We start from the raw sequence: 57,671 nt of genomic DNA on the forward strand, positions 1-57,671 counted from the left end.
AACGTTCGCTAATTACTGTTACCGTTTTTAGCGGGTGCAAATATACATTCCTTTTTGACTATAGCAAGGCTTTTTTTAACCTTTTTTTTATGTTTTTTTAATATTGAACTTAATGTGTTTTTAATCAACATATTACAAGAGTGGGTTTTTCAACTTTTTTTTATAGCTTCTGAGAAATATACTTTTTTATTCAAAAATTAGAATGTAGGGTGTTACTAACTGAGCTAGCTTTTGTAATGTTTTATACGTTTTAAGTCTTTATTATTACTTAATGTGTTTGTTCTTTTTGTTTTATTTTAAGTATTACGACCTAATTATTTATCATAAAAATTGCTGTGTCCTTATATATGATTATATTATTTAAAGGCTTTTTACTTTATTAGCTCTTGCTATGTAGTATGTTTTTACCTTACTTTTTATATTTAACTGCTGCCTGCGTTAGGGATTGAGGCTTTGTTGAAGCTCTTTTTGTGTTGTTGCACTTATGCAACACAAAAAAGCGACTGCCGAAAGCCCGACCCTTTTTGGGTAACGCCCTTATTGTTTTATAAAAAGAAGTTCCAAACGATTCCGAAACGAATTGTAAAGTCTCGGTATGGGTTGTTTGGTGATGAGTAATAATTGTAGCCTGTAAATGAGGAATTAAAATGTTCTGCTTTTAAATAGATTCTGGTTTGACGAATTTTAGCGTTTAAGAAAAAATCGAGTCTAGGAAATCCTCCATATTCTTTATCTGTTTGTACGTAGAATTCTGCTAAGACAGGATCGTAGTCGTTCATGTAATAACTAGTGAAGTAATTTAATGTTACTCCGGTTTGGAGATACATGGCTTTTTTGAATATATGGTTGGAGTAATATAGTGTGTTTCTTGTTGTGAACTCTGGTACGTTTAATACATTATTATCGTCTTGTACGTTTTGATATAATATGGTGTTGTTTAGAGCGATGTTTTTATAGCGTATTTCGTTTTCGAATTTTGCTCGTAGATAGGTTATTGATTTATTGTTTTGAAAGGCTTGAAGTGGAACATAATCTTCTTCGCTAAAACCGGTTGCGTCTCTTTTAAAATAAATATGATCGTTAATGGTTGTATAGTCTACCGATAGTGTTGCGTATTTTTTTGATTTTAATTGGAATGCTAGTTGTTGTGTTTCGGTATTATTGAAATTGTTTTGCCAATTATAGTTTATATAATCGCTTTGATATAGCAACTGATTGTAATTTGGTGCTTTTGAACTATGATTTATTGATGCGGTTGCTGAGATATCGTTGTTTAAATTAAAGGCTGCTGTTGCTTTTATGAAGTTACCGTCGAAATCGCCAGATATGTTTACACCTGCGTTTGCGTTAAGTTTGAATTTTTTATATTGTTTTTGGTATTTACCTCCTGCTGAGTATATGTTTCCTTTTAGCCTATTTGTTATGGTTTGCCCATTGTAGACTACTATTTTATTGTATCCGTAATTATAATTGTCGCTACCTAGATTGAATTGTAGGTCTCCGAGGATGTTATTGCTGTAATTTAGTTGCAGTTTATTATGGAAGTGCTCGATTGTTGCTCTGTCTACTAAATTTGTGGATTTAAAGGCTGATCCAAAAATATCTGTTACTGCTGCTGATTGATTGAATTGGTAATATTTGTCTTCGAAAGACATTATATGCCCTATGCTTAATTTGTTTTTTGAGAGCGAGTCTTTTTCTCGTACTATTTTATAGTTATGCTCTAAATGAAAACGCTTGCCTTTTAATATGTTTTCGGCATTTTCGAAGTTTACTTCGAGAATTGACCTATCTATAAATTCTGGTGCTCCTGATTCGAAGTTTGCGACTTGACTGTCTTGTAGGCCTCCGTTTTCTTCGTTTAGTAAATCTTGAGTTACTATATGACCTCTTAAATTGTATCTTTTGTTTTTTGTTTGGTAGTTTGTTGTAAATCTGAAATTACCTGTACTGGTTAATATGTGCTGGTATCTACCTATGGAACGCATACCTTTGTATGCTACTGAGAAGTTAAATCTTGGTGAGGTGTTTACTGTAAAAAAAGAATCGGCTAGTTGCCCTTGCTCGAATGCTGTTTTAAATAACAACTCTGTAAATGGTGTTGGTACTCTGTAATAATTAATATCTTCTATTTCCATATAATTAAAATGCCTTGCTCTTGCACCAAAACTTGGCATTAAACTGGTGTTTTGAAAATTATATGTTAAACTGTTATAGGTTTGGCCTAAGTTTGAAAATGGCATTAAACCAAAATTATCTTTACGGAGGTAATTAAATTTGTATTCTTTTTTTATGTGTAAAGTGGTATCGACATAGGTGGTATCGTTTTCGTAAGATATAATTAGATAGTCTTCTATTTTTGCTTTGTTGTTTTTAAGGTTTTTTATGCCAGTAGATTTTCTTTGAGATGGACTTAGGGTGTCTTGATTGATACCGAAGCCTTCTCTAGAGTCTTGAGGTATTGTTAAATCTTGTGCATAAACACTTGAAACCAAAATTAACAACAAAAATGTAAATACTTTTCTAGCCATAAACTAATATTAAAAACCCTGCAAAGGTAAATACAAAATATGATAACGTTGTAAAATGAAAAAATTATTTATAAGAACTTAAAAAAGGCCATTTTATCTATTATTTAGATAAAATGACCTTTTTAATCACATATGTAGATCAATTTTATGGAATAGGCACCCCTATAATATCATCTCCTTTTTCTCCAAAATCATCATCCGAATCATAATCACCCTCTCCATTATAAGGAAAAGTATCGTTTTTCAAACGACTATTCGCGCATATAGTAACACCTAAAGTTTTACGATGAACCGAGAACGAATCACCTGATTGCATTTTTCCTGCAATAGTTTGAAGTGTATTCTCAACACATTGTTTATTTCTGCATGTTTTAACCGTCTCCATTCCAGGAGGACAACTCGCGACCAAATTATCAGAATCACCTGAATAAACTTCAACTAAATTACTAATAATCAAATTCCCATTGACATTTTGAGCTTCAAAATCAACACCTATAAAACTAGGATTATTAAGTAATAATTCTTCCTGCAACTCATCCAACTCCAACAAAAAGTTTGCAAAACTTACATTTTGTTCTGTCAAATTAATTTCTGCTCCATCTTGAAATGGATCATCTAAATTCATAATAAATGAATCCCCGAAAACGACGTCTTTTTCAGAAATCAACTGATTCTCACTTGAACTTTGATTAGATTCTACTGACGAATCCTTGTCGCAAGATTCGAACATAAAAAACAAACTCATCAATAATAAAAACTTAAATACTTTTTTCATAATTATATTATTTTAAATATAGGAACAAAGCTACCTTATTTAACTGAATTATCCTACTAATAAATTAGGTGTTAGCTTTGATTTGCTGTAAAATTTAAAACTAAACAATTAATTAAAAGTCATACCAATGCACTAACATTGACGGGTCGTCCACAGGTATTAATCCCAAAGTATTTTGACCAGCTGCATTTAAAAGTTCCATTTTTTGAACATAAAACCCACTTTCTCTAAAAATAAAATCGGTCATTGGAGCAAAAAACGAAGCTAATCCAAAATCTTGATTCCCTGGAGAGTCTTCAATAAATGTAAATTTCACAATATTATTACCAGACGCATCTTGAGTTACATCAACTGTACAATCAAAATATGCTCTTGCAGTTCCACCTGTAACAGGTATCCAAATATCTAAATATGCAACATCACTACCTATATCTCTAATATAAAAACGAGTAATAGGCAAACCTATACTAGCTTCAAAATCACTTCTCCATCCTTCAAAAAGATTAATGAAATTACTACTAGATCTATCTACACTTAAAAAACCATCATTAGTTCTTAATATTCTAATATTTCCCGCTTCGTTACCAAAATCATAAGGCGTTAAAGGTAGACCCGGTATATCATCGTAAACTATTTTTAAAGCGTCTGCAGGATTTTCAAATTGATTTTCTGTATCATTATACTCAAAACTAGTTAATATAACTCCATTTATATCTAATGGATCTACGAAACTAAAACCGGTTGCTGTAATTATAATTGGAACGCTAACAATTTCAAATTCACCATCAGTTAAATAAGTAACAGTAGCATATCTTGTTGTTGGGTTAAAACTGAATGAGCCAATCGCTTCATCATTAAATAATATGTTTCTAAAAACAGATTCTGTTCCATCTCCAGAAATGTTATTAACAGAAGCATAAACAGGCGCTAAGTCTAACTCGTCTGCTCTTGCTCTGCGTAATGTAAATACAGTAATATCGCTACCGTAATCTAACTTACTTTCTAAAACAACTTCGTTGTCTGTAGCTGATAGTATATTAAAAACAAACTCACCACCATTATCATTATTATTTAATGAAAATATTTGACTAAAAACTGACGATGATTCGAATACTAATTCAATTTTTAAAGATTTATCTATTCTATAAGTTACTGAATTATCTGCTGAACCAGAATCGTAATCTGATTTAAGAGCTACGCTACCATTTTCATCAAAATCGAATAAAACGGTGTAGAATCCAAAACTCTCATTTGGAGAATAATAGCCTACCCATCCATTTTCTGGAGCGGTAAGTATATTTGAATATTCGCTTTTTAAAGCATCTGTTCTTTCGTTAATAGACTGATCGAAAAGCGGTTCTACCTCGTTATCGGAATTACAAGAAGTAATAACCAATAAGAGCATAAAAACACTTAAAGATGTTAATAATTTATATATATTCTTCATATTTTTTTTGATTTGTATTTTTAAAAACATGGGATTCTTATTCAGGAATACCGTTCATTTCAATAACTTTATCTAATCTTGTTTGAAGAGAATCTCTTACTGCTAGCAAATCAACATTAAAATTGTTTTTATAAAAATCGACCACTAAGTCTACTTTTTGACTAATAAGCTGTCTTCCCTCGTTTAGCTCTCTACAATTTACAATTTCTCCAGCGTCTGTGTAAGTTGTACAGTCTTCTTGATTAATAAAATCTTCTTCGAAAGTATCTTTATCTACAACAAGTAAATGAGATATTATCTCGCAAAAATCTTCGTACTCATTTAAAGTACCATAGTTTCTTACCATTCCTAATTTAATTGCATCGTCTCTAGAAACACCATTACTCCAACCGTTACCTAAATAAGACTCTGAAATGGTATTAAAACCTACAGGAATATCATGGTTTTGATGTACAATGTGTGAAAACTCGTGATGCACTGTTGCTAATATACCTCCAGAAGGATCTGTTAACCATTCTCTATTTTGAAAATCTAGATCGTTCATGTTTAATAATGTTACTCTAGCTCCTCCTTCTGCAAATCCTAATTTTACGGTACCATCTTCATTAAAAATATAAGAGCCCATGTAAACTAATTCTGCAGGAAATAAATCTTTAATAAAAGCATCGGCATCTATACCTGTTGAGGCATATGGTCCTGCCCATAAATACTCTACTATTTTAGTTGAAGGAATAACAAAATCTGCTTCTATAGGTGTTGCACGCTCGTCTGGATCTATAAAATTATCATTCCATCTCCAACGCGTAGCTGTACCATAAGTTTCGAATAAACTTTTACCATCATTATCGTACAAATACTGATCGTTAGCACTTGAAATATCAGGGTTTTCTGGCGCTACAAATTGTGCATTTGTATCATCAGATTGACATTGATAAAAGCATGTTACCGATAACATTAATATTATTAATTTTACTATATTTTTCATATTAAATTTCTTTAAATCGTTATTATCTTGGATTAGCTTCAATACCATTAGCTAATGCTTTACTTGGTATTTGAATTGCTTTTCTTAAATCTTCTTCCTCTAATACAAACTCATCTCCATTTACATCGATATGAGTTATCTCAATACCTAACCTTTTAACATCGAACCACCTTAAACCTTCTGCTAAAAATTCTTTTCTTCTTTCTAGTAAAACAAAATCTAACATCGCTTCTTGATCTGTGCCTCCAAAAGCTGCAGTAATTTCAGGAATTGTTAATTGTCCTCCAGTATCGTATCTTAAAGGAGCTAAAACATTATAGTCGTTTAATGCATCATCTAATCTGTTTAGTCTGGTATAAGCTTCCATTCTATTAAATACAACCTCTTCTCCTCTAAACTGAGTCATTATAATATATCCAAAACCAGTTGTTGCTGTTGTATACTCAAAAAGTTCGTTATACTTTGGTTGTTGTAAAGATCCTGTACCATAACTGTACAACAAGTCTCTTTTATCTGCACTACCTTGAATATTGGCTCTTACTACTTGATTGAATATATTAACATCCATTCTATACCCTCTATTATATCTGTTAGAGAAACTTTCTTTTCTAACTACAAAAATATTAGAAGGACTACTTATGTCGTTATACTGATCTGCAATTTGAGTAGACGATGTACCTGTAAAAACTTCCCCCATGTCTCTAACATAAGTTGTATTTATAACTCCATTTCCTAAAATTTTATTAGAGTAGTCTATACATTTTTGATACTCTCCTTTAAATAAATAGAATCTAGAAGCAAATGCATTTGCTGCATTTTTTGTAAAATGATATTTACCTGTACCAGAATAATAACTATCAGAAATTAATGGTAAAGCTTCTAACAAATCTTTTTCGATTAAAGTATAAGTTTCTTCGAGCGTACCACGATTGTAATCAACTTTTAAACTCGTTTCTGGCTCTGTAATATAAGGTATACCTAAACCTGCTTTATTTGCATCGTTATAATGTTGACTAAATACATTAGCTAACATAAAGTGATGGTAAGCCCTAGTTATTAAAGCCTCTCCTTTTAAAGCGTTACGAAAACCAACATCGCCACCTACAATATCGTTTAACCCTTCTAAAGCTTGGTTAGCATGTGCGATAGCTTGGTAGTTACTTTCCCAAAAATAAGTTGGAGTATCTTGCCCTTCATCAGCTACGACAGGAACAAACTGGTAATTCTCTGTCATCCAATCTAATTGGGTATTACCAGGAATAGCTGTTACGTTATCTGTTTTCCACTCTACAAAGTTATATGTTCCTTCTGAATAAGCCGAAACCAATAATTGTGAAACATCTTCTAGTGTTGTTACGGTTTGTCTGTTATCTGGTACTTCATCTAGATATTCGTCACACCCAAAAAATGAAATAAAAGCTATTATTATAATTAAATTCTTCTTCATAATGCTAAAAGTTAAAATTAAGTGTGAATGTATAACTTCTTGTTAATGGAAGTGACACCCCACCTGATTGAAAAAATTCTGGATCGATTCCGTTTAATTTATCGTCTGAATATATTAACCACAAATTGTGAGCAGATAAACTAGCTGTTGCCGATTTTAAACACGTTCTATCAAGTAAACTTTGTGGCAACCTATAAGATAATTTAATGTTTTTTAACCTAACATAATCTCCATCTGCTACTCTTACATCACTTTTGTTATATAAATCGTATGGGTTTAACCCTTGATTATCTAATGCTTGACTTGCTATTTCTGATAAAATAGCAGGAATATTAGTTACGTTTTCGTCTCCTGGTAACGACCATCTGTTAATTAAATTACCATTAAGTGAGGTATAATCATCATACTCTTCTAAAAAGGCATCGTCTAAACGTATTTTGTTACCGCCTCTGTATGCAAAACCAACTGTTAAACCTAAATTTTTATAATTGAAGGTATTGTTAAATCCTCCAAAAAATGTAGGTTCTGTTGGACCTTCATACTTTAAAAAACGTGTAATATCGTCTCTTTCTTGTAAGTTTAAGTCTTGTATTATTTCGTCGTTTTCTCCAAAAAATGTTGGAATACCATTAGAGTCTAAACCTGCAAAAGGCACAGAAAATAAAGCTCCAACAGGATACCCTTCTAAGTTACCCCCATTTCTTCCAATAGCATCTCCTATACGCTCTTGAGACTCCCAATTTGTTATTTTACTTTTAGAGTGACTAAAGTTAAAGTTAGAAGACCATCTAAAGTTAGACGTTTCTACATTTACAGTTCGTAATGTAAACTCGTAACCTTCTCTATCCATATCTCCTACATTACCTAATTTAGTTCCTTCTCCACCAACACCGTTAGTTTCAACAAAACCAATTAAATCTTCAGATTTTCTTTTATAATATTCAAATTCTACCCCTATACGGTTGTTAAGAAATGCTGTTTCTACACCAATATTCCACTCGTATAACTTTTCGAAAGTTAGCTCTCCGTTTTCTAATTGATCTATTAATAAAGCAACTTCTCTTTCGGCTGCTTGTGGTCTTAATGGCTCGTCTCCAAATACAATTAAACCAGCACTTGCATCAAAAGGATTAGACCCCGATAAACCATAAGTTGATTTTACTTTTAATAAGTTTAACCAATCTGCGTTTTCTAAAAATTTCTCGTTATGCATGTTCCATGCTCCACTAATATTCCAAGTTGGTAAATAACGTGCTGTTTTAGATTCTCCTGTTCTGTTATCTCCTGTATATGTATATGTTCCGTTTATTACATATCTAGAATCGTAAGAGTAAGCTAAGTTAGAAAACACACCCCAACCTCTTTGACTAGTTTCTTCAACATCAAAATACTCTTCTCCTCTACTATCTAAAAACCTTATAAAATTAGGATCGCTTAAAATTAATCCTCCTTTGTCAAACATATATCCCCAACCATCATTTTTCTCTTGAACTCTATCACTAGATCTAATTTCTTGAGCTAATAAGGCACTAACAGTGTGCACATTATTAAATGTATGCGAGTAATCGAATTGATTTCTCATATAATAACTAGTTAAAGAGTTATCTGTAGTTTTTCTAAAACCTCCGTTTGGTAAAACAGAATAAGGCTCTAATTCTGGAGCGTCTGGATCATCAAACAAAAAGATGTTATTGTTTCTTATTAATGGGTTGTCTGCTCTGTATGCTTCTGCATTATTAGAGTTTTCGTGTACCGTTTGTATGGCGTTACTTTTATACCACCTACCCTGAAGTACTGTTGTAAAGTTTAAACCATTTGCTACTTCCCATTTAAAATTTGTATTAAATGTTAAGTCCATCAAACTAAGATCTACATAATTATGCTCTACTTCGTGCAAAATATTAAAAGGCGCATAACTTCTTCTGAAGAATTGACGATCTCCATTTTCATCGTATGGCGTTATACTTCTACTTGTATATAAAGCATAATTGAATGGGTTGATATCAAAATTTCTTTCGAAAACTCCTGTAAGTGCATTAAGTTCTCTATCTTCTGAAGCTGCAATTCTTTGATCTCTTACATTTCCTGTCAATTTAAATCCTAAGCTAAATTTATCAGATAAATCGAAATCTGCATTTAAATTCGCTGTATAGTTCTTTACATCGTCTGCAACTGTTTGCCCTTCATCTACAATAGAGCTAATAGACGCTCTATATCTAGATGTTTCTGTACCAGAAGATACACTTAAACTATTTGTACGTATAAACGAATCTTTAAACAAAACATCAAACCAGTCTGTATTTGCATTAGCATAACGCTCTAAATAAGCATAGTTAGGCGAACCACCTGGCCCCCATGTAAGGTCTCCGTTTGTAATTCTATTAAACATATCTGAGAAAACACCGTGGTTTGCTGCTGTATTTGCTTTAGAGATATCTACCCAACCTTTTTCGTATAGTTCTTGATATACTGACATTTCATCTCCTGAACTTAGGAAGTTAAACTGATCGTAAGTTGGTTTAGAACGTGTAGTTAAGCTACTAGAAAAATTAATAGATGGTTTACCTGTTTTACCTCGTTTAGTTGTAATTACAACAACACCATTTAATGCTCTAGCTCCATAAAGTGCCGTTGCAGAAGCATCTTTTAATACTTGAAATGTTTCTACATCTTCTGGGTTAATACCTGCAGTAGATGAACTTAAGATGGTATCTAAGTTTCCAGAAGAAATATCTTCGTTAGACAACTCTACAGCATCTTCAAGTATAACACCATCTACAACCCATAGCGGTTTATTTGTTCCGTTAATAGAAGCATTACCTCTAATTCTAATTACGGGAGCAGTACCAAATGTACCAGATACATTTTGTATTTCTACACCAGCAACTTGACCTTGAAGCGACCTACTTACATCTGCAATACCGTCTAACTTTACATCTTCTATTTTAAGTGTAGCTGCAGAACCTGTAAATAGTTTTCTATCAATTTTTTGATATCCAGTAATTACAACCTCTTCTAAAGAAGACACATCCTCTTCTAAAGCTACATTAATAGTAGCTAGACTTCCTACTGTTTTTTCAGTCTTTTTAAACCCTAAGTAAGAAAACACAAGTACCTGGTCTGGCGAAGCGTTAATAGAATATTTGCCATCAAAATCTGTTTGCGCCCCTTTACTTGTACCTTTTATTAGTACAGTTACTCCTGGTAATGGCAACCCATCTACAGATGATGTTACTGTTCCAGATACTGTTTGCTGATAAGCACTAGTAAGACTTACCGCTTCTTTTTTACTTAAAATAACTTGTCTTTCTTTTACAGAGTATTCAAGCTTTTCTTTATTTATTACCTGATCTAAAACCTTATAAATAGTTTTATCTTTTATAGCAATATCTCCAAATACATGCTTTAATTCGGGCAATACCTTATCTGTATATATAAATACAAACTCGCTTTGGTTTTCAATAGACTTAATCATGTCTATTAAAGTTGCTTCTTTTAATTCTATTCTCAATTTTTGGTTTTGAGAATATGAACTTGTAAAAGAATACAACGTAAATAGCACTAAAAAGACACTTAGGCTCTTCATTACAAATAGTGTTTTATTCCTGAGACCTAAAAATAGATCATAGAAATTCTGGTTAATTTTCATAAATTTGAATTGTTTTTAATTAAACATTGGCTGTTAGTCACACAGTTTTTTTTATGCAGAGAATGTTGGCGCATTCTCTGTTTTTTTTTATTCTTATTTTAACATATATTCTTTTTCGTTTATTACTTCGAATTTAAACGCGGTTGTGATTGTTAAGTTTTCGAGGGTTTTTTCTATTTTATCATTTAAATCTAACTTACCACTTATTGTTATATTCTTTTCGTCTACTCCTTCATCAAAAACAATATTCACGTTGTAAAAACGTTCTATCTTCTTAACTATATTCGAAACAAGTTCGCTTTCAAAATATAAAAGACCAGAGGTCCATAAAGTATAATTATTGGTATTTACCGTTTTTACAGATATACTTTCGTGTTCTCTATTCCACGATGCTAACTGCCCAGGTTTTAGAGTTGTTGTGGTCGTTTTAAATATATTATTTTCTAAAACATTAACTTTCCCTTCGGTTAAAACCGTTATAATTTCTGTGTCTGACTGATATGCAGACACATTAAATTTTGTTCCTAAAACTTGAATTAATAGTTTCTCGTCAATAGTTTTTACTACAAAGGGCTTTTCTTTATTTGCAGACACTTCAAAAAAAGCTTCTCCAGAAAGAAAAACGGTTCTTGTTTTAGACATAAATTTATCTGGAAACATAAGCTTAGTTCCTGCATTAAGATGCACAATAGTACCGTCTGATAGTGCTATTTTACTTCTTCTACCAAATGGCACTATTAATTTATTTAAACGTTCTGCTTCCTGCTTGTTTTCTAGTTTAGCTGTTGTTATAGTGTCTTTACTATTCAATATAACTTTACCTAATTTAGAATTATCTATTATAGATTCTTTTTGTTCTATTAATAATGGCTCGCCTGTTGCTAATATTAATTGGGTATCTTCTATTGCTTTAACAGATTCGCTTGTTAAATCGTTAATAATAACTTTATCTGTATCTTTTAAGTTATCGGTAAAATAAAGTATACTTAATACTAAAGCTAGTAATAATATAGCAGCATACTTATAACTTCGTTTAACTATTGTTTTTATTTTTTTAGGTTTCTCGTTATTTTCTAACTGCCCTAAAAGCTGAGTAAACATTCGATCTTTTTCTTTGCCAGATAGTTTTAAATCTTCTGGCTTAACCAGTAATAAAACTTCTTTTAAACTTAAAATGAGCTCTTTCTCTTCTGAATTATTAAGCAAATAATCTTCCCAAATAAGATTTGATTCTGGTGATTTGTTATACACCCAATCAATAAAGGAATCGTCTTCTAAATATTTCAAATAATTCTTCATAAAATTATGCTTACTTATAACAATAGGAACAAAAGATTAATTTTGTGGACACTTTTTTATAGTTTTTTTAACAAAAAAATCACAAAACATTAACACATAATACTTTGCAGTCTATAAAAAAAGCTATTTAAGATTAAACAATTAAGGTGAAATACATAAAACTTCCTCTTTGAGCCTTTAGTAAAACTTGATTTTTTCTAAGTTTTTTTATTGCTCTGTACACTTGCTTTCTTACCGAATTATGATCTATATCTATAAGTTGAGATATTTCTATATAATTAAAGCCTTTTGTAAACCTTAAGTATAGTATTTCTTGTTGCTTGGGCGATAATTCTTGTAGTATTTTTGAAACGAGTTCTTTTTGATAGCCCTCAATTTCTTCTCCAATAGTTTTAGACTCGATATTATATTCTGTGACAAAAGATAATTTATCAAACTCAGGAAAATCTGTATGTTTTCTATTCTTTTTTAATTGCCTAAAAATGGTATGCTTTAGCGCTTTAAATAAGTAAAACTTAATATTACTTGGTTTAGAAAGTTTTTTTCTATTAGAGTATATATCTAGAAAAACGTCTTGTATACAGTCTTTTATAAAGTTACTATCGGCATTTAATTTCATACCATAAGCGTATAGAGCATCTACGTTCGAATTATAAATAACTCCAAAAGCATCTTTGTCACCATTTACAAATTCCAACCAGACTTTTTCGTCTTTTTTCTCTGTCGCTATCTTTATAACACTCATTTACAAGGGGAAAACTAAAATTTTCGATTTACTCACACATCATCCTAAAATCACTTTGGAGCAAGGCAAATACTAATTTCTAAATATTATCTTAAAGTAACAAAGAAAAATGTAAAAAAAAAGCAAAACACCACAATTAACAATACATAATTAACAATGAATTATTATTTTTACTATAAAATATTCAATAAAAAAGCAAATACCTTACATATATTCTATTTTTTAATTGTGTTATTCTTATAAAAACACCTGTTTTATTCTACATTTATAAAAATTCACATATAATATTATACATTTGGCAAGAATAACGCACCGCTATGCTAAAATTAAAATACTCCGATAAAAACTTTGAATGTGGCACAGACGAGGCTGGTAGAGGCTGCTTAGCTGGTCCTGTTACCGCTGCTGCAGTAATATTGCCTCAAAATTTTAAAAATGTTATTTTAAACGACTCGAAACTACTTAGCGAAAAGAAAAGAATACTTTTAAAACCTATTATAGAACAAGAATCTATTACTTACGGTGTTGCTCATGTTTACCAAGAAGAAATAGACGATATTAATATTCTTAATGCGTCTATTTTAGCTATGCACAAATCTATAGAAAAATTAAACCCTAGCACAGAATTTATAATAGTAGATGGCAACCGTTTTAAACCTTTTAAAAATATACCTTTTGAAACGATTATAAAAGGAGATAGTAAATACCTAAGCATTGCTGCTGCCTCAGTTTTAGCAAAAACATATAGAGACGAATACATGAATAAAATTCATGAAGAATTCCCTATGTATAATTGGAAAAAAAACAAAGGCTACCCAACAAAAGAACATAGAGCTGCTATAAAAGCCTTTGGCGTTACCAAATACCACCGCAAAACATTTAAGCTTTTACCCGAAGAATAGCTGCTTTTCCTTTTAAGCAAATTGAAAAATATGTAGGTTTGTAAAAATTAGCTCGACCATGAAACCCTTTTACATTTTCTTTTTATTTGTTTTTATTTTTAGCTGTAATAACTCTAAAAACAAACGAAAAGAGCTTGTACACTACATGCCTCAAAACAGTTTGTTTGTTATAAAGGCATCAAACCTAGAAAGTTTAAAAAGCGGTATTACTAACAACGATTTTTTACAAAAACTCTCTAAAACCATAACTTATAAATCTTTAGAAAAAAAACTAGAACCTTTAGCGCTTTTAAAAACTAAGGGAAACTTACTAATTGGTTTAGAGAAAGATAAAACCGATAGCTTAAATTTTACTCTTGTTACCAAATATCATAAAGGTTTATTTTTAACAGATTCTATAAAAAATTATACCGAAGAAACTTTTAAGGATAAAAATATAAACTATAAGAAATCTACCTTAAAAAACATCTCTTTTTACAGTACAATAATAGATAGTGTTTTTATAGCCTCAACCATAAAACGAAATATTACCGAAGCTTTTTATAATGTTGAGTTAAATAAAGATTTAGAAAAAATACATCATACTTTAGGTAAAGACAAAGCGTTTTCTATTATTATTAAATCGAACAATCCATTTATTACATCTTTATTTACTAATAAGGATTTACCTCTTAAATCTTTTACTAACTATATTGCTTTAGATTCAGATTTAAATCAAGATCAACTCTTTTTTAACGGAATTACAAAAGCATCAGATTCTACTAAAAGTTTAATTAATATTTTTAAAAACACTGTTCCTCAAGAAAATTTAACTCAAAATATAACACCTTCAAACAGCGACGGTTTTTTAAGTTTTACATTTAACAATTACTCGATTTTAAAGCAAAACTTAAATGCTTACTTACTAAAAGACTCCACATCTGTTAATACGCCTTTATTCGATAACATTAACGAAATTGGAGTGATATACGAAGATAACAACCATGCTATAGTACTTAACTCTATTGATGCCATTGCAACAAACGATGCCCTTTTAAGCGAACAAACTATTGTAGAAAATTACAGACAAATAGATGTTTTTAATTTTAGTAAACCAGAATTTTTCTCTTCACAATTAACACCTTTAATTACATACAATAAGGCTACAAAATATTGTCAAATAGATAACTTTTTTGTTTTTACAGATAATTTGGAAATGCTTCAAAACATTATTGCCAACTATCAAAATAAAACAACTTTAAGTAATCAAACGCATTTTAAACAAATAAAAGAGCAGCTTAGTGACGAAGCATCTTTAATTCAAGTTAGTAATTCTTCATCTTTAAAAAACATTATAAAAAACAATATTAAAGAACCCTTACCTAATACTTTTAATAATTACAAAAGTGCTGCTATTCAATTTATATACGACAGCAATTTTGCGCATGTAAATGCCATTGTAAATAAAGCTAAAAACAGAGTGTACGCCAACACCGTGTCCGAAGAGTTAAACATAAAATTAGAAAGCGACTTATTAAACACTCCTAAATTTGTTACTAACCATATTACCAAACAAAAAGAAATTGTTGTTCAAGATATTAATAACGATTTATATTTAATATCTAACAAAGGAAAAGTACTTTGGAAAAAACGCTTAAAAGGCCCTGTTTTAGGAGATATTAACCAAATAGACATGTATAAAAATGGTAGGCTCCAATTGGCATTTGCTACACCAAACAACGTATATGTACTAGATAGAAATGGCAAAGAGGTTGGTCCATTTCCTATTAAATTTAACGATGCTATTACACAACCACTTTCTGTATTCGATTATGATAAAAGAAAAAATTACAGATTGATGATTACGCAAAATAAACATGTTTTAATGTACGATGCAAAAGGTAAACCTGTAAAAGGGTTTACTTTTAAATCTGCTAAAGACCATATAATTACACAGCCTCAGCATTTTAGAATTGGCAGCAAAGATTACATTACAATTAAAACAAAAAACAAACTTTATATTTTAGATAGAACAGGAAAAACGCGGGTAACACCAAAAACAGCACATACTTTTTCTAAAGAATTATTGTACGTTTATAACAACAAATTTACAACATCTAGCATAAACGGAAATTTAATTACCATAGACACTAAAGGTAACACAGCAACGCAAAATCTACAACTTACAGAGCAGCATAGTATTGCCACAACTAGCAAAACGCTAGTAACTTATAGCGAAGACAAATTAAATATTCGCAGCAAAACTGTTAATTTAGATTTCGGTAACTATACTACCCCTAAAATATTCTATATAAACGATAAAATTTATGTAACCATAACAGATTTACAAGCTCGTAAAATACATCTTTACGATAGCCAAGCCAAAGCTTTACCAAACTTCCCTGTGTATGGTAACTCTGTTATTTCTCTAGATAATATTGACAAAGATTCTGCTCTGGAGTTTGTTGCCAAAGGAGAAAACAATGCTATTATTCTTTATCAAATAAATTAAAGCCCCACACACCTATAAATATTTAATAACTAAGTAGCTTTTGTAATTGCCTAACAAATTTTTATATTTAAGGCAGCTATTAATTAACTAGATACCCTAAAATAAATTAGAGTAAAGTTTATTGTTATTTGATATTTTACACGCTTAACAATAATAATAAAAACAAAAACTATGAGAGTAAAAACATTAGTAACCGCATGCTTCTTTTTTATTTGCAATTTGGTTTTAGCCCAAAATACATGTAACACATATTATCCATTTAAAAAAGGGGCTAAATTCGAAATTACCAATTATAATAAAAAAGGCAAAAAAGAAAACGTTTCTAAATACGAAGTAACAGATATAAATAACAATGTAGCCACGATTAAAACCACGGTTAACGATAACAAAAACAAAGAATTAATTACTTCTAGTTACGCATTAACCTGCAATGGTAATAGTATTTCTTTCGATTTTAAATCGATGATAAATCCAGAGATTTATAAGCAATATAAAGACGTAGATATGGAAATGACAGGCACCAACCTAGAATTACCAAACGATTTGCAAATTGGTCAAAAATTAAAAGATGCCAACCTAAATCTAGCGATGAATATGAGTGGTATTAAAATGAATATGACCATTGATATTACAAACAGATCTGTTAACGCTAAAGAATCTATAACCACACCTGCAGGAACATTTAATTGCTTTGCTTTAAGTTATACAAATGAAATGAAAATGGGAATGAAAATGACTTTTAAAATTAAAGAATGGATTGCCGAAGGTGTTGGTGTTGTTAAAAGCGAATCTTACAACAAAAACGGAAAACTTATGGGATACTCTGAGCTAACAAATTTTATAAAATAATTAATTAAAATATTACGATAACCAAATCTAAGTCCTCGAATCTTGAACGCCAAAGCATAGCTTTGGCGTTCTTTTTTATTAATATTGCATTCTTAATTGGTATAACATGATTACAAGAAAAAACGCATCCATTTCAAAATTCATAATTCATAAAGTTGGAAATAAATTTAACGACACAAAAAACGCATTTTCCGATGATGTTGTTGAGTTTGACGAGGCTAGTTACGAACTAATGCTTCCTTTTTTATTACGCCCATTTGGAAGCTTAGTACAGAGTTACAGGTTTAACCACCATGCAGATATAAGCTTAAACGAAATAAATAGTTATAGCGCTCAATTATTTAACGACGAAGAGTCTTTTGTAGAGGTTTCTAAAAATATAGTAACCCATTTGTACGAGCAATCTACATCTGCTCAAATAAAAACAGGCGATGTATTAGTTGTACTCTTTGATGGCATTGAGTTTAGAGACATGACCACCAATGCTATTGGCATTTTTAAAATTGAAAGTAAAGTTAATTTCTTTCAAACCTACTTAGAAAATAACAGCTACGATATTTTAGTGCAAAACGGTATTAGCTCTAAAAAAGTAGATAAAGGTTGTTTAATTTTAAACCAGTCGGATACCGAAGGCAAAATTATTTTAACAGTAGATAACAATAGCTATGATGCTCAATATTGGATTAATCAGTTTTTAAATATAAAATTCGCCGATGATGCCAATAACCATACACAACAATACATAGAGCTCTGCAAAGAGTTTTCTACCGAAGTGCTTAAAACCAGTTACAGCATACAAGATAAAAACACTTTTTTGGCCAGAACAGTAGATTTTTTTAAAGAAAATGAAATGGTTAACGTAGAGCGCTTTAAAGAAGAAGTATTAGACGACGAAAAAGCTATTAGACTTTTTGAAGATTATAAAAAAGAGTATGAAGGGGAACAAAATTTAGTAATAAGAAATCAATTTGATATTGCAGAATCTGTTGTTAAAAAAGAAAAGAAAAAAATTAAAACAGATATTAAATTAGACACCAATATTGAAATTAAACTCGATATTGATGCTCCCGATGCTTCGGCAGAGTACATGGAACGTGGCTTTGATAACGAAAAAAAAATGTACTACTACAAAGTGTTTTTTAACGCCGAGGACTAAAATATGACATACAAATAGTGTCCTTTTTTAAATAGTTAAAAAGGACACTATTACATATCGCTAATCCATATCAAATCTTAAACCAATAGATATATTATTTTGATTTACTACTTGATCTTTAAATATTGGAGACAAATCGTACTTAACGTAAAGCGCTGTATTATCAAAAGCAATATAGCCACTTAAACCATAGACTAAATCTGTTGTATTAAACCCGCGTTTTTGCTTGTCTTTAACTTTTTCTCCATTTAACTCATATTTTAATTTTTGACGCGATCCTATATTAAATCCACCATATCCACCAACTCCTACTTTAAACTTATTAGCTGTTGAATACCTAAAATAAGTATCTTTTTCAACCTTCTTAGATGGTCCAAATTCAAAATGAACAGGAAACACTAAGTTGGTTATCGATAATTTAGATTTTTTAAGATGCTCTGGAAACTCTTCCAGCACCGTTTGGTTGCCTTGCTTAACAAAATATAGATTCTCTTTAGGCTTTAATCCGTTTATTTGAAACGAATAACCATATTTAAACCGTAAAAAATTAGAGTTTTTAAACACTCGAGTTTTCCATGCCCAACCAATTTCGAAAAAACGTGAACCTCCTATTTTATATGGAGAATCGTCTAAACTCTCTCCCTCTACTATAGCATTATTTAAGCCAAAAGCCAGCACTAAATCACTAGTAGTACGCTTATCATATTTTTTAGGCTTATTCTTTCCTGATATTCTAATACCAGCAAAACTACCCTCGTCACCTCCAATAGAAACACCTACCTTATTTGTTTGTTCTTCGTAGTCGATATTATTATAACCTTCTTCATTACGCATTAGTAATGCAATCTTATTCTCTATAATAGAGGTACGATTCTCAATGTTTAAAGCTCTTTTTTTAGCTACATCCATTTTAATACTATCGGCAACTCGTTTAGTAAACTCGCCTGCTTGTAACTTTTCGTTAATAGCTTCTACCTCAACTTTTAAAAAATCTCTTTCTTCTTCTTTAATGGTTTCTTTAAGTTCTTTAAGAAACTCAACCTTTTCCTTATTATTTATTTTAGGAATACTATCCTGCGCCTGGATTAATTGCGTTATTAAAATGAGTGTTAAAAACACTAAAAACTTTGTAATTCTTTGCATAACTGTTCGTTTTTTTGATTTGATTTGATTTGTTGATGAAATTTATTTTGATGATTATATCTATAATTTATTTAAATATATTTTTTTAATCATTTCTTTGAGCCACTGCTGTTCTTACCTTATTATAGTTGTTTTTTAAAGCTTCAAAAACTCTATCTCTAAAAGATGCATCTAAATCCTGCTCTACACTTTCTAAAAGTAATCTAGCATTTACAACACCTGTGGTATCGCTATTAAGTCTATCTAACATTATTTCTCTTTGTGATTTTTCTAACAAATCTTCAATAAGGTCGTCTGTTATTACAGTTTCGGTTTCGTCTAGAACATTTATTTGCGCTGCAACCTCTTGTATTTTGGCTTCTTCAAAGGTTAAAGCTCTTGGTATAATTGCCACCTCTTCTTTAGTAGTTTCTTTTTTTAATTGAATTGCAACTTCTTCTTTAATTTCAGCAATAAAGCTTTCAGTTTCTAACTCTTTCTTAACGCTTTTGTCTGTCTTATTATTCTCTACCCCACGCCTTGTTGCTATTTTCTCTGTAACAGTAATTAATTCTTTTAAAAGAGGCTTCTCTACCTCAATCTTTTCTGTCTTTATTGTTTTTGTTTGAGGGTTAATAACCACATTACGCATAGACTCTTGCTTTGTATTATCGCTTACAAAGTGTTTAGCAACAAATAAAACACCAATAACACTTGCTGCGATGCCTAACCACCAAAAAGCTTTAGTATTTTTAGTATGAGACTCTGCTTCTAACCTAGCAGACAGGTTACTCCAAGAATCAGATTGAGGTTTAATTCGTCTTTCTTCAAGCTTTTCTTTTATATTTTCTTCAAACTTAATTGGTGCCATAGTTTGTATTATTTAATTTTTTAATATTCTCTTGAAGCATTTTTCGTGCTTTAAACAATTGAGATTTTGAGGTACCTTCTGATATTTTAAGAATCTCTGATATTTCATGATGCTTATAGCCCTCAATAGCATACATAATAAACACCATTTTATAGCCTTCTGGCAAAGCGTCTATAAGCTGCTGAATTTCTGCAACTTCTATATTAGTGGTAATAGTATTTACCTCTTCAGTGCCTACTCCAACCTCGTCGTCTGTAAACTCAATACTTTTTTTAGACCTTAAAAAAGAAATACTCTCTCTTACCATTATACGCCTAATCCAACCTTCAAAACTCCCCTCTTTTTTAAATGTATTTAAATTAGTAAACACTTTAAAAAAACCGTTTAACATAACATCCTCTGCATATTGCAAATCTTTAACATAATACCTACAAACACTAAGCATTTTAGGAGCATGTAAATCGTACAAGGCTTGTTGTGCCTCTCGATTATTTTTAATCGCTTTATTAATTAATAAAGATTCGTCTTTATGGAGTTGTATAACTTTCAAAAATGATTTCATTGTTAGCTTCTATATATAAAGACGTGAAAATTATAAAAAGGGTTGCCTGACATTGTAAAAAAAATATTGTTTTTTTTGAATTAAAAGCTAAACAACTTCTAAATCAATATATTGATGGCAAAATAAGTTTAAATAAAAAGAACAACAACAAATCTTAACCAAGTCGACAAACCTCGATAAAACCCGACAAAAAACAATTAAGGCTTACTAAATTTAACAAGAAATACTCAAAACTGTTTTTCATAGAATTTCTACCTTGATTCGTCGAAAAAAAACAGCATTAACCATAATCATACCTACATTTGTAGTAGCTATTATTAATTTCAAACAAATAACACAATGGATTTCAAAAAATTACTTTACAAAACAGTTAGTGCTTTCGCATTAATTTTTGCGTTGACATTTTCTAATAATGCCAGTGCTACAACTGCTAGCAGTTCAAAATCTTTAAGCGTAACAACAGTAATGCCTTTAACATGGGGTTATAGCTGGAGTTGGTTATGGAGTGGTTATACAAACAACCACAAAAACAAGTACAAGAACAAGTACAAAAAGAAATGGAAAAAGCATAAAAAAAACACACCTAAAACTCCTCCTGCATCTGTACCATTAGATGGAGGTCTTGGAATTCTAGTTGTAGGTGCTGCTGCTTTTGGAGTTAGAAAACTACGTGGAAATAAAAATGCTTAATAGTAATTAAACATTTAATAAATAAAAAAAGGCTTTTCTTAAAAGAAAAGCCTTTTTTTATTTACACCACTTACATGGTATTATTTCTTTCTATCTATTACATAATTTACCATAAGTTTTAGCGAATTTTTATAGACTGATTCTGGGTAGTCGTTAAGAATTTGTATTGCTTCTTCTTGAAACTCTTTCATTTTAGCAATAGCATAGTCTAAGCCTCCATTTACTTTTACAAAAGCAATAACCTCTTTTACACGTTTAGTGTTTTTATTATGGTTTTTAATAGAATTAATTAGCCACTTTTTGTCTTGTTTAGACACATTGTTTAGAACATAAATTAAAGGTAATGTCATTTTTTGTTCCTTAATATCTATACCTGTAGGTTTTCCTATTTGGGTATCTCCATAATCGAATAAATCGTCTTTTATTTGAAACGCCATACCTATTAGTTCGCCAAATTTACGCATTAACTCTACATGATTAGATTCTGGCTTTACAGAAGCTGCACCTAAACTACAGCATGCAGCTATTAAAGTTGCTGTTTTTTGACGAATAATTTCGTAATAAATAGCTTCTGTAATATCTAATTTACGTGCTTTTTCTATTTGAAGCAATTCGCCTTCGCTCATTTCTCGAACCGCTATAGATATAATTTTAAGTAAATCGAAATCGCCATTATCTATAGATAATAACAATCCTTTTGACAATAAAAAATCGCCTATTAAAACAGCTATTTTATTTTTCCAAAGTGCATTTACCGAGAAAAAGCCCCGACGTTGGTTACTATCGTCTACAACATCGTCGTGTACTAAAGTAGCGGTATGTATTAATTCTATAACCGAAGCACCTCGATAAGTACGTTCGCTAACTTCGCCATTAGACACCATTTTAGCAACCAAGAAAACAAACATTGGTCGCATTTGTTTCCCTTTACGGTTAACTATATAATGCGTAATTCTATTTAGTAAAGCAACTTTGCTAGACATAGAAAGCTGGAACTTTTGTTCGAAAAGATCCATTTCGTATGCTATAGGTTGCTTTATTTGTTCTACTATTTTCAAACGTATAATTTAGAGAGGTTCAAATATAAGTTTTAGAAAACTAATTATTAAGATTTATTTGCTAATTGCCCACATGCTGCATCAATATCTTTACCACGACTACGACGCACAGTTACTGTTATATTATTGGCTTCTAGTACTTTTTGATACATATCGATGGCTTCAGATTTTGCTTGCTGAAACTCGCCATCGTCAATTGGGTTATACTCTATTATGTTTACTTTACTTGGTGCAAATTTACAAAACTGCACTAGGGCATCTACATCTTTACGCTTGTCGTTTATCCCGTTCCAAACAACATACTCGTATGTAATTCTATTTCTAGTTTTTTCGTACCAATATACTAACGCTTCTCGTAAATCGGCCAAAGGAAATGTAGCGTTAAATGGCATTATGGTTGTTCTAACCTCATCTATTGCAGAGTGTAGAGATACAGCTAGCTTAAACTTCACGTTGTCGTCTGCCATTTTTTTTATCATTTTTGGCACACCAGAAGTAGATACAACAATGCGCTTTGGAGACATGCCCAAACCTTCGTTTGATGTTATTTTGTCTATAGCTTTTATAACATTATTATAATTCATTAGTGGCTCGCCCATACCCATAAATACAATATTGCTTAATGGTCGGTTGTGGTAAAGTCTACTTTCGTTATCTATAGCTACTACTTGGTCGTAAATTTCGTCTGGATTTAAATTACGCATACGTTTTAAGCGTGCTGTTGCGCAAAATTTACAGTCTAAACTACAGCCTACTTGACTAGATACACAGGCTGTTGTTCTTGTTTTTGTTGGAATTAAAACAGACTCTACTATTAAATTGTCGTGAAGTCTTACTGCATTTTTTATTGTACCATCGTTGCTGCGTTGCATGGTATCTACTTTTATGTTGTTTATAACATAATTATCTTCTAGCATTTGCCTTGTATCTTTCGATAAGTTTGTCATATCGTCGAAACTATATGCTGCTTTTTGCCATAACCACTCGTAAACTTGATTACCTCTAAAGGCTTTATCTCCATTTTTTACAAAAAATTCTCGTAGTTGCTCTTTTGTTAATGCACGTATGTCTTTTTTCTTAATTTCCATTGGTTTGCAAAAATAGTGAAAGGTTTTTCGATTTACACTTTTTTGATTTAAGATTTTATGATGCTTACTTAAATTTGATTCTAAACTGTTTTTGGCAAACATACTTGCATTAGGGATTGAGGCTTTGTTGAAGCTCTTTTTGTGTTGTTGCACTTATGCAACACAAAAAAGCGACTGCCGAAAGCCCGACCCTTGGGGAATGCCAAAATAAAAAAGCCTCTATATAAATAGAGGCTCTTTTAATATATAATTTTACTTTTATTAGATGATTAACATCGCGTCTCCGTAACTATAGAATTTGTATCCTTCTTTTACTGCTTCTTCGTATGCTTTAAATACAAAATCGTGACCTGCAAAGGCTGATGCCATCATTAAAAGTGTCGATTTTGGCGTATGGAAGTTAGTAATCATACAGTTTGCTATGCTAAACTCGTATGGAGGGAAAATAAATTTATTAGTCCAACCATCGGCTTCGTTTAACATACCGCTAGACGATACTGCACTTTCTATTGCGCGCATTGCTGTTGTACCTACTGCGCAAATACGTTTTTTGTTCTTTTTACCTGTGTTTATAATATCTACTGCTTTGGCATCAATTTTTAGCTCTTCGCTATCCATTTTATGCTTAGATAAGTCTTCTACTTCTACAGCATTAAATGTACCTAAACCAACGTGTAATGTTACCTCTGCAAAATTAACGCCTTTAATTTCTAAACGTTTTAATAGGTGTCTAGAAAAATGCATTCCTGCTGTTGGTGCTGCTACTGCACCTTCGTTTTTAGCGAAAATAGTTTGGTAACGGTCTTCGTCTTCTGGTTCTACATCTCTTTTAATGTATTTAGGCAATGGTGTTTCGCCTAAATCTGTTAATTTTTGTCTAAATTCTTGGTAAGATCCATCATAAAGAAAACGTAATGTACGCCCTCTTGATGTTGTATTGTCTATTACTTCTGCTACTAAAGTTTCGTCTTCGCCAAAGTATAGTTTGTTTCCAATTCTTATTTTACGTGCAGGATCTACTAAAACATCCCAAAGGCGTTGCTCTTCGTTTAACTCTCTTAATAAAAACACCTCGATTCTTGCTCCAGTCTTTTCTTTATTACCGTATAATCTTGCAGGAAATACCTTGGTGTTATTAAGAATCATTACATCATCTTCATCAAAATAATCAATAAGATCTTTAAATTGCTTATGCTCTATGGTTTGATTTTTTCGATCTAAAACCATTAAACGAGACTCATCTCTGTTTTCTGATGGGTATTCTGCTAAAAGTTCTTCTGGTAATTCGAATCCAAAATGTGATAATTTCATTCAGTATAGTTTAAATATTAAATAGGATTAGAGTTTAAGAGTTTCCTCATAAAATCTTCAAGAATGCAAATATACAATCTCAAGATAGGCCTTGTCAAGTATTTGAGTGATTATTATTTAGTTATTTCAAATCCTATAGACTTTAAATCGTCCCAAAAAGTAGGATAAGATTTAGAAACTACGCCTGCTGCCTCTATTATAATATTTGTTTTTAATGCTAATGGAGCAAATGCCATAGCCATTCTATGGTCGTTATAGGTTGCTATTGAAACCATATTTTTTATAGCTGTTGATGCCGATAAGTGTAACGATTTCTCTGTAATGTTTACAGATCCTCCTAGTTTTTCTATCTCGGTTTTTAAAGCTACTAGCCTGTCTGTTTCCTTTATTTTTAAGGTGTGAAGCCCTATTAAATCGCATGGCATACCTAATGCAAAACATGTTACTGTTATGGTTTGCGCTATATCTGGTGCATTTTTTAAATCTAACGATAAGGTGTTTTTGTGTGCCTCTACTTTTTTTAAGGTTATTGTATTATCTTTAAATGTAGAAACCACTCCAAACTGTTTGTAAATATCTACCAACACAGAGTCGCCTTGCAAAGAATTTTCTTTATAAGATGATAATGTTATTTGTGTTCCTATGTCGCTAATGGCAGCTATACTAAAGTAATATGATGCCGAAGACCAATCTGACTCTACTGTTAAGTTTGTAGACTTAAGGGCGTCTACTTTTGGTTTTACAGTGATTACATTTTCTGTAAAAGATGATTCTACACCTATTTGATCTAACAAACTTAAGGTCATATTTATGTATGGCACAGATGTTATTTCGCCTTCTAGTGTTAATTCTAAACCGTTTTCTAGTTTTGAAGCTATTAAAAGTAATGCCGATATATATTGGCTACTTACATTGGCTTTTAAAGAAACCTTCTTTTTATTTAATTTTTTACCTACAATTTTTAATGGAGGAAATCCATCGTTTTCTACATACGATATGTCTGCGCCTAAGTCTTGAAGTGCTTCTACCAATATTTGCATTGGACGCTCTTTCATACGTTTAGAGCCTGTTATAACAACTTCTTTACCTTCTTGCACTGCTAAAAAAGCAGTTAAGAATCGCATGGCTGTTCCTGCGTGGTGAATATCTATTACATCTGACGATGAGGCTAATGCTTTTGTCATTAGTTGACTATCGTCTGAGTTAGAAATATTATTTAAAACTATACTTGGATATAATGCCTGAAGCAATAATAAACGATTAGATTCACTTTTAGAACCCGTTATTTGAATTGAAGATTGCTTAGCTACTTTTGATTTTTGAAGTGTAATACTCATACTTATGCACATGTCTTTTAAAAGAGTTGCAAATTTACTTTAATTTTTCATTATTATGATGCCTATCGTGGTCTCGTTTTCCTTTCTTGTACATTCTTTTATCAAAAGCATCTTGTAAATTTACTCCTGTTTGGTTGGCAAGACACAAAACTACGAACATAACATCGGCTAATTCTTCGCCTAGATCTTTATTTTTATCGCTTTCTTTTTCGCTTTGCTCGCCATAACGACGTGCTATAATACGAGCTACTTCGCCAACCTCTTCGGTTAGTTGTGCCATATTTGTAAGTTCGTTAAAATAACGAACACCATGTTCTTTAATCCAATCGTCTACTTCTTTTTGTGCGTTTTGTATATTCATTTATCGTTTTTACAACAAAGATACTAAGTATTTATTTTTTTATTTAAAATAGCTATGCCAACGTAAGTGGATTAAAAAAAAATAGTTAAAACTGGTAACCAAAAGTAAATTGTAAATGGGTATAAGCTTTTACTAAAAATAGCCCTATTATACCTTATTTAAAAACAGAAGCCATTAATCTTTATTTTTTGAATCGATTATTATAGTCACTGGTCCATCGTTAATTAACGCCACCTTCATGTCTGCGCCAAATTGCCCAGTTTGCACTTTTTTATTTAAAGATTTTTCTAGCTGATTAATAAAGGTTTTGTAAAGTGGCATAGCAATTTCTGGCTTGGCTGCTTTAATATAGCTCGGCCTATGCCCTTTTTTTGTAGATGCTTGTAAAGTAAATTGACTTACAACAATAGCATCGCCATTTACATCTTTTAAAGAATTATTCATAACTCCGTTTTCATCTGAAAAAATACGAAGGTTAGAAATTTTATTACACAACCAGTTTATATCGTCTTGAGTATCTTCATTTACAATACCTAAAAGAATTAAAAGTCCGCCATTAATATTGGCCACTTTTTCGCCTTTTATGGTTACACTTGCCTGAGATACTCTCTGAATTACTATTTTCATACTCTTAAAATACTATTGTGTTTTAATACAAAAACCTATTATAAGTTTTCCCAAGTATCTGTTCTATAATGCTCGTCTTCGCCTTCAAGAATTTGCAAATAGCTTCGGTATCTAGAAAACTCTATTTCGCCAGCATCTAATGCTTTTTTTACAGCGCATTTAGGCTCTTTAACATGTAAGCAATTGTTAAACTTACAATCTTGTTTTAATTTAAAAAACTCTGGAAAATAATCGCCTACTTCTTCTTTATCCATATCTACAACTCCAAAACCTTTTATACCTGGAGTGTCTATAATTTTAGCATCAAAACTTAAATCGAACATTTCTGCAAAAGTTGTAGTATGTTGCCCCTGCATATGTTGGGTAGAAATTTCTTTTGTTTTTATATTAAGTGTAGGCTCTATGTAATTTAAAAGTGTCGATTTACCTACTCCTGAATGACCTGAGAACATACTTACTTTTCCGCTCATTAAAGATTTTACCTTATCTACATTCTTTCCAGATTTAGCAGATACACCAATACATTCATATCCAATTTTTCTATAAATATGAGCTAAATATTTTACCTCGTTTAAGGTCTCTTCGTCGTAAACATCTATTTTGTTGAATAATAAAATAGTTTTTATAGAATAGGCATTGGCAGTAACTAAGAAGCGATCTATAAAACTAGTTAATGTTGGTGGGTTATTAATAGTAATCATTAAAAAGACCTGGTCTATATTTGCAGATATAATATGGGTTTGCTTAGATAGGTTAACAGATTTACGAACAATATAATTTGTTCTATCATGAATATTATGAATAATCCCAGATTCTTGATTATTGTTGGTCTCCAGCTCGAAATCTACAACATCTCCTACAGCAATTGGGTTGGTACTTTTAATACCTTTAATACGAAATTTACCTTTGATTCGACATTCGTAAACGTCTCCAAAATCTGTTTTTACGGTATACCAACTTCCTGTTGATTTATATACTAATCCTGTCATCCATTTAATTATACTACAAAATAACAATTTTTAAATTGAAATTATCTACCAATAATGGCTTTTTTACTAGTCAAGTATTTTCCATTTGCAATAATATTTATTCTAGAAGAGTATATTTAAATCTACATTACATGCTTTATTTATAAAACTAGTAATGAGCAAAGTGCGTTTTTAAATAAGCAAACAATGCTACTGCATTATTGTTAAGTAATTATTATTTGTAAAAAAAAAGCATTTGAAAAAACAGGAATTAACCTATATTTATTGCCTTAACATAAAATAAACAACATGAAAAAATTATTATTTGTATTAAGTATCTCTTTATTTTCTTTTATTGAAACAAGTGCTCAAGTAGAGTATAAAGTAGTAACTAGTGTAGAATCTATTGTACCAAATGGATTAGGCAGATCAAGAATTATTAGTGCTAACGATACTAAAGACTATAAAGCATACACAACGACACAAACAGAAGAAGACAACTCTAGAAACAAATCTAAACGTGGCGATATTAGAGTTAAAGGTTTTGATGAAACAAAATTATTAAACTTTTACAATATTGGCGGAATTCGTTTTCAAAATATAGCTGCTAACGATGCTATAATAGAGTCTAAAATAAACACTATGATTGAAGAAGGCTGGGAACTTGCTTTTGTAAATAGTGCTGTAGAAAGTGAAGGTGGTAAAGGTGATGGACAAGGTATTTTTATTACTAGATATTTATTTAAAAGAAATAAACAATAGTTTTACTACTAAAAAAAAGCCTCGCAATGCGAGGCTTTTTTTATATTAAACAATTAACAAATACTACCCGTTAATTACTTTTTCTTGATGATTAATAGATTCTTGATGAACTGCTTTAAACATCTTTAAAATAAACTCTTCGCTTAAACCATGTTGCTCACCTTCTAACACCATTTTACCTAAAATTTCGTTCCAACGTTTAGATTGTAAAACAGCAACATTTTTTTGTTTTTTAAGGGCTCCAATACCATCAGAAGTTTTCATTCTTTGTCCTAATAATTCAATAATTTGATTATCAACAACATCTATTTTAGCTCTTAAATTATTTAGAGCACTATTGTACTCTTCTTCTTCGTTAGACTCTTTTCTAATTTTCAAGTCTCTCATTATTTGCACTAAAGTAGACGGTGTTACTTGTTGCGCAGCATCACTCCAAGCATTATCTGGATCGTAATGTGTTTCTATCATTAAACCATCAAAGTTTAAATCTAACGCAGTTTGCGATACATCAAAAATCATTTCTCTATTACCTGTAATATGAGAAGGATCGTTAATTAAAGGAATGTCTGGGTATTTATTTTGAAACTCGATAGCCATTTGCCATTCTGGAGTATTTCTATATTTTGTTTTTTCGTATGTAGAAAACCCTCTGTGAATTGCTCCAATATTTTTTACACCAGAACTATAAATTCTTTCTATACCTCCTAACCATAAAGATAAATCTGGGTTTACTGGGTTTTTAATTAATACAGGCTTATCTGTACCTTGTAAAGCATCTGCAATTTCTTGCATAATAAAAGGAGATACAGTAGAACGTGCACCAATCCATAATAAATCGATATCGTGCTCTAAAGCTAGTTTTACGTGCGCTGCATTAGCAACCTCTGTACAAACTTTCATGCCTGTTTCTGCCTTAACTTTTTGCAACCATTTTAAACCTAATGCTCCAACACCTTCAAAATTACCTGGACGTGTTCTTGGTTTCCAAATTCCTGCTCTAAAATAGCTAACATCAGTATCTTTTAACTCATGTGCAATTTTTAAAACTTGCTCTTCTGTTTCTGCACTACATGGTCCTGCAATTACTAGCGGATGATCTAAGTTTAAATCATCTAACCAGGTTCTCATTTCTTTTGTGTTTTCCATAATGTTTAATAAAAATTTCAAAAATCAAATCCCAAACTATTTATTTGTCTTTAAATTGGAATTTTAGATTTTATCGTTGGGATTTAATTAATTCCGTTTAAAATATCTTTTATATAATTAGTATTTTTCATCTCACTAAAAATAGCCTCGAAATCATCATTTTTCATAAGCTCTTTAAAATGCGTTAAATTGTTAATATACTCTTCTAATGTTTCTATTACATTTGTTTTATTCTGTTTAAAAATTGGTGTCCACATTTCTGGCGAACTCTTTGCCAATCTAACTGTAGATGCAAACCCACTACCAGCCATATCAAAAATATCGCGTTCGTTTCTTTCTTTATCTATTACTGTTTTACCAAGCATAAACGCACTAATATGAGATAAATGAGATACGTAAGCAATATGCTTATCATGCGCCTCAGGATTCATATAACGCATACGCATACCAATGTCTGAGAACAACTTTAAGGCCTTTTCTTGAAGCTTAAACGTTGTTTTTTCTACCTCGCAAACAATATTTGTTTTACCTACAAACAACCCTTCTATTGCTGCTGTTGGTCCAGAATATTCTGTTCCTGCTATAGGATGCATAGCTAAAAAATTTCTTCGTTTAGGGTGGTTTTCTACCACCTTACATATATCTACCTTGGTAGATCCTGCATCGACCACCAAACCGGTGTCCGATATTTTATCTAAAATTGTTGGTAATAATTTTACTGTAGCATCTACTGGTATAGAAACAATAACCAAATCGGCTTTAGCAAGATCGTCTAGAGTTGCTTTTTTATCAATTAAACCAAGCGACAAAGCAGTTTCTAAGGTTGCATCTTTTCTACTAATACCATGAATAACCACATCTGGATTATTCTTTTTGATATCAATAGCCAAACTACCACCAATTAAACCTACTCCTATTGCATAAATATTTTTCATTTTTATTTTACTCTTGCTATTGCTTCTTCTAAATCGTCTTCTTGAGCACATAAAGAAAACCTAATATAGCCTTCTCCTTGACTTCCAAAAATGGTTCCTGGAGTAATAAATATATTATGCTCTTTAAGTATTAAATCTATATACTCTTCTGCCTTAATATGCTCAGGTAATTTTGCCCAAACAAAAAGCCCTATAGCATTTTCATTATAAGTACAATTTAATGCTTCTGCCAGTTTCCATACTAAATCTCTACGTTTTTTATACACGCTATTTAAAGTAGAAAACCACATTTTAGAACATTTTAAGGCTTCTATTGCTCCTTTTTGTATGCCATAAAACATACCAGAATCCATGTTACTTTTTACTTTTAGTATGTTGGTAATATATTTATTATCGCCAACTACCATGCCTACACGCCAACCTGCCATATTAAATGTTTTACTTAACGAGTTAAGCTCTAAACACACATCTTTAGCACCAGGAACACTAAGTATGCTTTGCGGGTTATCGTTTAATATAAAACTGTAAGGGTTATCGTTTACAATTAAAATATTGTGCTTTTTAGCAAATGCTACTAAATCTTTAAAAACCGTTTTAGTTGGTTGTGCTCCTGTTGGCATATGCGGATAATTAACCCACATAATTTTTACCCTACTCAAGTCTTGTTTTTCTAAAGCCTCCAAATTTGGCATCCAATTATTAGCTTGGTCTAATTCGTAAAAAATAGGCTCTGCGCCTACCAATTTTGTAACCGACTGGTATGTTGGGTAACCCGGATTTGGTATTAAAACACCATCGCCCTCGTTTAAATACGCCATAGAAATATGCATAATACCTTCTTTACTCCCCATTAAAGGCAACACTTCTGTATTTGCGCTTAGTGGCACATTAAAATGATCTTTATAAAACCCTGTAATAGCTTGTCTTAATTCTGGCAAACCTTGGTAGCCTTGATATTTGTGAGCCCCAGCATCCATTAAACCATTTTGTATAGCTTCAACCACACGCTGTGGTGGTTGCAAATCTGGACTCCCAATTCCTAAATTAATTACCGGTTTACCACTAGCTATAAGTAAATTAACCTCTCTTAATTTTTTCGAAAAGTAGTACTCTTCAACAGTATTTAATCTCTTAGCTACTTCAATCATAACTTTGCATTTTTATACTCACCTAAAATTTTAAATTCTGGAGCCATTATTTTTAAAATAGACTTAGCTTTTTTAAACTCTAAATACGACTCAAAAGTCACATCAACAAAAAAAGCATACTTCCATGGAGTTTCTATAATTGGTAACGACTGTATTTTTGTTAAATTAAGTTTACAATCGCTCATTACATTAAGTATTGCAGCTAGGCTTCCACGTTTATGGTCTGCCTCAAATTTTATAGATGCTTTACTTATTTGATCTTCTAAAACTTCGGCATTTTTTCTTTTAACTATTACAAATCGTGTTTCGTTATGCTTTATAGTTTGAATACTATGCCCTAAAATTTCTAACTCAAAAATTTCGGCAGCCATAACACTAGCAATAGCACCAATACCTTTAAGGTTATTTTTTTTAATACGCTCTGCAACCTCTGCTGTATCCTTATCTTCAACCAGTTTTATATGCGGATATTTTTTAAAAAACGCTTTACATTGTAATAAGGCCATAGGGTGCGAGTACACCTCCTTTATATCGTCTATAGTTTGGTTTGGCAACGCCATAAAATTATGCTGAATATCTAAATAATGCTCGCCTACTATATGCAAATTATTCTTATCTATTAAAGCATAATTTGGTATAATAGATCCAGCTATAGAGTTTTCTAAAGCCATAATTGCAGCATCGCTTTCTTTAGTAATTAAAGAATCTACGGTTCTATCAAATGTCATACATTCAATAATATCTATAGGGTTTTCAAAAAATTGTTTTGACACAATATGATGAAAAGATCCTCTTACTCCCTGTATGGCTACTGTTTTAATCAATTTATTTGTTTTTTTAAAATCTCAATCCTAAATCGAGCTTTTTCTAACAACTGTTAAACAAAAAAAAGTCTCGATTTTCATCGAGACTCATATTAAAATTTATTTTGATAAATTATACATACAACGCCTCGATCTCCTTGCTAAAAAAGAAATAGAAAAAGTTTCTAAAATATGTATAAACTATTGTTGTTCTCATAATTATAGCGCTAAAGTAAATATTATTTTAAGAAATCAAAATCGAATATTTGTTTTTTTTACAATTTATTCCAAGTTTTAAAGAATCTACATAAAAACCCACAATACGCTAAGTAATCGTAAATTATATACTCGAAAAACTAAACATAATAAAACCTTTTTAACGCTACCCACAAGGGGTCGGGCTTTCACTACTCACTCCCTCCTACCGTCGGGGAGTTCACACACACCGTTCAATCCCTAGCGCACTTACCAGCTATTTACAGTCTTATACCTAAAGCATCAATAGCATTTGCAAACACCATATTATTAAATTTATACACGTATTAGTTAATCTATTATTTTACCCTAAATAAAAATCATCTATACATCATATTTATATAATAGATACCATAACCCAGTAAATATTATTATTTTTGATTTAAACAATTACCAATGTCTATAGAAGTTAAAGCGGTTTCAAAAGTTTACGGTAGCCAAAAAGCACTTAACAACATATCTTTTAATGTAAAAAACCCAGAAGTAGTAGGTTTCTTAGGTCCAAATGGCGCAGGAAAATCTACCATGATGAAAATTATAACATCCTACATTAAAGCAAATTCTGGAGAGGTATTTGTAAACGGGCATAGCACAACTAAAAACCCTCAAGCAGTTCAAAAAAGTATTGGATACTTACCAGAAAACAATCCATTATATTTAGACATGTATGTTAAAGAGTATTTAACCTTTAACGCCAATGCTTATAAAGTATCAAAAACAAGAATTAATGCAGTTATAAAACAAACAGGGTTAACACCAGAATCGCATAAAAAAATAGGTCAACTATCTAAAGGTTACAAACAGCGTGTAGGTTTGGCCAATGCATTACTGCACGATCCCGAGGTTTTAATACTAGACGAACCCACAACAGGTCTAGACCCCAACCAACTTATAGAAATAAGGTCGCTTATAAAAACCATAGGTAAAAGGAAAACTGTTTTTCTATCTACCCACATTATGCAAGAAGTAGAAGCCATGTGCGATCGTGTTATAATAATTAACAAAGGCGAAATTGTTGCCAACAAAAAACTAACAGAACTACGCGACGAAAAAGAACAAACTGTAATTGTAGAATTTGATTACCGCATAGAAGATGCGTTTTTATTAAGACTACCAAAGGTTAAAAGCGTAATTAATACATATGGTTTTGTTTACGAAATTACTTTTAAAACTGCTCAAGACATGAGATCTTCAGTTTTTGATTTTGCACACGATAATCAACTAAAAATACTTCAACTTAATCAAAAAAATGCAAGTTTAGAAAGTTTATTTAGAGACTTAACATCCTCTTAAATACACACAAAAGCTTCACTTTTTGTTAGCAAGGTTATTTTATCTAAAACCATGACCAAAATCATCTTTACTCCTGCAAAAAGCCACTAATTTTGCCTCATTAATTATTAGGTTATTCAAGATTTTTATTTCTTTTAAAGCAAGTTATCTCTATCTTCGTAACACTTCAAAACACTAAATATGAGTAAAGGAATCTACGTTGCAACTATCGAACCTAATAGCGGTAAGTCTGTTGTTGTTCTTGGTTTAATGCGTATGCTTTTAGGTAAAACAGCAAAAGTTGGTTATTTTAGACCAATTATAGAAGACACTAAAGTAGGCGAAATAGATAACCATATAAATACAGTAATATCTTATTTTGAAATTGATATTAACTACAAAAAAACTTTTGCTTACACTAGAAGCCAAGTTTTAGATTTATATAACAAAGGTAAATCTGGCGATGCTATAGATGAAATCATCAAAAAATACAAATACCTAGAAGAACGTTTTGATTTTATTCTAGTTGAGGGCACCGATTTCTCGCACGAGAATTCTAGTTTAGAGCTCGATATTAATCTTTTAATTTCTAAAAATTTAGGGTTACCAGCAATTATAGTTTCACAAGGCGATGGTAAATCGCTATCAGAAGTTGTAGATAATGTACAACTGGCCCACGATACCTTTAAAGAAGAAGTCGATGTGCTTTCTATAATGACCAACAAAGTAAACCCTAACGATGTAGAAACTTTAAAATCGCTTTTAAAAGGACGAATAAATAGCGGTACAGACATTACCGTAATTCCAAAAATTAAAAGTTTAGCAAGCCCAACTTTAAAAGAAATTGTAAAAAAACTAGATGGCACTATTCTTTTTGGTGCCGATATGACTAATAACCAAGCCGAAAGTTACAGTGTAGGCGCCATGCAATTGCGCAACTATTTAACACATTTAAAAGAAAACGCTGTAGTAATAACACCAGGAGATAGAGCCGATATTATATTAGGTGCACTGCAAGCAAACATATCTAAAAACTACCCAAAAGTCTCTGGTATTATTTTAACTGGCGGATTAATTCCTGAAGAGCCCATTTTAAAATTAATTGAAGGCCTATCAAGTGTTGTACCTATAATTAGTGTTAAAAAAGGCACATTTAACGTTACCAACATTATAGGTAAAATTAAATCTAGAATTTATGCAGAAAATATCGAAAAAATAGAAACATCTATCGCTACCTTCGAAAAACACGTAGAAACCGAAAAACTTTCAGAAGACTTAGTCACTTTTAAATCTGGCATTTTTACACCTAGAATGTTTCAATACAATTTATTGCAGCGTGCTTTAAAAGACAAAAAACACATTGTACTTCCAGAAGGTTACGACGAACGTATTTTACGTGCTGCAGCCAGATTAATTGATGCTCGTGTGGTAGACTTAACCTTAATTGGCGAAAAAGACAAAATTCAAGAACGCTTAATTAGGTACGATATCCCTTTAAATATAAACGATATAAATATTGTTTTCCCTCAGCAATCGCCACATTTTAAAGATTATGTAAACACATTTTACGAACTTAGAAAACACAAAAATGTAAACTTAGATATGGCAAGAGATGCCATGTCCGACGTGTCGTACTTTGCAACCATGATGATTTACAAAGGCCATGCCGATGGTATGGTATCTGGAGCAATACATACTACAGCACATACCTTACGCCCTGCGCTACAGTTTATAAAAACAAAACCTGGCGTAAACATCGTATCTTCTGTTTTCTTTATGTGTTTAGAAGATCGTGTTTCTATATTTGGCGATTGCGCCATAAACCCTAACCCTAATGCAGAACAGTTAGCAGAAATAGCTATCTCGTCTGCTAAAACCGCACAAGAATTTGGAGTTGAACCTAAGGTAGCCATGCTTTCTTATTCTTCTGGTGCTTCAGGAAAAGGTGAAGATGTAGAACGCGTTAGAAAAGCCACCGAAATTGCTAAAGACAAAGAACCAACACTTAAAATTGAAGGCCCTATTCAATACGATGCTGCTGTCGATATGCGTATTGGGCAAAGCAAATTACCAGACTCCGAAGTTGCAGGACAAGCAAGTGTTTTAATTTTCCCAGATTTAAATACTGGCAATAACACCTACAAAGCAGTACAACGAGAAACTGGTGCATTGGCTATTGGCCCTATGTTACAAGGATTAAACAAACCTGTTAACGATTTAAGTAGAGGTTGTACCGCAGACGATATTTACAGCACCGTAATAATAACAGCCATTCAAGCTCAAGATTTTTAGTATATGCAAGTATTAGTTTTAAACTCAGGAAGTTCTTCTTTAAAATTTCAATTATTTCATATGCCAGATGCTCATATTTTGTGCTCTGGTCTTATTGAGCGTATTGGGTTGAATGATTCGATATTCAAGTTCAAAACAGAAAAAGATACTATTAAAATTACTCAAAGTATACCCAACCATAAAGTAGGATTAGAAATATTATCAAATCAGCTATTAAATAAAGATACTGGTATTATAAAATCTGCTAATGATATTCATATTGTAGGACATCGTGTAGTTCAAGGCGGATCGTATTTTGATAAAACAACCGAAATAACACCAATAGTCAAAGAGAAAATAAAAGAACTGTTTAGCTTAGCACCACTGCACAATCCTGCAAATTTTGAAGGTATAGAAGTTGCCGAAACCGTTTTCCCTAAAGCAAAACAAGTTGCTGTTTTCGATACTGCTTTCCATCAAACCATACCAGAACACGCACACAAATATGCTATTGCTAACGAATTTTTAACCGATCATGATATTCGCCTTTACGGATTTCACGGTACAAGCCACAAGTACATCTCTGAAAAAGCAATCGATTTTCTAGACAAAGAAAACTCTAAAATAATTAGTATTCACCTAGGCAACGGTTGTAGCATAACTGCTATAGAAAATGGAGAAAGTATAGACCACTCTATGGGCTTAACGCCTTTAGATGGTTTAATAATGGGTACACGAAGTGGCGATATCGATCCTTCAGTAATATTTCATTTTGCAAAAAAACTAGATTATACTTTAGAAGATATAAATACACTCTTACATAAAAAAAGTGGTATGCTAGGCTTAACAGGCTACAGCGATTTAAGAGATATACAAGCAGAAGCAGACAAAGGTAATAAAGAATGCCAACTGGCCTTACACATGAATGCGTATCGTATTAAGAAATACATTGGTAGTTATACAGCAATTTTAAATGGTTTAGACGCCATTATTTTTACTGCAGGTATTGGAGAGAATTCTCCCGAAATGAGACAACATGTTTGCCAAAACTTAGACTATTTAGGCATTATTTTAGATGAAGAAAAAAACCAAATAAGGCCAAATAAATTAACTGTTATTAGCACCGAAAAATCAAAAGTAAAAATCTTGGTAATACCTACTAACGAAGAGCTAGAAATAGCTAAACAGGCTGTAAATTTATTCAAAAATTAATCGGCCTTTATAAATCTCATCAACTGTAACCACAGGAGGTTTGTTAACAGAAATAACATCTCCTGTTCCTCTAATTTGACCAGTAATAGATTGCTGCGGATTTACAATTATATCGTTAGAACTTCTGTTAGAAACAATTACTTTTTCTGCAATCAAATTACGTCCTTCAAAACGAGATGTGCCAGATGCAAAAGTAACTCTTAAATTTTCTGTTGTTCCAGATACAAAACAGTTAGAAAGATTATTAAAAACTAAACTAAAAGAGTTGTTATCAATTTTTAAATTAAAATTGCCGCTTGTAAAAGTATCAGGTGCTCCAAAATCTTCAGATAAAACAGATAAACTTGGGTAGGTTAAAACCCCATCAGAACGTACATCGTATTGTGTAGAGCTTCTTATTTCTGTAATATTAGGCGCTGTAATATATACTTTAGTTACACCATAATCTCTCACAAAATTACAACTGTTATTATCGGTTAAAATAAGTTTGCCATCTGTAACAACTGCAGTAACATCATTTATTAAGTTCTTACCTGTTTCAATAGATATTTTTTGAGTATCTCCATCCTTAATAATCAACTCTATATCTCTATTTACTAATATTTTTGTAAAAGCATCTACGATAACCTCCTGCTTAACAATAGTTCCTGTTTTCTGAAAACAATCGCTAGCATCCTCACTATCGCAAGCAAAACTCAAACTTAAAATCAATATATAAATTATTTTTTTCATAATCGAACACCTATTCCAAATTCAACAGCTTCAGCCTTTGCACCATGCGATTTTAATGTCATTGCACCAAACCATTTTCTATTTTTACCAACATAACGCTTTAATCCTATTCTTAAATACGTTTCACCTTCAAAATCGTAAGGATAATACACATAATACCCGAATTGGGTTACTAAAGAGGTTTTGTTTACAAACAGCTCGTGACCAACAAAAACCCCAACACGTTTATAATCTTCATCTCCAGAAACATTTTCTTCTGGAAAAGACACACTTCTTAAATAAATTAACTCTTTTAAAAACTTAGAAAAGAACATATCGGCTCCAAATTGTAGTGCGCTTTTTCGATTTATTCTTTTATCGGCATAAGCAGAAACGATATAAAACGGATATTGGCCATTTCCAACAATATCACTTTCATTAATACCAGATCGAAACACAACATTATACTTTATAGGCTCTGTAAACACCCTATCGTTTTCGTTTAAAGTGTGTTGATACTCTAACTCTTTATTATCAATATTATAAGTAACGCCAATATTTAATGCCAATGTATTTGTACTTGCATTAGGTGCTTTAAAATTCGCATTAGAATAATGAATTAAAGACAGTCCGCCTTGCACTCCAAAACGTCCAAAAACCCGTTCTTTTTTATAATTAAGCATCATCATGGTACTGCTCATCAACTTTGTACCATAAGCTATATTTCTATAGTTATTAACCTTATTGTATGGGTTTTCGGTATAAGCCAAACCTTGACCTATTTTAAACATTAAATTTCTATTAAAAAAATAAAAGTTAAAATGCGCATAAAGCGACGTAATTTCTCCCAAAACATCATTTTTCATATTTTGGTACGCATAGGTTACCCCATAATCTGGATAATTAAAACGTTGCTCCCAATTGTTATAGCCATAAGTTTTCTTATTCCAACTTAGCATATAACCTTCAGGATGCCCTTTAATTAAATGAAGAATATCGTTATTATGAAGCGCTATGTTACCTTTAAAATAATTTAAATCAATGTAGCTCGAGTGGGTTTTATCTTGCGAGAAAGCGCTAAAAAAAACAACACAAAAAATGCAGGTAAAAATTAATCTCATTATGGGATATCTAAGCCACAAATGTACTTAAAATCAAAACAACCTAAAACCACAATTACAACGTAATTATAATTAAAATAACGCTTTAGCAATAGCTTGCACATTATCACTTTTACCCATAGAGTAATAGTGTAAAACAGGCACTCCTGCTTCTCTTAATTCTTTAGACTGCTGTATAGCAAACTCAATACCAACTTGCCTTACAGCCTTATTATCCTTACAATCTTCTACAGCTTCAATTAAATCTTGAGGTAAATCAATTTTAAAAACCTGCGGTAAAATTTGTAAATGGCGTTTAACAGCAATAGGCTTAATTCCCGGAATAATAGGCACATTAATACCAACCTCTCTTGCTTTATCTACAAACTCAAAATATTTGTTATTATCAAAAAACATTTGCGTAACCACATAATCTGCACCAGCATCAACCTTAGCTTTTAAGCGCTTTAAGTCTGTTATTAAAGAAGGTGCTTCCATGTGTTTCTCGGGGTAACCAGCAACACCAATACAAAAATTAGCATTTTGTTCAACATCCACATCATCATGTAAATATTGCCCTTTATTTAAATTAGAAATTTGCGATACCAAATCGCTAGCAAAAGCATTACCTCCTTTTACAGGTTTAAAGTAAGGCTCGTCTTTCATCGAGTCGCCACGTAAAGCCATCACATTATCCAAACCTAAATAATGACAATCTACTAGCACATATTCTGTTTCTTCTTTAGTAAAACCACCACATAATAAATGCGGAATAGCATCTACATTATACTTATGCATAATAGACGCACAAATACCAACCGTACCAGGACGCATACGGGTAATACGCTTATCTAAAAGTCCGTTACCTTTATCAATGTAAACATACTCTTCGCGCGAGGTTGTCACATCAATAAACGGAGGTTTAAACTCCATTAACGGATCTATATTATTGTATAAATCTTGAATATTTTTACCTTTTTTTGGTGGTATAACTTCAAACGAAAACAAAGTTTTTCCGTTGGCATTTTTAATGTGGTCTGTTACTTTCATTCCCTTTTCCTGCACTAACAGGAATATTATTAATGTTAATATCTATATTTTAATGCTTTTTTGGCGTTACCCTTCGCTAATACCTACAAGGTTTAAAAAACCTTGCAGGAGTGCTCAAGGTCGGGCTTTCCGCTATATCTTTTTTGAGAAAAACAAAAAAGGATGTCGCATCAATCCCTAACGCAGAGGCTAAACCAATGTTTTTTTCACTGTATCAAAATCCTCTTTATACTCCCAATATATCCAACGTCCATCTAAATAGTCTGTTAAAATATATTTTTCGCTTACCGATTTAATCCTAGAAACCGACACTATTTTTTTCGAAAAACCTTTTACCGTTACATGCTCTAACACCTCTTTATTATCAGCATCATACCCATGCGAAATCATGCAACTTCCTAATGTTAGTTCTATAAATTTCATATCTATTGATCTGCCAATGTTGGGTGCAACCATTTTCTAGCTACATCCTTAGTAATTCCTTTTCTTTTAGAGTAATCTGTAACTTGATCGTCTGTAATTTTACCTAAACCAAAATACTTCGCTTCTGGGTTTCCAAAATAGTAACCCGATACAGCTGCTGCAGGCCACATGGCTAAACTTTCGGTTAGCGTTACTCCAATTATTTTTTCAACTTCAAGCAATTCCCAAATCGTTTCCTTTTCTAAATGATCTGGACATGCAGGATAACCTGGTGCTGGACGAATACCTTTATAAGTTTCTTTAATTAACTCATCGTTAGTTAACGTTTCATCACTTGCATAACCCCAATGTTTAGTTCTTACTTGCTTGTGTAAATATTCCGCGAAAGCTTCAGCAAAACGATCTGCAATAGCTTGCGCCATAATAGCGTTATAATCGTCATCTTTTGCTTTATAACTTTCTGCCAATTCTTGTGCTCCAAAAATAGCCACACAAAAAGCCCCCATATAATCGGTTCTCCCAGAATCTTTAGGCGCAATAAAATCGGCTAAAGCATGGTTAGGCACACCTTCTCTTTTCTTTAATTGCTGACGCAGCGTTCTAAACACAGCTATTTCTTCGCCTTTTTTCTGCACAGAAATATCATCTTCATTTATAGTATTGGCTTCAAACAAACCAAAAACAGCTTTAGGTTTTAAAAGTTGTTTGGCTATAATTTCTTTAATCATAACCTGAGCCTCTTCGTACATGGTTGTTGCCTGTTCTCCAACAACCTCATCGGTTAAAATATCTGGAAACTTACCGTGTAAATCCCAACTTCTAAAAAACGGACTCCAATCTATAAAAGGTTCTAACTCCTTTAAACTTAATTGTTTTAGCATCTGCACCCCCAACTCGTTAGGTTTCTTAATTTCAGATGTTTCCCAATCTATTTTATATTTTCTTTTGCGCGCTTCTTCAATCGAGATATACGATTTTTGTTTCCCGCGTTTTAAAAACTTTTCTCGAAACTCATCGTAATCTTGTTTCATTTTGGCCACATACTCATGCGACGTTTTCTCGTTTAATAAATCTCCAACAACGGTAACCGCTCTTGAGGCATCATTTACGTGAACTACCGCATTTTTATATTGTGTATCAATCTTTACAGCTGTATGTGCTTTTGATGTTGTTGCACCACCAATTAACAGCGGAATATTCATATTCTCGCGTTCCATTTCTTTAGCTAAATACACCATTTCGTCTAACGATGGGGTAATTAAACCAGACAAACCAATGGCATCTACATTTTCTCTTTTAGCAGCTTCAATAATTTTTTCTGGCGGTACCATTACTCCTAGATCGACTATTTCGTAATTATTACAACCTAAAACTACGCTTACTATATTTTTACCAATATCGTGTACATCGCCTTTTACAGTCGCCATCAATACTTTACCTAAAGCTTTTTGTTCTTCGCCCTTTTCGGCTTCAATAAAAGGATTTAGGTAAGCCACAGCTTTTTTCATAACACGAGCAGATTTAACTACTTGTGGTAAAAACATTTTTCCTTCGCCAAACAAATCTCCAACCACATTCATCCCAATCATTAAGTTACCTTCAATAACTTCAATAGGTTTTTCGGCTTGTTGTCTTGCTTCCTCTACGTCTTCAATAATAAAAGCATCTAAACCTTTTACCAAAGCGTGGGTAATTCTATCTTGTAATGGGTTTTCACGCCACGATAAATCGACTGTTTTTTCTTTTTTAGAACCTTTAACAGTTTCTGCAAAGTCTAATAAACGTTCCGTAGCATCATCGCGTCTATCTAAAATAACGTCTTCAACGTGTTCTAATAAGTCTTTTGGAATATCATCGTAAACCTCCAACATGGCAGGATTTACAATTCCCATATTCATTCCGTTTTGAATGGCATAATATAAAAATACCGAGTGCATCGCTTCGCGCACAGCATTATTTCCTCTAAAAGAAAACGACACATTACTTACACCACCACTAACACTAACATTCTCCAGGTTTTCTCTAACCCATTTTGTAGCCTCAATAAAATCGATAGCATTTTTTCTATGCTCATCCATTCCTGTTGCTACCGGAAATATGTTTAAATCGAAAATAATGTCTTCTGATGGAAACCCTACTTTATTAACCAACACATCGTAAGAACGTTGTGCAATTTCAATTCTACGCTCGTAATTATCGGCTTGTCCAACTTCATCAAAAGCCATAACAATTACTGCTGCACCGTATTTTTTTATTTGTTTTGCTTCCCAAATAAACTTCTCTTCGCCCTCTTTAAGCGAAATAGAGTTTACAACGCATTTCCCTTGTACTACTTGAAGTCCTGCCTCAATGATTTCCCATTTAGAGCTATCAATCATCATGGGTACACGACAAATATCTGGCTCTGCAGCGATTAAGTTTAAAAAACGAACCATAGATTCTTTACCGTCTAAAAGTCCGTCATCCATATTAATATCGACAATTTGTGCTCCACCATCTACTTGATGACGTGCAATATCTAGAGCTTCATCGAATTTTTCTTCTTTAATTAATCGAAGAAATTTTCTAGAACCGGCAACGTTAGTACGCTCTCCAATGTTTATGAAATTACTGTTTTCGTTTAGAATTAAAGGTTCTAAACCAGACAATTTCATGTATTTACTTTGTTTTATTTTCATTTTTTTCGCTCTTAGACTTGTCATGTTTTAAAAACCTGACAGGTCTCTAAAATATTATTTATAATGCTCAACTACAGGAAACGGATCATAAAAATGGTGCAGTAAAGCTTTCCATTCTTGGTACGCATCAGATTTTCTAAAACCTATTTCATGGTCTTCAATGGTTTCCCAGTTTACTAACAATATATATTTATCTTCTTGCTCAACACATTTTTTTAAGCTGTGAGAAACGTAACCTTTCATTAAAGAAATAATACCTTCAGCTTTTTTAAAACTCGTTTCAAATTCTGCTGAAAGACCTTCCTTTACATTTAATATGGCCACTTCTAAAATCATTTTCTAGTTTCTCATAATTGGTTAATCGTTATTAAACTTGCTCTTAATTTAAATTATTTTACTATCTTAAATTGTTATGCAGCACACAACTAATAACTCTCAACCAACCTCGGTTTATACTTAGCTGCAATATCTGCAATAACACGAATATGTTCTGGTGATGTACCACAACAGCCTCCAATAATATTTATTAAATCTCTTTTTAAATATTCTTCTATTTGCTCGCCCATTTCTTCTGGAGTTTCATCGTATTCTCCAAAAGCATTTGGCAAACCTGCATTGGGATGCGCAGAAATTGCAAAATCTGTTTTATTAGCAATAGCCTCTAGATGCGGTTGTAATAAATTGGCTCCTAAAGCACAATTAAATCCAACTGATAATAACGGAATGTGCGATACTGAGATTAAAAAAGCCTCCGCAGTTTGTCCAGACAATGTTCTTCCAGAAGCATCTGTAATAGTTCCGCTTAACATGGTTAGCAATTCTATATTGCGTTCTTCTTTTACTTGTTCAATAGCAAATAATGCTGCTTTTGCATTTAATGTATCAAAAACGGTTTCAACCAGTAAAATATCTACACCACCATCTACTAAGGCCTCAACTTGTTGTTTATAAGCTATACGTAACTCATCGAAAGTAACCGCTCTATAGCCAGGATCGTTTACATCTGGCGACATACTTGCTGTTCGGTTTGTTGGCCCAATAGAACCCGCAACAAAACGAGGTTTGTGTGGTTCTTTTGCTGTAAACTCATCGGCTACTTCTTTGGCTATTTTAGCCGACTCATAATTTAATTCGTAAACCAAATCTTCCATTTGGTAATCTGCCATGGCAATTGTAGTTCCAGAAAACGTATTGGTTTCTATAATATCTGCTCCAGCTGCAAAGTATTTACCATGAATAGTTTTTATAGCTTCTGGCTGGGTAATAGATAACAAATCGTTATTGCCCTGCAATGGTGTTGGGTAATCTTTAAAGCGCTCCCCTCTAAAATCTTCTTCTGTGAATTTATAAGCTTGTAGCATGGTACCCATGGCTCCATCTAAAACTAAAATTCGATCTTTTAATGCTTCTTGTATTTTTGACATTGTTATCCTTACTTTAATACCTACAAGGCTTTAAGAGCCTTAAAGCATAAACTTATAACAGGTTCCTGTTAAAATCTATTTATTTTTATATTCCCAGACCTACCAAGCTTTAAAAGCTAGGCGTCTAATTTATGATGTCATCAAGAAAAGTTAAGATTTACTTTTCGTTATCTGCATAATTAGTAAAACTAATTAGTAGAACGTAGCACCTTCTTTAAAGCTAAAGGGTTGCCAAGGTTTCACTGGGTCTATTCCCTCTACCTTTCTTGATAACACTAGTACATTTATGAACTCGACTACAAAAATACTAACTATATTTTTGTTTTCCTTATCCAATAAGGTCTTTTTTGCCCTACAACTTAATATTATTACCTACTACAAAGTCTTAAAAGCCTTGTATAAGATATATTACTCAAATAATGATGACGATAAATACCTATCGCCTCGATCGCAAATAATGGCTACAACAACACCACTTTCTAAAGATTCTGCTATTTGTAATGCACAATATACAGAACCACCACTGCTCATTCCAGAAAAAACACCTTCTTCTTTAGCTAAACGCTGTGTAGCTAATTTAGCATCTGCTTCACTAACATCTATAACTACATCTACCTTAGATCGATCGAAAAATTTTGGAACATAATCTGGCGACCATTTTCTAATACCCGGTATTCTTGCTCCATCTGCAGGTTGTGCGCCTACAATGGTAATATCTGTGTTTTTTTCTTTTAAAAAAGTAGAAGTACCCATTATTGTTCCTGTTGTTCCCATTGCCGATACAAAATGAGTAACCTCTCCTTCGGTATCTTTCCAAACCTCTGGACCAGTAGTTTTGTAATGCGCTTTCCAGTTATCGTCGTTTTCAAACTGATTTAAAAGCGTATAACCTTTTTCGTCTCTTAATTTATAAGCTAAATCTCGCGACCCCTCAATACCAATATCAGCTGGTGTTAAAATAACCTCTGCACCATAAGCGCGCATGGTTTTTACACGTTCTTCTGTAGAATTCTCTGGCATAATTATTACCATATTCAATCCTAATAATTGCGAAATAAATGCTAAAGCAATACCTGTATTACCACTAGTTGCTTCAACCAAAGTACCACCTTTCTTAACATCTCCTCGCTTTAAGGCTTCGTTAATCATATTAAAAGCAGCACGATCTTTTACACTTCCGCCAGGGTTATTACCTTCAAGTTTTAAAAATAAACGTACATTTTTATTTTTCAAAATACGCGTTACTTCTATAAGTGGCGTATTTCCTATCTCATCTAAAATTGTTTTACCGTATGCCATTTTTCTTTGGTCTAATTTTTATTTCTGTTTGGTAGGTTACTAAGGAATTTTCTGGAACCGACTGCGTAATCCATACATTAGCTCCAATAATACTGTTTTTTCCAATAACAATATCGCCTCCTAAAATAGTAGCGTTGGCATAAATACACACATTATCATCAATAGTTGGATGTCGTTTAGTCGATGCTAAACTTTTAGAAACCGAAATACCACCCAAGGTTACACCTTGATATATTTTAACATCTTTTCCTATAACAGATGTTTCTCCAATAACAATTCCAGTACCATGATCTATATAAAAAGACTCGCCAATAGTAGCCCCTGGATGAATATCTATACCCGTAATACCATGAATATACTCGCTCATCATTCTAGGTAATATATAAATATTTAATTTATAAAGAGCATGACTTAGCCTATAAATAGAAATAGCATGAAACCCAGGATAGGCCATATAAATTTCCTCTAAGCAATGCGAAGCAGGGTCGTTACTTTCAAAAGCAATAGCGTCTAAATCTAATTGTCTTCTAATATTTGGTAATTCTGCCTTAAAAGTACCCCAAAGGCTTGCACCATTTTCAATCTCTAACTTCGATAAAATTTTAAGAAACGTTTTCTCTAAATACTCACCATGAGCCTCTTCTTGCTCACAATCAAACAAAGAATAAAACAATCTTTTAGTAAACGTTTTAACCGTATCTTTTAAACAAACATTATAACTTTTCATGCGTATTTATATATTATTTTCAGTTGTCTTAAGTCATGCCTATACATTACTTAAAACAATTCTAGCTGTTTTTACAATACCTTTTTTAGCTCATAAAAATATAACTTATCCATCTAATTACCACTTTTATTAAACACTAAATCCTACAAGATTAAAAACCTTGCAGGATTATATTATATTTAATTATATCGCTTTTGGCATTCCCTTTCAGGTCGGGCTTTCCGCTATATCTTTTTTGAGAAAAACAAAAAAGGATGCCGCATCAATCCCTAATGCATTACCTGCCAAAGCCCTTTTAAACCGCTAAGTAAAAGAGCCATTTAAAACTTTACTTAATAGCTTGTACAACTGCCTTAGGCGCTTCTTTTCTAGACCCGTCAAAACCATCAACACCAGAAACGGTTGTATATTTTAAAACGAATTTTTTACCTGGGTTAATAATTTTATATGCCGCTTGACACATAATTGTAGCTTCGTGAAATCCACAAAGAATTAATTTTAATTTTCCAGGATAAAAGTTACCATCTCCAATAGCAAATATTCCAGGAACATTTGTTTGATAATCTAAAGCATTATTAACTTTTATAGCATTTTTTTCAATCTCTAATCCCCAATTAGCAATTGGCCCTAATTTTGGAGATAAGCCAAATAAAGGAATAAAGTGATCGGTTTCTAAAGTAAACGGTTCTTCATCTTTCTTAGTAATTTCAATCGCTTCAACTTTACCATCACCTATAATATTTGTTATTTCAGCTGGCGTAATTAAGTTAATTTTCCCTGCTCTTTTTAACTCACCTACTTTTTCTACAGAATCTAAATGTCCTCTAAACTCATTACGTCGGTGTACAAGTGTTACACTTTTTGCTACATCTGCCAAAAAGATACTCCAATCTAAAGCAGAATCTCCTCCACCAGCAATTACCACATTTTTATCGCGGTACATTTCTGGCTCTTTAATCATATACTCTACACCTTTATCTTCATAATTAACAAGGTTTTCAAGCTGTGGTTTTCTTGGTTCAAAACTACCTAAACCACTAGCAATAGCCACTACTGGCGCTTGGTGTTGTGTCCCTTTGTTTGTTGTTACAATAAATGTTCCGTCTTCTTGTTTTTCAACAGTTTCTGCACGCTCACCTAATGTAAAGCCTGGCTCAAACTGCTTACCTTGCTCAAGCAAGTTTTTTGTTAAATCTCCAGCCAAAATCTCTGGAAAACCAGGAATATCATAAATTGGCTTTTTTGGGTATAACTCCGAACATTGTCCACCAGGTTGTGGCAACGCATCAATTAAATGACATTTAAGTTTTAATAATCCAGCTTCGAATACTGTGAACAATCCTGTTGGCCCCGCGCCAATTATTATTATATCTGTTTTAATCATTATTAATATGCTTTAATATTGTATTACTCTATTTTTCAATTAATCCTTTGGTAAATTCGTTTAGTTTTTCAACTTTTTCTTCAAAATCACCTTTTATTGTTTTTCTGTAAACATTTAAATTTTTAACTAAATCGTCCACATTTTCTGGAATAACATCTTCAAAAAACTGACGCAAACGTTTTGCTGTTGTTGGAGATTTTCCGTTAGTCGAAATTGCCACTTTAACATTACCTTTTGTAACAATACCACCCATATAAAAATCGCAATACGGCGGATTATCGGCAACATTTACTAAAATACTTTGTTTACGACAATGTTTATAAACCTTTACATTTACTCTAGGCACATCTGTTGTTGCTACAACGATGTGTTTTCCCTTTAAATATTTCTTTTTATATTTTTTCTCAATAAGAGTAACATTTCCCTTTTTAGCTAAATTCTTGGTTGCTTTGCGAAACATTGGAGAAACCATGGTTACACAAGCATCTGGACTAGATTTTAAAAGAAACGTTAACTTCTCTTCTGCTACATTACCACCTCCAACAATAAGCACATTTAAGTTTTTTACTTTTAGAAAAATTGGGTACAAATTATTTCTTTCCATAAAACTAACCTCTTGCTACTTCTTTACATATAGTACTTAAAACCGCTCTTTCTTTCACTACATCTCCAATAATTATTATTGCAGGATTAGCTAATTGCTTTTCTGCAACAATTTGCTCTATGGTACCAATGGTACCAATGCCAACATTTTCGTTGTCTCTTGTGCCATTTTGAATGATAGCCACAGACATGTCTTGCTTATTTTCGGCCGAAAAAATCTTTACAATTTCTCCTAGCTTACTCATTCCCATTAAAATAACAACCGTAGCTGTAGATTTTGCTGCTAAAGAAACATCGCCAGACAATTGATGTTTTTTTGTTGTTCCTGTAATAACCCAAAAGCTCTCTGAAGCACCTCGTTTTGTTACAGGAATACCTTGATAAGCTGGCACAGCCATAGACGATGAAATACCCGGAACCATATAAGTTTCTAAACCAAACTCACGCACATAATCAATCTCTTCTGCTCCGCGCCCAAAAATAAAAGGATCTCCTCCTTTTAACCTCACCACATGTCCTTTCTCTTTGGCTTTTGCAACAATAAGGTCGTTTATTTGTTCTTGTTGAAACGCATAACATCCCTTGCGTTTGCCTACAAAAATAAGTTCTGCATCATCAGAAGCATATTTAAGCAAAGCCTCGTTAATAAGTGCATCGTACAGAATAACATTTGCAGACTCTATAGCCTTAATTGCTTTAAGGGTAATTAAATCTTCGTCTCCTGGACCCGCTCCTACAACGGTTAATTTTGGAATGATTATGCTCATGCTTTCTTTAATTCGCTTGTGCTTTAGCTTGTTCTGCTTCTCTAAAAGCTCTTACAGCTGCTAAAAACTTATCTGCACTAGAAATATAGTTTAATGCAAAATCTTTAGTTGGTGCATTTTTATTAATTTGATAAATTAAATCTGAAAAAGAAGCTCCTAACTCAATCTTTCCGCTTTCAACAAAAAACTCATCAAATTGCTTAATAATTCCTGCATGAGTATTTGTCTTTTTATTTTCAGCTAACAATAATGCTTTCGCCGAATTTACTAAAGATTGATACGCTAAATATATAGCGCCAGAGTAAACCTCGTTTTCAAAAGATGCCTTAGCATCATCAATTTTTTCTTCACTTTCAAAGAACAATGTAGCAATTAAATCAATAACAACACCTGCACATTCTCCTATTCCTATCTCTTTTACGTATTTCTCATTTTCTCCCCAATCAATAAAATCTTCTTGAGTTAAATTAGTAATATCTTGCAAATCGTTCAAAATATTATAGAAATACTTTTCTCCTTTTTCTTGATAATAATCGGCAAACTCTTTTCCGTTAGCATTCGCTTCAAAATCGTTTAAAATTCTACGTAACGCTTCAGGCCCTCTTCTACTTGGTACTTTTACAACCTTATCTGCAAAAGTTGCATTACCATCGCCTTTATTTCCTCCTCCTAATAAAACTTGTAGCGCAGGCGCTACTAATTTTTCTGGTGTACGTACTGTCATCCCTTGGAAACCAATATTTGCCATATTGTGTTGCCCGCAAGCATTCATACAACCACTAATTTTAATAACCAAATCTTGGTTTTTTAAATATTGTGGGTATTCTGCTTTAAGCATGCGCTCTAACTCTACTGCAATACCTGTACTACTTGCTATACCTAAGTTACAAGTATCTGTTCCTGGACATGCTGTAATATCTACTGCCTTATTATAACCCGCCTCTACAAAACCTAATTTTTCAAGTTCTTGATAGAAATACGGTACTAAATCTTCCTTTACAAAAGGAATAACAATATTTTGACGTAATGTTAAACGTACTTCACCAGCTGCAAATTCATCAACTAAATTAGCTAATAAACGTGCTTTATCTGTGTAAAAATCTCCTAATAAAACTTTAACTCCAATAGCAACAAAACCTTCCTGTTTTTGAGGAATAAGATTTGTTGACTTCCATAAATTGAAAGCTTCTTGATCTTTAATTTCAACCTGCGGCGCTTTAACTGAAACAGCTTTTGAAGCCACATAAGCATCAGCATCAATAGCTACCGTTTTAAACTCAATAGCTTTTTGCTCTTCAGCTATTAATTCTTTAAAAGCCTCTAAACCAATATCTTTTACTAAGAATTTCATTCTCGCTTTGGCTCTACTTTTACGCTCACCATAACGATCAAAAACTCTCAAGACACCTTCCATTAAAGGAATAATTTTATCAGTTTCAATAAAATCGTAAAGTACATCGGCATGACGAGGTTGAGAACCTAATCCGCCAGCAACCATCACTTTAAATCCGCGAACACCATCTTTTTCTTTAGCGATATATCCTATATCATGTAAATACGATAATCCAGTATCTTCATCAGTTGAAGAGAAAGACACTTTAAATTTACGTCCCATTTCTTGACAAATTGGGTTACGCAAAAAGAATTTATATAAGGCATCAGCGTAAGGCGACACATCAAAAGGTTCTTTAACATCGATACCTGCAGTTTCGGAAGCTGTTACGTTTCTTACTACATTTCCACACGCTTCACGAACGGTAACCTCATCTTTTTCTAACTCAGCCCAAAGTTCTGGAGTTCTGTTTAAATCGACGTAGTGAATTTGAATATCTTGACGCGTTGTGATGTGCAAACGACCACGAGAATACTCGTCTGACACTGCTGCAATTCTACGTAATTGATTACTTTTTAGCTTTCCGTAAGGTACCTTAATACGAATCATTTGGACACCTTCTTGACGCTGTCCGTAAACACCACGTGCTAAACGAAGACTTCTAAATTTTTCTTCATCAATTTTACCATTATGAAATAGCTCTATTTTTTTAGCTAATTCTATAATGTCCTTTTGTACAATTGGATTCTCTATTTCTGTTTCAAAACTTTGCATGCTATACCTGACTTTTTCTGTTAGAAAAATATTTTTTTGTTTTTACTGAATAAATCCAGCGCCAACCGTATTATTTGATTGTGGGTCGATTAAAATAAATGAACCGTTTGTTCTATGGTTTTTAAATTGATCGTAAAAAATAGGTTTGTTTAATTTAAACGAAACCGATGCTATATCATTAACACCTAATGACGTTGCCTCTTTGTCTATTCCTGAATAATCAGGATTAATTTTATGATTTATTCTATCAACTTTTGCTAATACTTTATTAACACCATGTTGTACCACATATTTACCTCCAACGGTTAAGTTTTCGGAATCCATCCAACATACATTCGCTGTAAATTGTTTGTCTATAGTTGGCAAATCGTTTTCTTTAACAATCATATCGCCACGAGACACATTAATATCGTTTTCTAAAGTAATGGTTACAGACGAACGTCTAGAAGCTGTTTCGTACTTCTCGTCGTAGAAATAGATATCTTTTATTTTAGATCTTGTTTTAGATGGTAAAACTATAATATCGTCTCCAACACTTAAATTACCTCCGTAAACTTTACCTGCATAGCCTCTAAAATCGTGAAAATCTTCAGTTTTAGGACGAATTACATATTGTACTGGAAAACGTGGCGTACCTGTGTTATAAATATCAGATTTATCTAAACCTTCTAAGTGATCTAATAAAGCTTCTCCTGTATACCAAGGCATTTTATCAGATTTATTAACAACATTATCACCTTGTAAAGCACTTACAGGAATAAATGTTATTTTTTGATCTTGGTAATCTCTTTTACTCATTAATTCAGAAAAATCAGCCTTAATTTTATTGTAAGTCTCTTCTGAATAATCAACTAAATCCATTTTATTAATAGCAACAACTACATCTTTAATACGTAATAAGTTATTGATAAAAAAGTGACGGTTAGTTTGCTCAATAACACCTTTTCTGGCATCGATTAAAATAATAGATGCTTGCGATGTAGATGCTCCTGTAACCATGTTACGTGTATATTCCACGTGGCCTGGAGTATCTGCAATAATGTAACTTTTCTTTTTAGTTGAAAAATATATGTGAGCCACATCTATGGTGATTCCTTGCTCTCTTTCGGCCATTAAGCCATCTGTTGCTAAAGAGAAATCTAAGTAATCATAACCTAATTGTTCACTTTTGTCTTCAATAGCTTTTAACTTATCTGAAGTTAAAGATTTTGTATCGTAAAGGATGCGACCGATTAAAGTACTTTTACCGTCATCTACACTTCCTGCTGTTGCAATTTTTAATACTTCCATTTTTAATATAATGTTGGCTAATAGCCTAATTTGTATTCATTTTAAAAGATTTCCGTTTTCACGGAAAAAACAAAATCGATATTCTAGAAATACCCTTGTTGTTTACGTTTTTCCATAGCACCTTCAGATCGTTTATCATCGATTCTTGCACCACGCTCAGAAATAGTAGAGTCTCTAATTTCTTCTACTACTTTAGAAATAGAAACCGCGTCTGAATATACTGCTGCAGTACAACTCATATCTCCAACCGTTCTAAAACGAACCATTTTTTCTAATACTTCCTCGTTTTCATCTCTGTAAACAACGTCATCTTCAGCAGACCAAATCATGCCATCTCTTAAGAATACTTTACGTTTGTGAGCAAAATAAATTGATGGAATTTCAATATTTTCTTGTTCTATATAAGACCACACATCTAATTCTGTCCAGTTAGAAATAGGAAACACACGTACGTTTTGTCCGTGCTCAATATCTCCATTTAACATATCGAATAACTCTGGACGTTGGTTTTTCTCATCCCATTGTCCAAAATCGTCACGTACAGAAAAAATACGTTCTTTTGCTCTTGCTTTTTCTTCATCACGTCTTGCACCACCAATAGCAGCATCAAACTTAAACTCTTCTAAAGCATCAAGCAAGGTTGTTGTTTGCAACATATTTCTACTTGCATAACGACCAGACTCTTCTTTTACTTTTCCTTGATCGATAGAGTCTTGCACATTTCTAACTATAAGTTCTAAGCCTAATTCTTTACATAAACGATCTCTAAACTCGATAGTTTCAGGAAAGTTATGCCCTGTATCTATATGCATTAATGGAAAAGGTACTTTAGCTGGGTAAAATGCTTTTACCGCTAATCTTACCAAAGTAATAGAGTCTTTACCTCCAGAAAATAATAACACAGGTTTTTCAAACTGCGCTGCAACTTCTCTAATAATGTAAATTGCTTCGTTTTCTAGTGAATTAATATGTGATGTATCTTTATTCATAATCTTATATGTTATTTCGCTTTCGCGGAATATTTTCTTTATAACTATTTTGTGTAATTTCTATGCGTGTAAACCACACTCTCTGTTTTCTAATGCTTTTGTTGGGTCGAAATATTTAAATTCGTTTGGTAAATTATTTTCTTCCAAATACCCATCTAATTTTTTATCGTCCCAAAAATAAAACGGACTCACTTTTAAAACACCGTCCTTACTTAAACTAAAAATACCAATACTATTTCTAAAAGCTGTTTGTCCTTGGCGTAGGTTAGTAAACCATACGTTAGGCTTATGCTCGTCCATAGCTCTTTTAAATGGCTCTAACTTTACTTGCTCTGTAAACAAGGCATGCTCGGGAGCATCTATACTAGGAATTCCCATAACTACATCTCTATGAGACGATGTTTGCTTTGGCACATATAAAGACACATTAAGGTTTAAATCTTTAATAACTTGCTCTGCATGCTTATATGTTTGCGGTGTATTATATCCTGTATCGCACCAAACTACAGGGATTTTTGCTTCAATTTTACTAACAGCATGCAAAATAGCTGCTTCGTATGGTCTAAAATTAGTTGTAACAACCGCTTTACTATTAAGCTCAAAAGCCTTCTGAATAATTTCAGAAGGGGAAGCTTTTTCAAAGCTTTTGTTTAATTCTTCTATTTGACTATCTGTAAACATATTAATCTATATTTATTTACCCCATTTAATTGAATTCCAAATACGTTCATGAAAAAAGTATAACACCATTTTGGTTACCAACTCTATTCCACCTATTGAAAATGCTAAATCTAACTTTCCTGTAACTAAAAAAGAAATTAAAATCGTATCCAAAGTTCCTATAGTTCTCCAACTAAGAGATTTTACAACACTTCTTAATGGCTTTTCATTAGCACTATCTTCTTTGTATGTAGCCTTTTCTTTATCTTTTGTTAACATCTGTGCTATCATTTGTCTTAGTATTATATTAATCCTATCAACTTACTAGGAATTACAAATGTAATACTTTTTATCGTATCACAAACAGTATTAACATTTTTTTAGATGAAATGAATGAATTTTGAGAAAAAAACTTGATTTAATCTATCTATTTTGAAAGAATTTAAAATTAAATAGACCTGTTTTTAATAAATTACTTACCCGCTAAGTCCATTAAAGTATTATCTCTTAGTACTTTTAGCGTGTTATCCCTTACTTGAATCATAAGCTTATGTACACTGCACTCGTGTTCGTCTTGGCAATCGTCACATTTTTCGTAAAAATTAAGACTTACACATGGCACCATAGCAATTGGCCCTTCTAGCACACGTAAAACATCTGCCATTTTTATTTCAGATGTTTCTTTTATTAAATAGTAGCCACCATTCTTACCTTTTTTCGAGCCCAAAAAGCCAGACTTTCTTAAAGTAAGTAATATACTCTCTAAAAATTTTTGAGGAATTTTTTCACTCTTAGCAATCTCACCTACTTGAACAGGCGATTCACTCTCACTCCTTGCAATATAAGTTAATGCTTTTAAGCCGTATTTGGTTTTTTTAGATAACATGTGGTAAATATAGTTATTTTAGAGAAATTTTATGATTAGTAAATTTTTTCTAATCTACTAAAATGCCTAACAGAGAAAAACAAGCCTTAAAAAAACAATAACTACCTATCTAAGTATATTATCTTACCGCCTTAAAGCTTCTTTAAACTGATAGAAAAAGCGCTCTATTAAACGTAAATCTTCGGTAATAATTTCTGCAGAACCCCGCATTTCCTGTTTAAAATCAATAGTTTTACCATAAAAGACAACTAATACTTTAGGCAACTCCACATCTACAACATATAAGTCATTTTTATCGGGCAGTATTGAAACATTTTAACTAAGGTGTACTAGATAATTAATCTAACAAAAAAGTTTTAATGTTCTCTTCTTCAGCTACACCAATGCTTTAAAAATATATAAATAAAAGCCCTTTTAGAAAAACAAATTAGTTTCATATATAAAATTATGTTCATATGTGATTCTCTTCGGTTCATATGTATTCTTAAAAAAAAGATAAACAATAAATATTTGTAGTTTAAAAAAAACAATTTTATAACAGACTAACTACGATGTGTTTACGCCCATCTTTAAACAAACTCTAAAATGAAGGTATTAAAAATTTTATTGGTTCTCATAACAATTACTAGTAATATTAAATCTTACGCTCAATACGAAGGAGGTAATGGCACTTCTACTTCTCCATATCAAATAAAAACAGCGAATCAATTAGTCTATTTATCGAACACATCTAGTGACTGGAATAAACACTTTAAATTAATAGCAGATATAGACATGATAGGGCAAACTTTCACGCCTATTGGAAATAGAGCCAATAGCTTTAGTGGAAGTTTTTTTGGCGAATACCACACCATTTCTAATTTAACAATTACAGCTCCAAGCGATAAATTAGATGGAACGGGTATGTTTGGCGTCGCCAACGGATCAATATCTTATTTAGGAATTATAAATGTTTTCGGTAATTATACTGGAAGCTCTTTTAGTAATTGGACTCGAGTTGGTACTTTTGTTGGTATACTAGAAGGTGGCGGATCTATAACAAATTGTTATTCTCAAGGTGGTTCTCTTACTGTTAGCGGAGGATGGACAGGAGGTATTGTTGGTGTTTTATTTTCAGGAACAACAAGAACAGTAGAAGACTGCTACAGCACTACAACAATTTCGGGTAGTTACGGTTGCGGTGGCATTGTAGGACTTACACGAGGCGCAAACACCATAAATCGCGTAGCATATTACGGTACAATATCTGGTGGTAACGCTATAGTATCCATACAAAACGATCCTGCTAATGCTCAAAAAAACGGTATTCCCCCAACAAACTCTTATTATGCAACTGCAACAGGTGCTACCGATGCAGAAGCCACTGGACTAAACAACTCTCAATTATTAAACGAAGGAAGCTATTCTACATTTAATTTTTCAGAAACGTGGCAAATAGACAACACCCAAGGATATGCTGTTTTAAGTGAAACTATACCCGAAAAACCATTTTTCGATA

Annotated in this window: 51 protein-coding genes and 1 riboswitch (1 of these 52 running past the window's edge); of the genes, 10 read left to right on the forward strand and 41 right to left on the reverse strand. The window is 32.3% G+C overall.

Translation table 11 applies throughout. The annotated features are described in order from the left end of the window. Positions 1-545: 545 nt before the first annotated feature. From ABD715_RS06690 to ABD715_RS06725, 8 genes are all read right to left on the reverse strand, one after another. The gene (locus tag ABD715_RS06690) at positions 546-2,531 is read right to left on the reverse strand and encodes a putative porin (protein WP_344787358.1); all 1,986 of its coding nucleotides are present in this window, start codon (positions 2,529-2,531) and stop codon (positions 546-548) included. A gap of 145 nt (positions 2,532-2,676) precedes the next feature. Next, a complete protein-coding gene (locus ABD715_RS06695; RefSeq protein WP_344787359.1) occupies positions 2,677-3,306 on the reverse strand; it encodes a hypothetical protein in 630 nt (209 codons plus the stop codon). A gap of 112 nt (positions 3,307-3,418) precedes the next feature. Then, a complete protein-coding gene (locus tag ABD715_RS06700; protein ID WP_344787360.1) occupies positions 3,419-4,753 on the reverse strand; it encodes a DUF4302 domain-containing protein in 1,335 nt (444 codons plus the stop codon). A 37-nt stretch (positions 4,754-4,790) separates the two neighbouring features. Next, positions 4,791-5,738: a substrate import-associated zinc metallohydrolase lipoprotein gene (locus ABD715_RS06705; RefSeq protein WP_344787361.1), complete on the reverse strand. Its 948-nt coding sequence runs from the start codon at positions 5,736-5,738 to the stop codon at positions 4,791-4,793. 22 nt (positions 5,739-5,760) lie between these two features. Further along, positions 5,761-7,185: a RagB/SusD family nutrient uptake outer membrane protein gene (locus ABD715_RS06710; RefSeq protein ID WP_344787362.1), complete on the reverse strand. Its 1,425-nt coding sequence runs from the start codon at positions 7,183-7,185 to the stop codon at positions 5,761-5,763. A 4-nt stretch (positions 7,186-7,189) separates the two neighbouring features. Then, on the reverse strand, positions 7,190-10,771 hold the full coding sequence (locus ABD715_RS06715; RefSeq protein ID WP_344787363.1) for a SusC/RagA family TonB-linked outer membrane protein: 3,582 nt from the start codon (positions 10,769-10,771) through the stop codon (positions 7,190-7,192). 156 nt (positions 10,772-10,927) lie between these two features. Next, entirely contained in the window at positions 10,928-12,133 is a 1,206-nt protein-coding gene (locus ABD715_RS06720) for a FecR family protein (protein ID WP_344787364.1), read from the reverse strand. Positions 12,134-12,266: 133 nt separating this feature from the next. Next, entirely contained in the window at positions 12,267-12,878 is a 612-nt protein-coding gene (locus ABD715_RS06725; RefSeq protein WP_344787365.1) for an RNA polymerase sigma factor, read from the reverse strand. Positions 12,879-13,195: 317 nt separating this feature from the next. Here ABD715_RS06725 and ABD715_RS06730 point away from each other — a divergent pair, with 317 nt between their 5' ends. The 4 genes from ABD715_RS06730 to ABD715_RS06745 all read left to right on the forward strand — a co-directional run bounded on the left by ABD715_RS06730 (position 13,196) and on the right by ABD715_RS06745 (position 18,276). Next, entirely contained in the window at positions 13,196-13,780 is a 585-nt protein-coding gene (locus tag ABD715_RS06730) for a ribonuclease HII (protein ID WP_344787366.1), read from the forward strand. A 58-nt stretch (positions 13,781-13,838) separates the two neighbouring features. After that, positions 13,839-16,271, forward strand: a complete 2,433-nt coding sequence (locus ABD715_RS06735) for a ribonuclease HII (RefSeq protein ID WP_344787367.1) — start codon at positions 13,839-13,841, stop codon at positions 16,269-16,271. A gap of 171 nt (positions 16,272-16,442) precedes the next feature. Then, entirely contained in the window at positions 16,443-17,120 is a 678-nt protein-coding gene (locus ABD715_RS06740; RefSeq protein ID WP_344787368.1) for a TapB family protein, read from the forward strand. 106 nt (positions 17,121-17,226) lie between these two features. Continuing rightward, on the forward strand, positions 17,227-18,276 hold the full coding sequence (locus tag ABD715_RS06745) for a nucleoid-associated protein (RefSeq protein ID WP_344787369.1): 1,050 nt from the start codon (positions 17,227-17,229) through the stop codon (positions 18,274-18,276). 60 nt (positions 18,277-18,336) lie between these two features. Here ABD715_RS06745 and ABD715_RS06750 read toward each other — a convergent pair whose 3' ends face one another. The 3 genes from ABD715_RS06750 to ABD715_RS06760 all read right to left on the reverse strand — a co-directional run bounded on the left by ABD715_RS06750 (position 18,337) and on the right by ABD715_RS06760 (position 20,831). After that, on the reverse strand, positions 18,337-19,419 hold the full coding sequence (locus ABD715_RS06750) for a hypothetical protein (RefSeq protein ID WP_344787370.1): 1,083 nt from the start codon (positions 19,417-19,419) through the stop codon (positions 18,337-18,339). 85 nt (positions 19,420-19,504) lie between these two features. Beyond that, a complete protein-coding gene (locus tag ABD715_RS06755) occupies positions 19,505-20,269 on the reverse strand; it encodes a hypothetical protein (RefSeq protein WP_344787371.1) in 765 nt (254 codons plus the stop codon). Continuing rightward, a complete protein-coding gene (locus ABD715_RS06760; RefSeq protein ID WP_344787372.1) occupies positions 20,256-20,831 on the reverse strand; it encodes an RNA polymerase sigma factor in 576 nt (191 codons plus the stop codon). Before ABD715_RS06760 ends, ABD715_RS06755 begins: the two co-directional genes overlap by 14 nt. Positions 20,832-21,170: 339 nt before the next feature. On the opposite strand from ABD715_RS06760, the gene ABD715_RS06765 reads away from it, so the two are divergent. Next, complete coding sequence (locus ABD715_RS06765) at positions 21,171-21,521, forward strand: PID-CTERM protein-sorting domain-containing protein (protein WP_344787373.1); 351 nt, start codon at positions 21,171-21,173, stop codon at positions 21,519-21,521. 80 nt (positions 21,522-21,601) lie between these two features. Here ABD715_RS06765 and ABD715_RS06770 read toward each other — a convergent pair whose 3' ends face one another. The 7 genes from ABD715_RS06770 to rsgA form a co-directional block, all read right to left on the reverse strand. Continuing rightward, positions 21,602-22,579, reverse strand: a complete 978-nt coding sequence (locus ABD715_RS06770; protein WP_344787374.1) for a polyprenyl synthetase family protein — start codon at positions 22,577-22,579, stop codon at positions 21,602-21,604. Positions 22,580-22,626: 47 nt separating this feature from the next. Beyond that, positions 22,627-23,667 carry a dual-specificity RNA methyltransferase RlmN gene (gene rlmN, locus ABD715_RS06775; protein ID WP_344787375.1) on the reverse strand — a complete coding sequence of 347 codons (1,041 nt, stop codon included), beginning with the start codon at positions 23,665-23,667 and terminating at the stop codon, positions 22,627-22,629. A gap of 261 nt (positions 23,668-23,928) precedes the next feature. Continuing rightward, positions 23,929-24,978, reverse strand: coding sequence for a tRNA preQ1(34) S-adenosylmethionine ribosyltransferase-isomerase QueA (gene queA, locus ABD715_RS06780; RefSeq protein WP_344787376.1), 1,050 nt, complete (start codon positions 24,976-24,978; stop codon positions 23,929-23,931). 113 nt (positions 24,979-25,091) lie between these two features. Then, complete coding sequence (locus ABD715_RS06785; RefSeq protein WP_344787378.1) at positions 25,092-26,315, reverse strand: 3-phosphoshikimate 1-carboxyvinyltransferase; 1,224 nt, start codon at positions 26,313-26,315, stop codon at positions 25,092-25,094. A 34-nt stretch (positions 26,316-26,349) separates the two neighbouring features. After that, positions 26,350-26,676 (reverse strand): nucleotide pyrophosphohydrolase, encoded by a 327-nt coding sequence (locus ABD715_RS06790; protein WP_344787379.1) that lies wholly within the window; start codon positions 26,674-26,676, stop codon positions 26,350-26,352. Positions 26,677-26,850: 174 nt separating this feature from the next. Further along, complete coding sequence (gene dtd / locus ABD715_RS06795; protein ID WP_344787380.1) at positions 26,851-27,303, reverse strand: D-aminoacyl-tRNA deacylase; 453 nt, start codon at positions 27,301-27,303, stop codon at positions 26,851-26,853. Between the two features lie 38 nt (positions 27,304-27,341). Beyond that, positions 27,342-28,292, reverse strand: a complete 951-nt coding sequence (gene rsgA, locus ABD715_RS06800) for a ribosome small subunit-dependent GTPase A (RefSeq protein ID WP_344787381.1) — start codon at positions 28,290-28,292, stop codon at positions 27,342-27,344. Positions 28,293-28,580: 288 nt separating this feature from the next. Between rsgA and ABD715_RS06805 the strand changes: the two genes are divergently transcribed. Further along, positions 28,581-29,033, forward strand: coding sequence for a hypothetical protein (locus ABD715_RS06805; RefSeq protein ID WP_344787382.1), 453 nt, complete (start codon positions 28,581-28,583; stop codon positions 29,031-29,033). A gap of 63 nt (positions 29,034-29,096) precedes the next feature. Here ABD715_RS06805 and ABD715_RS06810 read toward each other — a convergent pair whose 3' ends face one another. The 4 genes from ABD715_RS06810 to ABD715_RS06825 form a co-directional block, all read right to left on the reverse strand. Continuing rightward, on the reverse strand, positions 29,097-30,179 hold the full coding sequence (locus ABD715_RS06810) for a chorismate mutase (RefSeq protein WP_344787383.1): 1,083 nt from the start codon (positions 30,177-30,179) through the stop codon (positions 29,097-29,099). 83 nt (positions 30,180-30,262) lie between these two features. Then, entirely contained in the window at positions 30,263-31,114 is an 852-nt protein-coding gene (locus ABD715_RS06815; RefSeq protein ID WP_344787384.1) for a prephenate dehydrogenase, read from the reverse strand. Positions 31,115-31,116: 2 nt separating this feature from the next. After that, complete coding sequence (locus tag ABD715_RS06820; RefSeq protein ID WP_344787385.1) at positions 31,117-32,262, reverse strand: pyridoxal phosphate-dependent aminotransferase; 1,146 nt, start codon at positions 32,260-32,262, stop codon at positions 31,117-31,119. Then, a complete protein-coding gene (locus ABD715_RS06825; RefSeq protein WP_344787386.1) occupies positions 32,259-33,086 on the reverse strand; it encodes a prephenate dehydratase in 828 nt (275 codons plus the stop codon). Before ABD715_RS06825 ends, ABD715_RS06820 begins: the two co-directional genes overlap by 4 nt. 630 nt (positions 33,087-33,716) lie before the next feature. Between ABD715_RS06825 and gldA the strand changes: the two genes are divergently transcribed. From gldA to ABD715_RS06840, 3 genes are all read left to right on the forward strand, one after another. Beyond that, a complete protein-coding gene (gldA, locus tag ABD715_RS06830) occupies positions 33,717-34,613 on the forward strand; it encodes a gliding motility-associated ABC transporter ATP-binding subunit GldA (protein WP_344787387.1) in 897 nt (298 codons plus the stop codon). 180 nt (positions 34,614-34,793) lie between these two features. Then, complete coding sequence (gene pta / locus ABD715_RS06835; RefSeq protein WP_344787388.1) at positions 34,794-36,884, forward strand: phosphate acetyltransferase; 2,091 nt, start codon at positions 34,794-34,796, stop codon at positions 36,882-36,884. Between the two features lie 3 nt (positions 36,885-36,887). Continuing rightward, the gene (locus tag ABD715_RS06840) at positions 36,888-38,075 is read left to right on the forward strand and encodes an acetate/propionate family kinase (protein ID WP_344787389.1); all 1,188 of its coding nucleotides are present in this window, start codon (positions 36,888-36,890) and stop codon (positions 38,073-38,075) included. Here the strand turns inward: ABD715_RS06840 and ABD715_RS06845 are convergent. From ABD715_RS06845 to ABD715_RS06935, 19 genes are all read right to left on the reverse strand, one after another. Next, entirely contained in the window at positions 38,061-38,807 is a 747-nt protein-coding gene (locus ABD715_RS06845; protein ID WP_344787390.1) for a head GIN domain-containing protein, read from the reverse strand. The genes ABD715_RS06840 and ABD715_RS06845 overlap by 15 nt on opposite strands. Then, positions 38,804-39,907: an acyloxyacyl hydrolase gene (locus tag ABD715_RS06850; protein ID WP_344787391.1), complete on the reverse strand. Its 1,104-nt coding sequence runs from the start codon at positions 39,905-39,907 to the stop codon at positions 38,804-38,806. The genes ABD715_RS06845 and ABD715_RS06850 overlap by 4 nt, the downstream gene beginning before the upstream one ends. 72 nt (positions 39,908-39,979) lie before the next feature. Then, positions 39,980-40,936, reverse strand: coding sequence for a methylenetetrahydrofolate reductase [NAD(P)H] (metF, locus tag ABD715_RS06855; protein WP_344787392.1), 957 nt, complete (start codon positions 40,934-40,936; stop codon positions 39,980-39,982). Between the two features lie 189 nt (positions 40,937-41,125). Next, entirely contained in the window at positions 41,126-41,359 is a 234-nt protein-coding gene (locus tag ABD715_RS06860) for a hypothetical protein (protein WP_344787393.1), read from the reverse strand. A 2-nt stretch (positions 41,360-41,361) separates the two neighbouring features. Then, the gene (metH, locus tag ABD715_RS06865; protein ID WP_344787394.1) at positions 41,362-44,037 is read right to left on the reverse strand and encodes a methionine synthase; all 2,676 of its coding nucleotides are present in this window, start codon (positions 44,035-44,037) and stop codon (positions 41,362-41,364) included. A 54-nt stretch (positions 44,038-44,091) separates the two neighbouring features. After that, positions 44,092-44,373, reverse strand: coding sequence for an antibiotic biosynthesis monooxygenase family protein (locus tag ABD715_RS06870; RefSeq protein ID WP_344787395.1), 282 nt, complete (start codon positions 44,371-44,373; stop codon positions 44,092-44,094). 89 nt (positions 44,374-44,462) lie between these two features. Beyond that, entirely contained in the window at positions 44,463-45,461 is a 999-nt protein-coding gene (locus tag ABD715_RS06875; protein WP_344787396.1) for a homocysteine S-methyltransferase family protein, read from the reverse strand. 164 nt (positions 45,462-45,625) lie between these two features. Next, a riboswitch (SAM riboswitch) is annotated at positions 45,626-45,737 on the reverse strand. Between the two features lie 132 nt (positions 45,738-45,869). After that, entirely contained in the window at positions 45,870-46,760 is an 891-nt protein-coding gene (gene cysM / locus ABD715_RS06880; protein WP_344787397.1) for a cysteine synthase CysM, read from the reverse strand. After that, entirely contained in the window at positions 46,747-47,487 is a 741-nt protein-coding gene (epsC, locus tag ABD715_RS06885) for a serine O-acetyltransferase EpsC (protein WP_344787398.1), read from the reverse strand. Before epsC ends, cysM begins: the two co-directional genes overlap by 14 nt. Positions 47,488-47,815: 328 nt before the next feature. Continuing rightward, positions 47,816-48,871, reverse strand: coding sequence for an NAD(P)/FAD-dependent oxidoreductase (locus ABD715_RS06890; protein ID WP_344787399.1), 1,056 nt, complete (start codon positions 48,869-48,871; stop codon positions 47,816-47,818). 28 nt (positions 48,872-48,899) lie between these two features. After that, positions 48,900-49,475 carry a precorrin-2 dehydrogenase/sirohydrochlorin ferrochelatase family protein gene (locus tag ABD715_RS06895; protein WP_344787400.1) on the reverse strand — a complete coding sequence of 192 codons (576 nt, stop codon included), beginning with the start codon at positions 49,473-49,475 and terminating at the stop codon, positions 48,900-48,902. A gap of 4 nt (positions 49,476-49,479) precedes the next feature. Beyond that, a complete protein-coding gene (cobA, locus tag ABD715_RS06900) occupies positions 49,480-50,241 on the reverse strand; it encodes a uroporphyrinogen-III C-methyltransferase (RefSeq protein WP_344787401.1) in 762 nt (253 codons plus the stop codon). Positions 50,242-50,248: 7 nt separating this feature from the next. Then, positions 50,249-52,348, reverse strand: a complete 2,100-nt coding sequence (locus tag ABD715_RS06905) for a HEPN domain-containing protein (RefSeq protein ID WP_344787403.1) — start codon at positions 52,346-52,348, stop codon at positions 50,249-50,251. A gap of 42 nt (positions 52,349-52,390) precedes the next feature. Next, positions 52,391-53,638 carry a sulfate adenylyltransferase subunit 1 gene (locus ABD715_RS06910; protein WP_344787404.1) on the reverse strand — a complete coding sequence of 416 codons (1,248 nt, stop codon included), beginning with the start codon at positions 53,636-53,638 and terminating at the stop codon, positions 52,391-52,393. Between the two features lie 83 nt (positions 53,639-53,721). Next, positions 53,722-54,627 (reverse strand): sulfate adenylyltransferase subunit CysD, encoded by a 906-nt coding sequence (gene cysD / locus ABD715_RS06915; RefSeq protein ID WP_344787405.1) that lies wholly within the window; start codon positions 54,625-54,627, stop codon positions 53,722-53,724. Positions 54,628-54,687: 60 nt separating this feature from the next. Further along, entirely contained in the window at positions 54,688-55,308 is a 621-nt protein-coding gene (locus tag ABD715_RS06920; protein WP_344787406.1) for a phosphoadenosine phosphosulfate reductase domain-containing protein, read from the reverse strand. 12 nt (positions 55,309-55,320) lie between these two features. Continuing rightward, entirely contained in the window at positions 55,321-55,578 is a 258-nt protein-coding gene (locus ABD715_RS06925) for a DUF2061 domain-containing protein (protein ID WP_344787407.1), read from the reverse strand. A gap of 181 nt (positions 55,579-55,759) precedes the next feature. Then, the gene (locus tag ABD715_RS06930; protein WP_344787408.1) at positions 55,760-56,173 is read right to left on the reverse strand and encodes an RrF2 family transcriptional regulator; all 414 of its coding nucleotides are present in this window, start codon (positions 56,171-56,173) and stop codon (positions 55,760-55,762) included. Between the two features lie 123 nt (positions 56,174-56,296). Then, positions 56,297-56,443 carry a hypothetical protein gene (locus ABD715_RS06935; RefSeq protein WP_344787409.1) on the reverse strand — a complete coding sequence of 49 codons (147 nt, stop codon included), beginning with the start codon at positions 56,441-56,443 and terminating at the stop codon, positions 56,297-56,299. Between the two features lie 315 nt (positions 56,444-56,758). Here ABD715_RS06935 and ABD715_RS06940 point away from each other — a divergent pair, with 315 nt between their 5' ends. Beyond that, positions 56,759-57,671, forward strand: partial view of a T9SS type A sorting domain-containing protein gene (locus ABD715_RS06940; RefSeq protein ID WP_344787410.1) — the 5' end (the start) only. Its footprint extends 2,780 nt past the window's final position; only the first 913 of its 3,693 coding nucleotides appear in the window; the start codon lies at positions 56,759-56,761; its stop codon lies off the right edge, out of view.

The organism is Postechiella marina (assembly GCF_039538365.1).
Lineage (GTDB): Bacteria > Bacteroidota > Bacteroidia > Flavobacteriales > Flavobacteriaceae > Postechiella > Postechiella marina.

What these genes read in the sequence shown, in the direction of transcription:
- ABD715_RS06690 (WP_344787358.1), bottom strand. Translation starts at nt 2,531, where the DNA reads ATGGCTAGAAAAGTATTTACATTTTTGTTGTTAATTTTGGTTTCAAGT.
- ABD715_RS06695 (WP_344787359.1), bottom strand. Translation starts at nt 3,306, where the DNA reads ATGAAAAAAGTATTTAAGTTTTTATTATTGATGAGTTTGTTTTTTATG.
- ABD715_RS06700 (WP_344787360.1), bottom strand. Translation starts at nt 4,753, where the DNA reads ATGAAGAATATATATAAATTATTAACATCTTTAAGTGTTTTTATGCTC.
- ABD715_RS06705 (WP_344787361.1), bottom strand. Translation starts at nt 5,738, where the DNA reads ATGAAAAATATAGTAAAATTAATAATATTAATGTTATCGGTAACATGC.
- ABD715_RS06710 (WP_344787362.1), bottom strand. Translation starts at nt 7,185, where the DNA reads ATGAAGAAGAATTTAATTATAATAATAGCTTTTATTTCATTTTTTGGG.
- ABD715_RS06715 (WP_344787363.1), bottom strand. Translation starts at nt 10,771, where the DNA reads ATGAAGAGCCTAAGTGTCTTTTTAGTGCTATTTACGTTGTATTCTTTT.
- ABD715_RS06720 (WP_344787364.1), bottom strand. Translation starts at nt 12,133, where the DNA reads ATGAAGAATTATTTGAAATATTTAGAAGACGATTCCTTTATTGATTGG.
- ABD715_RS06725 (WP_344787365.1), bottom strand. Translation starts at nt 12,878, where the DNA reads ATGAGTGTTATAAAGATAGCGACAGAGAAAAAAGACGAAAAAGTCTGG.
- ABD715_RS06730 (WP_344787366.1), top strand. Translation starts at nt 13,196, where the DNA reads ATGCTAAAATTAAAATACTCCGATAAAAACTTTGAATGTGGCACAGAC.
- ABD715_RS06735 (WP_344787367.1), top strand. Translation starts at nt 13,839, where the DNA reads ATGAAACCCTTTTACATTTTCTTTTTATTTGTTTTTATTTTTAGCTGT.
- ABD715_RS06740 (WP_344787368.1), top strand. Translation starts at nt 16,443, where the DNA reads ATGAGAGTAAAAACATTAGTAACCGCATGCTTCTTTTTTATTTGCAAT.
- ABD715_RS06745 (WP_344787369.1), top strand. Translation starts at nt 17,227, where the DNA reads ATGATTACAAGAAAAAACGCATCCATTTCAAAATTCATAATTCATAAA.
- ABD715_RS06750 (WP_344787370.1), bottom strand. Translation starts at nt 19,419, where the DNA reads ATGCAAAGAATTACAAAGTTTTTAGTGTTTTTAACACTCATTTTAATA.
- ABD715_RS06755 (WP_344787371.1), bottom strand. Translation starts at nt 20,269, where the DNA reads ATGGCACCAATTAAGTTTGAAGAAAATATAAAAGAAAAGCTTGAAGAA.
- ABD715_RS06760 (WP_344787372.1), bottom strand. Translation starts at nt 20,831, where the DNA reads ATGAAATCATTTTTGAAAGTTATACAACTCCATAAAGACGAATCTTTA.
- ABD715_RS06765 (WP_344787373.1), top strand. Translation starts at nt 21,171, where the DNA reads ATGGATTTCAAAAAATTACTTTACAAAACAGTTAGTGCTTTCGCATTA.
- rlmN (WP_344787375.1), bottom strand. Translation starts at nt 23,667, where the DNA reads ATGGAAATTAAGAAAAAAGACATACGTGCATTAACAAAAGAGCAACTA.
- queA (WP_344787376.1), bottom strand. Translation starts at nt 24,978, where the DNA reads ATGAAATTATCACATTTTGGATTCGAATTACCAGAAGAACTTTTAGCA.
- ABD715_RS06785 (WP_344787378.1), bottom strand. Translation starts at nt 26,315, where the DNA reads ATGAGTATTACACTTCAAAAATCAAAAGTAGCTAAGCAATCTTCAATT.
- ABD715_RS06790 (WP_344787379.1), bottom strand. Translation starts at nt 26,676, where the DNA reads ATGAATATACAAAACGCACAAAAAGAAGTAGACGATTGGATTAAAGAA.
- dtd (WP_344787380.1), bottom strand. Translation starts at nt 27,303, where the DNA reads ATGAAAATAGTAATTCAGAGAGTATCTCAGGCAAGTGTAACCATAAAA.
- rsgA (WP_344787381.1), bottom strand. Translation starts at nt 28,292, where the DNA reads ATGACAGGATTAGTATATAAATCAACAGGAAGTTGGTATACCGTAAAA.
- ABD715_RS06805 (WP_344787382.1), top strand. Translation starts at nt 28,581, where the DNA reads ATGAAAAAATTATTATTTGTATTAAGTATCTCTTTATTTTCTTTTATT.
- ABD715_RS06810 (WP_344787383.1), bottom strand. Translation starts at nt 30,179, where the DNA reads ATGGAAAACACAAAAGAAATGAGAACCTGGTTAGATGATTTAAACTTA.
- ABD715_RS06815 (WP_344787384.1), bottom strand. Translation starts at nt 31,114, where the DNA reads ATGAAAAATATTTATGCAATAGGAGTAGGTTTAATTGGTGGTAGTTTG.
- ABD715_RS06820 (WP_344787385.1), bottom strand. Translation starts at nt 32,262, where the DNA reads ATGATTGAAGTAGCTAAGAGATTAAATACTGTTGAAGAGTACTACTTT.
- gldA (WP_344787387.1), top strand. Translation starts at nt 33,717, where the DNA reads ATGTCTATAGAAGTTAAAGCGGTTTCAAAAGTTTACGGTAGCCAAAAA.
- pta (WP_344787388.1), top strand. Translation starts at nt 34,794, where the DNA reads ATGAGTAAAGGAATCTACGTTGCAACTATCGAACCTAATAGCGGTAAG.
- ABD715_RS06840 (WP_344787389.1), top strand. Translation starts at nt 36,888, where the DNA reads ATGCAAGTATTAGTTTTAAACTCAGGAAGTTCTTCTTTAAAATTTCAA.
- ABD715_RS06845 (WP_344787390.1), bottom strand. Translation starts at nt 38,807, where the DNA reads ATGAAAAAAATAATTTATATATTGATTTTAAGTTTGAGTTTTGCTTGC.
- ABD715_RS06850 (WP_344787391.1), bottom strand. Translation starts at nt 39,907, where the DNA reads ATGAGATTAATTTTTACCTGCATTTTTTGTGTTGTTTTTTTTAGCGCT.
- metF (WP_344787392.1), bottom strand. Translation starts at nt 40,936, where the DNA reads ATGAAAGTAACAGACCACATTAAAAATGCCAACGGAAAAACTTTGTTT.
- ABD715_RS06860 (WP_344787393.1), bottom strand. Translation starts at nt 41,359, where the DNA reads ATGAAATTTATAGAACTAACATTAGGAAGTTGCATGATTTCGCATGGG.
- metH (WP_344787394.1), bottom strand. Translation starts at nt 44,037, where the DNA reads ATGAAAATAAAACAAAGTAAATACATGAAATTGTCTGGTTTAGAACCT.
- ABD715_RS06870 (WP_344787395.1), bottom strand. Translation starts at nt 44,373, where the DNA reads ATGATTTTAGAAGTGGCCATATTAAATGTAAAGGAAGGTCTTTCAGCA.
- ABD715_RS06875 (WP_344787396.1), bottom strand. Translation starts at nt 45,461, where the DNA reads ATGTCAAAAATACAAGAAGCATTAAAAGATCGAATTTTAGTTTTAGAT.
- cysM (WP_344787397.1), bottom strand. Translation starts at nt 46,760, where the DNA reads ATGGCATACGGTAAAACAATTTTAGATGAGATAGGAAATACGCCACTT.
- epsC (WP_344787398.1), bottom strand. Translation starts at nt 47,487, where the DNA reads ATGAAAAGTTATAATGTTTGTTTAAAAGATACGGTTAAAACGTTTACT.
- ABD715_RS06890 (WP_344787399.1), bottom strand. Translation starts at nt 48,871, where the DNA reads ATGATTAAAACAGATATAATAATAATTGGCGCGGGGCCAACAGGATTG.
- ABD715_RS06895 (WP_344787400.1), bottom strand. Translation starts at nt 49,475, where the DNA reads ATGGAAAGAAATAATTTGTACCCAATTTTTCTAAAAGTAAAAAACTTA.
- cobA (WP_344787401.1), bottom strand. Translation starts at nt 50,241, where the DNA reads ATGAGCATAATCATTCCAAAATTAACCGTTGTAGGAGCGGGTCCAGGA.
- ABD715_RS06905 (WP_344787403.1), bottom strand. Translation starts at nt 52,348, where the DNA reads ATGCAAAGTTTTGAAACAGAAATAGAGAATCCAATTGTACAAAAGGAC.
- ABD715_RS06910 (WP_344787404.1), bottom strand. Translation starts at nt 53,638, where the DNA reads ATGGAAGTATTAAAAATTGCAACAGCAGGAAGTGTAGATGACGGTAAA.
- cysD (WP_344787405.1), bottom strand. Translation starts at nt 54,627, where the DNA reads ATGAATAAAGATACATCACATATTAATTCACTAGAAAACGAAGCAATT.
- ABD715_RS06920 (WP_344787406.1), bottom strand. Translation starts at nt 55,308, where the DNA reads ATGTTTACAGATAGTCAAATAGAAGAATTAAACAAAAGCTTTGAAAAA.
- ABD715_RS06925 (WP_344787407.1), bottom strand. Translation starts at nt 55,578, where the DNA reads ATGATAGCACAGATGTTAACAAAAGATAAAGAAAAGGCTACATACAAA.
- ABD715_RS06930 (WP_344787408.1), bottom strand. Translation starts at nt 56,173, where the DNA reads ATGTTATCTAAAAAAACCAAATACGGCTTAAAAGCATTAACTTATATT.